Annotated in this window: 51 protein-coding genes, 2 tRNA genes and 1 pseudogene (2 of these 54 only partly in view); 21 read left to right on the top strand and 33 right to left on the bottom strand. The window is 59.7% G+C overall.

The window, feature by feature from the left end; all coding sequences use genetic code 11:
- Together erdR and ACOYXE_RS16475 are read left to right on the top strand one after the other, a co-directional pair.
- Positions 1–568, top strand: the 3' portion of a protein-coding gene (erdR, locus tag ACOYXE_RS16480; RefSeq protein WP_077571373.1) for a response regulator transcription factor ErdR. It extends 83 nt beyond the left edge of the window; 568 of the gene's 651 nt are visible here — the last part of the coding sequence; its start codon lies off the left edge, out of view; the stop codon is at positions 566–568.
- Between the two features lie 74 nt (positions 569–642).
- A complete protein-coding gene (locus tag ACOYXE_RS16475; protein ID WP_042557932.1) occupies positions 643–1,005 on the top strand; it encodes a diacylglycerol kinase in 363 nt (120 codons plus the stop codon).
- Here ACOYXE_RS16475 and ACOYXE_RS16470 read toward each other — a convergent pair.
- Positions 1,002–1,928 (bottom strand): LysR family transcriptional regulator, encoded by a 927-nt coding sequence (locus ACOYXE_RS16470; RefSeq protein WP_064393117.1) that lies wholly within the window; start codon positions 1,926–1,928, stop codon positions 1,002–1,004. The genes ACOYXE_RS16475 and ACOYXE_RS16470 overlap by 4 nt on opposite strands.
- 133 nt (positions 1,929–2,061) lie before the next feature.
- Here ACOYXE_RS16470 and fpr point away from each other — a divergent pair, with 133 nt between their 5' ends.
- Entirely contained in the window at positions 2,062–2,841 is a 780-nt protein-coding gene (gene fpr, locus ACOYXE_RS16465) for a ferredoxin-NADP reductase (protein WP_007908723.1), read from the top strand.
- 158 nt (positions 2,842–2,999) lie between these two features.
- Here fpr and tsaA read toward each other — a convergent pair whose 3' ends face one another.
- The 6 genes from tsaA to rimO all read right to left on the bottom strand — a co-directional run bounded on the left by tsaA (position 3,000) and on the right by rimO (position 8,333).
- Positions 3,000–3,698 carry a tRNA (N6-threonylcarbamoyladenosine(37)-N6)-methyltransferase TrmO gene (gene tsaA, locus ACOYXE_RS16460; RefSeq protein ID WP_460929842.1) on the bottom strand — a complete coding sequence of 233 codons (699 nt, stop codon included), beginning with the start codon at positions 3,696–3,698 and terminating at the stop codon, positions 3,000–3,002.
- A gap of 183 nt (positions 3,699–3,881) precedes the next feature.
- Positions 3,882–4,652 carry an SDR family oxidoreductase gene (locus tag ACOYXE_RS16455; protein ID WP_460926301.1) on the bottom strand — a complete coding sequence of 257 codons (771 nt, stop codon included), beginning with the start codon at positions 4,650–4,652 and terminating at the stop codon, positions 3,882–3,884.
- A 128-nt stretch (positions 4,653–4,780) separates the two neighbouring features.
- Positions 4,781–5,251 carry a YehS family protein gene (locus ACOYXE_RS16450; protein ID WP_007908719.1) on the bottom strand — a complete coding sequence of 157 codons (471 nt, stop codon included), beginning with the start codon at positions 5,249–5,251 and terminating at the stop codon, positions 4,781–4,783.
- A gap of 72 nt (positions 5,252–5,323) precedes the next feature.
- Positions 5,324–6,034, bottom strand: coding sequence for an rRNA pseudouridine synthase (locus ACOYXE_RS16445; protein WP_160056321.1), 711 nt, complete (start codon positions 6,032–6,034; stop codon positions 5,324–5,326).
- A 156-nt stretch (positions 6,035–6,190) separates the two neighbouring features.
- Positions 6,191–6,664, bottom strand: coding sequence for a GNAT family N-acetyltransferase (locus tag ACOYXE_RS16440; protein WP_460926300.1), 474 nt, complete (start codon positions 6,662–6,664; stop codon positions 6,191–6,193).
- A 331-nt stretch (positions 6,665–6,995) separates the two neighbouring features.
- Positions 6,996–8,333, bottom strand: coding sequence for a 30S ribosomal protein S12 methylthiotransferase RimO (rimO, locus tag ACOYXE_RS16435; RefSeq protein WP_008088939.1), 1,338 nt, complete (start codon positions 8,331–8,333; stop codon positions 6,996–6,998).
- 350 nt (positions 8,334–8,683) lie between these two features.
- On the opposite strand from rimO, the gene ACOYXE_RS16430 reads away from it, so the two are divergent.
- Positions 8,684–10,525, top strand: a complete 1,842-nt coding sequence (locus ACOYXE_RS16430; protein ID WP_460929840.1) for a potassium transporter Kup — start codon at positions 8,684–8,686, stop codon at positions 10,523–10,525.
- Between the two features lie 162 nt (positions 10,526–10,687).
- Here ACOYXE_RS16430 and ACOYXE_RS16425 read toward each other — a convergent pair whose 3' ends face one another.
- Positions 10,688–11,014, bottom strand: a complete 327-nt coding sequence (locus ACOYXE_RS16425; RefSeq protein ID WP_405122215.1) for a DUF3077 domain-containing protein — start codon at positions 11,012–11,014, stop codon at positions 10,688–10,690.
- A 638-nt stretch (positions 11,015–11,652) separates the two neighbouring features.
- Here ACOYXE_RS16425 and ACOYXE_RS16420 point away from each other — a divergent pair.
- The 3 genes from ACOYXE_RS16420 to ACOYXE_RS16410 all read left to right on the top strand — a co-directional run bounded on the left by ACOYXE_RS16420 (position 11,653) and on the right by ACOYXE_RS16410 (position 13,800).
- Positions 11,653–12,420, top strand: coding sequence for a MarR family transcriptional regulator (locus ACOYXE_RS16420; protein WP_160056329.1), 768 nt, complete (start codon positions 11,653–11,655; stop codon positions 12,418–12,420).
- A gap of 1 nt (position 12,421) precedes the next feature.
- Positions 12,422–13,120, top strand: coding sequence for a hypothetical protein (locus ACOYXE_RS16415; RefSeq protein WP_160056331.1), 699 nt, complete (start codon positions 12,422–12,424; stop codon positions 13,118–13,120).
- Positions 13,121–13,248: 128 nt separating this feature from the next.
- Positions 13,249–13,800, top strand: a complete 552-nt coding sequence (locus ACOYXE_RS16410) for a serine/threonine protein phosphatase (RefSeq protein ID WP_460926299.1) — start codon at positions 13,249–13,251, stop codon at positions 13,798–13,800.
- Positions 13,801–13,995: 195 nt separating this feature from the next.
- On the opposite strand, the gene ACOYXE_RS16405 is transcribed toward ACOYXE_RS16410, so the two are convergent.
- The 4 genes from ACOYXE_RS16405 to ACOYXE_RS16390 all read right to left on the bottom strand — a co-directional run bounded on the left by ACOYXE_RS16405 (position 13,996) and on the right by ACOYXE_RS16390 (position 18,584).
- The gene (locus tag ACOYXE_RS16405; protein ID WP_405122214.1) at positions 13,996–15,291 is read right to left on the bottom strand and encodes a virulence factor family protein; all 1,296 of its coding nucleotides are present in this window, start codon (positions 15,289–15,291) and stop codon (positions 13,996–13,998) included.
- Positions 15,291–17,930 carry a bifunctional lysylphosphatidylglycerol flippase/synthetase MprF gene (gene mprF / locus ACOYXE_RS16400; protein WP_405122213.1) on the bottom strand — a complete coding sequence of 880 codons (2,640 nt, stop codon included), beginning with the start codon at positions 17,928–17,930 and terminating at the stop codon, positions 15,291–15,293. The genes ACOYXE_RS16405 and mprF overlap by 1 nt, the downstream gene beginning before the upstream one ends.
- 278 nt (positions 17,931–18,208) lie before the next feature.
- Positions 18,209–18,285, bottom strand: a tRNA-Met gene (locus tag ACOYXE_RS16395).
- Between the two features lie 222 nt (positions 18,286–18,507).
- A tRNA-Met gene (locus ACOYXE_RS16390) sits at positions 18,508–18,584 on the bottom strand.
- A 280-nt stretch (positions 18,585–18,864) separates the two neighbouring features.
- Here ACOYXE_RS16390 and dinB point away from each other — a divergent pair.
- The gene (dinB, locus tag ACOYXE_RS16385) at positions 18,865–19,926 is read left to right on the top strand and encodes a DNA polymerase IV (protein ID WP_160056337.1); all 1,062 of its coding nucleotides are present in this window, start codon (positions 18,865–18,867) and stop codon (positions 19,924–19,926) included.
- 102 nt (positions 19,927–20,028) lie between these two features.
- Here the strand turns inward: dinB and ACOYXE_RS16380 are convergent, their stop codons facing one another.
- The 4 genes from ACOYXE_RS16380 to ACOYXE_RS16365 form a co-directional block, all read right to left on the bottom strand.
- Positions 20,029–20,982, bottom strand: coding sequence for a hypothetical protein (locus tag ACOYXE_RS16380; protein WP_137217559.1), 954 nt, complete (start codon positions 20,980–20,982; stop codon positions 20,029–20,031).
- 17 nt (positions 20,983–20,999) lie between these two features.
- The gene (locus ACOYXE_RS16375) at positions 21,000–22,715 is read right to left on the bottom strand and encodes a proline--tRNA ligase (RefSeq protein WP_160056339.1); all 1,716 of its coding nucleotides are present in this window, start codon (positions 22,713–22,715) and stop codon (positions 21,000–21,002) included.
- 129 nt (positions 22,716–22,844) lie between these two features.
- The gene (locus tag ACOYXE_RS16370) at positions 22,845–24,404 is read right to left on the bottom strand and encodes an AmpG family muropeptide MFS transporter (protein WP_160056341.1); all 1,560 of its coding nucleotides are present in this window, start codon (positions 24,402–24,404) and stop codon (positions 22,845–22,847) included.
- A gap of 43 nt (positions 24,405–24,447) precedes the next feature.
- Positions 24,448–24,801: an MGMT family protein gene (locus ACOYXE_RS16365; protein ID WP_160056343.1), complete on the bottom strand. Its 354-nt coding sequence runs from the start codon at positions 24,799–24,801 to the stop codon at positions 24,448–24,450.
- 164 nt (positions 24,802–24,965) lie between these two features.
- On the opposite strand from ACOYXE_RS16365, the gene ACOYXE_RS16360 reads away from it, so the two are divergent.
- Positions 24,966–25,973 carry a DUF481 domain-containing protein gene (locus tag ACOYXE_RS16360; protein WP_460926297.1) on the top strand — a complete coding sequence of 336 codons (1,008 nt, stop codon included), beginning with the start codon at positions 24,966–24,968 and terminating at the stop codon, positions 25,971–25,973.
- Positions 25,974–26,135: 162 nt separating this feature from the next.
- Here the strand turns inward: ACOYXE_RS16360 and ACOYXE_RS16355 are convergent, their stop codons facing one another.
- Positions 26,136–26,345 carry a cold-shock protein gene (locus ACOYXE_RS16355; RefSeq protein WP_002554837.1) on the bottom strand — a complete coding sequence of 70 codons (210 nt, stop codon included), beginning with the start codon at positions 26,343–26,345 and terminating at the stop codon, positions 26,136–26,138.
- Between the two features lie 354 nt (positions 26,346–26,699).
- On the opposite strand from ACOYXE_RS16355, the gene dcd reads away from it, so the two are divergent.
- Together dcd and ACOYXE_RS16345 are read left to right on the top strand one after the other, a co-directional pair.
- Entirely contained in the window at positions 26,700–27,266 is a 567-nt protein-coding gene (dcd, locus tag ACOYXE_RS16350; protein WP_007918616.1) for a dCTP deaminase, read from the top strand.
- Positions 27,267–27,373: 107 nt separating this feature from the next.
- Complete coding sequence (locus ACOYXE_RS16345) at positions 27,374–27,583, top strand: hypothetical protein (protein WP_016986417.1); 210 nt, start codon at positions 27,374–27,376, stop codon at positions 27,581–27,583.
- Between the two features lie 42 nt (positions 27,584–27,625).
- Here ACOYXE_RS16345 and pdeM read toward each other — a convergent pair whose 3' ends face one another.
- From pdeM to ACOYXE_RS16290, 11 genes are all read right to left on the bottom strand, one after another.
- The gene (gene pdeM, locus ACOYXE_RS16340; RefSeq protein WP_160056347.1) at positions 27,626–28,282 is read right to left on the bottom strand and encodes a ligase-associated DNA damage response endonuclease PdeM; all 657 of its coding nucleotides are present in this window, start codon (positions 28,280–28,282) and stop codon (positions 27,626–27,628) included.
- Positions 28,279–30,768, bottom strand: a complete 2,490-nt coding sequence (locus ACOYXE_RS16335) for a ligase-associated DNA damage response DEXH box helicase (protein WP_405122212.1) — start codon at positions 30,766–30,768, stop codon at positions 28,279–28,281. Before ACOYXE_RS16335 ends, pdeM begins: the two co-directional genes overlap by 4 nt.
- Positions 30,769–30,939: 171 nt before the next feature.
- A complete protein-coding gene (locus ACOYXE_RS16330; protein WP_460926296.1) occupies positions 30,940–31,704 on the bottom strand; it encodes an ABC transporter ATP-binding protein in 765 nt (254 codons plus the stop codon).
- Between the two features lie 13 nt (positions 31,705–31,717).
- On the bottom strand, positions 31,718–32,836 hold the full coding sequence (locus ACOYXE_RS16325; RefSeq protein ID WP_160056351.1) for a succinylglutamate desuccinylase/aspartoacylase family protein: 1,119 nt from the start codon (positions 32,834–32,836) through the stop codon (positions 31,718–31,720).
- A gap of 13 nt (positions 32,837–32,849) precedes the next feature.
- Positions 32,850–33,560: an ABC transporter permease gene (locus ACOYXE_RS16320; RefSeq protein ID WP_034154960.1), complete on the bottom strand. Its 711-nt coding sequence runs from the start codon at positions 33,558–33,560 to the stop codon at positions 32,850–32,852.
- A complete protein-coding gene (locus tag ACOYXE_RS16315) occupies positions 33,557–34,285 on the bottom strand; it encodes an ABC transporter permease (RefSeq protein WP_460926295.1) in 729 nt (242 codons plus the stop codon). Before ACOYXE_RS16315 ends, ACOYXE_RS16320 begins: the two co-directional genes overlap by 4 nt.
- Before the next feature lie 56 nt (positions 34,286–34,341).
- A complete protein-coding gene (locus ACOYXE_RS16310) occupies positions 34,342–35,124 on the bottom strand; it encodes a transporter substrate-binding domain-containing protein (protein WP_159815007.1) in 783 nt (260 codons plus the stop codon).
- Positions 35,125–35,347: 223 nt separating this feature from the next.
- Entirely contained in the window at positions 35,348–37,036 is a 1,689-nt protein-coding gene (locus tag ACOYXE_RS16305; RefSeq protein WP_460926294.1) for an ATP-dependent DNA ligase, read from the bottom strand.
- On the bottom strand, positions 37,033–38,067 hold the full coding sequence (locus ACOYXE_RS16300) for a ligase-associated DNA damage response exonuclease (protein WP_460926293.1): 1,035 nt from the start codon (positions 38,065–38,067) through the stop codon (positions 37,033–37,035). Before ACOYXE_RS16300 ends, ACOYXE_RS16305 begins: the two co-directional genes overlap by 4 nt.
- 297 nt (positions 38,068–38,364) lie before the next feature.
- The gene (locus tag ACOYXE_RS16295) at positions 38,365–40,815 is read right to left on the bottom strand and encodes a penicillin acylase family protein (RefSeq protein ID WP_460926292.1); all 2,451 of its coding nucleotides are present in this window, start codon (positions 40,813–40,815) and stop codon (positions 38,365–38,367) included.
- A gap of 191 nt (positions 40,816–41,006) precedes the next feature.
- On the bottom strand, positions 41,007–41,651 hold the full coding sequence (locus ACOYXE_RS16290) for a glutathione binding-like protein (protein WP_460926291.1): 645 nt from the start codon (positions 41,649–41,651) through the stop codon (positions 41,007–41,009).
- A gap of 145 nt (positions 41,652–41,796) precedes the next feature.
- On the opposite strand from ACOYXE_RS16290, the pseudogene ACOYXE_RS16285 reads away from it, so the two are divergent.
- Positions 41,797–42,355, top strand: a pseudogene (locus ACOYXE_RS16285) (cysteine hydrolase family protein).
- Positions 42,356–42,635: 280 nt separating this feature from the next.
- Here ACOYXE_RS16285 and ACOYXE_RS16280 read toward each other — a convergent pair.
- From ACOYXE_RS16280 to ACOYXE_RS16265, 4 genes are all read right to left on the bottom strand, one after another.
- Positions 42,636–42,839 (bottom strand): SEC-C metal-binding domain-containing protein, encoded by a 204-nt coding sequence (locus ACOYXE_RS16280; protein ID WP_003198420.1) that lies wholly within the window; start codon positions 42,837–42,839, stop codon positions 42,636–42,638.
- The gene (locus ACOYXE_RS16275; protein WP_160056365.1) at positions 42,836–43,330 is read right to left on the bottom strand and encodes an LEA/WHy family protein; all 495 of its coding nucleotides are present in this window, start codon (positions 43,328–43,330) and stop codon (positions 42,836–42,838) included. Before ACOYXE_RS16275 ends, ACOYXE_RS16280 begins: the two co-directional genes overlap by 4 nt.
- 122 nt (positions 43,331–43,452) lie before the next feature.
- Positions 43,453–43,929 (bottom strand): YchJ family protein, encoded by a 477-nt coding sequence (locus tag ACOYXE_RS16270; RefSeq protein WP_160056367.1) that lies wholly within the window; start codon positions 43,927–43,929, stop codon positions 43,453–43,455.
- Between the two features lie 4 nt (positions 43,930–43,933).
- Positions 43,934–44,431 carry a DUF6231 family protein gene (locus tag ACOYXE_RS16265; protein ID WP_460926290.1) on the bottom strand — a complete coding sequence of 166 codons (498 nt, stop codon included), beginning with the start codon at positions 44,429–44,431 and terminating at the stop codon, positions 43,934–43,936.
- A 199-nt stretch (positions 44,432–44,630) separates the two neighbouring features.
- On the opposite strand from ACOYXE_RS16265, the gene ACOYXE_RS16260 reads away from it, so the two are divergent.
- The 4 genes from ACOYXE_RS16260 (at position 44,631) to ACOYXE_RS16245 (ending at position 47,336) form a co-directional block, all read left to right on the top strand.
- Positions 44,631–45,326 carry an OmpA family protein gene (locus ACOYXE_RS16260; protein ID WP_160056371.1) on the top strand — a complete coding sequence of 232 codons (696 nt, stop codon included), beginning with the start codon at positions 44,631–44,633 and terminating at the stop codon, positions 45,324–45,326.
- Positions 45,327–45,417: 91 nt separating this feature from the next.
- On the top strand, positions 45,418–46,140 hold the full coding sequence (locus tag ACOYXE_RS16255; RefSeq protein ID WP_160056373.1) for an OmpA family protein: 723 nt from the start codon (positions 45,418–45,420) through the stop codon (positions 46,138–46,140).
- 163 nt (positions 46,141–46,303) lie between these two features.
- Positions 46,304–46,585, top strand: coding sequence for a DUF1145 domain-containing protein (locus ACOYXE_RS16250; RefSeq protein WP_077571401.1), 282 nt, complete (start codon positions 46,304–46,306; stop codon positions 46,583–46,585).
- A complete protein-coding gene (locus ACOYXE_RS16245) occupies positions 46,578–47,336 on the top strand; it encodes a collagen-like protein (protein WP_160056375.1) in 759 nt (252 codons plus the stop codon). The genes ACOYXE_RS16250 and ACOYXE_RS16245 overlap by 8 nt, the downstream gene beginning before the upstream one ends.
- Before the next feature lie 170 nt (positions 47,337–47,506).
- On the opposite strand, the gene ACOYXE_RS16240 is transcribed toward ACOYXE_RS16245, so the two are convergent.
- Positions 47,507–47,971, bottom strand: a complete 465-nt coding sequence (locus ACOYXE_RS16240; protein ID WP_160056377.1) for a CopD family protein — start codon at positions 47,969–47,971, stop codon at positions 47,507–47,509.
- A 99-nt stretch (positions 47,972–48,070) separates the two neighbouring features.
- Between ACOYXE_RS16240 and dinG the strand changes: the two genes are divergently transcribed.
- From dinG to pdxH, 5 genes are all read left to right on the top strand, one after another.
- A complete protein-coding gene (dinG, locus tag ACOYXE_RS16235; RefSeq protein WP_102902682.1) occupies positions 48,071–50,215 on the top strand; it encodes an ATP-dependent DNA helicase DinG in 2,145 nt (714 codons plus the stop codon).
- A gap of 95 nt (positions 50,216–50,310) precedes the next feature.
- Positions 50,311–52,791 (top strand): beta-agarase, encoded by a 2,481-nt coding sequence (locus ACOYXE_RS16230; RefSeq protein WP_405122202.1) that lies wholly within the window; start codon positions 50,311–50,313, stop codon positions 52,789–52,791.
- 191 nt (positions 52,792–52,982) lie between these two features.
- On the top strand, positions 52,983–54,128 hold the full coding sequence (locus ACOYXE_RS16225) for a serine hydrolase domain-containing protein (RefSeq protein WP_160056381.1): 1,146 nt from the start codon (positions 52,983–52,985) through the stop codon (positions 54,126–54,128).
- 113 nt (positions 54,129–54,241) lie between these two features.
- Complete coding sequence (locus ACOYXE_RS16220; protein ID WP_160056383.1) at positions 54,242–55,348, top strand: OmpA family protein; 1,107 nt, start codon at positions 54,242–54,244, stop codon at positions 55,346–55,348.
- A 23-nt stretch (positions 55,349–55,371) separates the two neighbouring features.
- Positions 55,372–55,579: the 5' end (the start) of a pyridoxamine 5'-phosphate oxidase gene (gene pdxH / locus ACOYXE_RS16215; protein WP_160056385.1), read on the top strand. Its footprint extends 440 nt past the window's final position; only the first 208 of its 648 coding nucleotides appear in the window; it begins with the start codon at positions 55,372–55,374; its stop codon lies off the right edge, out of view.

The raw sequence follows: 55,579 nt of genomic DNA, 5'->3' as shown, positions 1-55,579 counted from the left end.
GCCGGATGTACGCTTGGTCGAAGTCGCAAGCATCGCCGAACTGGAAACCCGCCTGACCGAAAAAGCCGACTGGGATCTGGTCCTGCTGGACCTGAACATGCCCGGCGCTTTCGGGTTTTCCGGGTTGGTCATGCTGCGCGGCCAGTACCCGCAGATTCCGGTGGTGATGGTTTCGGCGCAGGAAGAAGCTTCGGTGATGGTCAAATCCCGCGAGTTCGGCGCCAGTGGCTTTATTCCAAAATCCAGCGACCTCAGCGTGATTCAGCAAGCGGTGCGCAAAGTGCTTGATGGCGACGTGTTCTGGCCGCCACAGGCGTTCGAAGCCGTTGCCGTTTCCGACGAAGCCAAGGCTGCCAGCGATGGCCTCGCCAGCCTGACGCCGCAGCAGTTCCGCGTGTTGACCATGGTCTGCGAAGGCCTGTTGAACAAGCAGATTGCCTATGAACTGAGCGTGTCGGAAGCGACCATCAAGGCCCACGTCACGGCGATCTTTCGCAAGTTGAATGTGCGCACCCGCACGCAAGCGGCTTTACTGCTGCAACAACTTGAGTCAATTCCGAGCCAATAAAGGCTGGCGTCTTCACGCTTTTTTGACTTTTGTTGATCTAGCTTTCCCACTCCTTTTTGGTTGGTTTCTACTTTATGTCACCTTTCAAGGGCCAGACTGGCCTGAAACGTATTCTCAACGCCTCTGGTTATTCGCTGGACGGCCTGCGCGCGGCCTTCACCGGTGAAGCAGCGTTTCGCCAATTGGTACTGCTGAACGTGGTACTGGTTCCGCTGACGTTCTTCCTTAATGTCAGCCGTGTCGAACAGGCCTTGCTGATTGCCGTGTGCCTGTTGGCGCTGATCGTCGAGTTGCTGAACTCGGCCGTGGAAGCGGCCATCGACCGCATCTCGCTGGAACTGCACCCGCTGTCGAAGAACGCCAAGGACATGGGCAGCGCCGCACAATTCGTAGCACTGAGCATGATCGCGTTGGTGTGGGCGGTGATTCTGCTTTAAGCGATCGTCGGCAAAACGATCTCGTCGCTGCGCTGCACCCCGGCGGTGAAAGCGCGGCACAGCTCGAGAAACTCGCGCATCGCCGAAGTCTGGTACTTCTGCTTGTGCCAGATGAAGTAGAACTGCCGGGCCAGATCCAGATCCGGCGTTTCCACCGGCACCAGACTGCCACGGCGGAACGCGTCACGCAGCGCCAGCCGCGAGATACAGCCAATCCCCAGCCCCGACTCCACCGCGCGTTTGATCGCTTCGGTGTGTTCCAGCTCGAGACGGATATTCAGCGAGCTGCGATGGTGGCGCATGGCTTGATCAAAGGTCAGCCGCGTGCCGGAACCCTGTTCACGCAGAATCCACGCTTCGTGAGTCAACTCTTCCATGCTCGCGCTGCCGCGTTGGGCCAATGGATGCTGCGGCGCGCAGAACACCACCAGTTCATCCTCGACCCAGCTCTGCACCTCGATGTCCGGGTGGCTGCAATCGCCTTCGATTAGACCCAGATCAATTTCGTAGTGGGCGACTTGTTGCACGATATTGGCAGTGTTCTGCACGTGCAGCTTTACCTGACTTTCCGGGTGGCGCTGCATGAAACTGCCGATCAGCAGCGTCGCCAGGTAGTTGCCGATGGTCAGCGTGGCGCCGACTGACAGCGAGCCGAAACCGGATTTGCCGTTGAGCAGATCTTCGATTTCCTTGGCCTGATCGAGCAGCGCCACCGCTTGCGGCAACAGCTGTTTGCCGAGGGCGTTGAGGCTCAGCCGTTTGCCGGCGCGGTCGAACAACTGGCAACTGGACTGGCGCTCGAGCTCGGTGATCGAGGTGCTGGCAGCCGACTGCGAGAGGTTGAGCAGACCCGCAGCACGGGATACGCTTTCCTGCTGGGCGACGGCGACGAAGACTTGCAGTTGACGGAGAGTAAATCGCATATCGATATAACCGATAACCCTTATCTTAATAATCCAGTTAACAGATATTGTCGTCGCTATTAGAATGCGATGCAATTGCGCACCGTCGCCTTTCAAAGCCAGCGCAGACCCAATCTCCAGGAGTCAAACGTACATGAGCAACATGAACCACGAGCGTGTCCTCAGTGTTCATCACTGGAACGACACTCTGTTCAGCTTCAAGTGCACCCGCGATCCGGGCCTGCGCTTCGAGAACGGTCAGTTCGTGATGATCGGCCTGCAACAGCCTAACGGCCGCCCGCTTATGCGCGCTTACTCGATCGCCAGCCCGAATTGGGAAGAGCATCTGGAGTTCTTCAGCATCAAGGTGCAGGACGGCCCGCTGACCTCGCAGCTGCAGCATTTGAAGGAAGGCGACGAGATCATCATCTCGAAGAAGCCTACCGGTACCCTGGTTCTGGACGACCTGAACCCGGGCAAGCACTTGTACCTGCTGAGCACTGGCACTGGCCTGGCGCCGTTCATGAGCGTGATTCAGGACCCGGAAACCTACGAGCGCTTTGAAAAAGTGATCCTGGTTCACGGTGTGCGTTACGTCAACGAAGTCGCCTACCGCGAATTCATCACCGAGCACCTGCCGCAAAACGAGTTCTTCGGCGAAGCGCTGCGTGACAAGCTGATCTACTACCCGACCGTGACCCGCGAGCCTTTCGAGAATCAGGGCCGCCTGACCGATCTGATGCGCAGCGGCAAGCTGTTCAGCGACATCGGCCTGCCACCGATCAACCCTCAGGACGATCGCGCGATGATCTGCGGCAGCCCGAGCATGCTCGACGAGACCAGCGAAGTGCTCGACAGCTTTGGCCTGAAGATCTCGGCGCGGATGCGCGAGCCGGGTGATTACCTGATCGAGCGTGCGTTCGTCGAGAAGTAAGCCCCAAAACTGTAGGAGTGAGCCTGCTCGCGATAGCGATGGATCAGTCAAGATGGATGTCGACTGACACAGCCCTATCGCGAGCAGGCTCACTCCTACAGAAAAGCAAAAAGCCCGCGTTGCCTGAGAAGGCAGCGCGGGCTTTTTCGTTTTCGGGGTTACGCCTTGGCAGGAATAACTTCGAGCACGCGGATCTGCTCAGGCGTCGGGTAATGCCAGCGCACATCCAGATCCCAGAACTGCGCACCGTATTCGCGTTCCGGTGCCGGGGTTTGATACGCCGGGCGTGGATCCTGCGCCAGACACTGTTCAATCAGCTCAACCAGCGGCTCGTCGAGGCGCTGGGCGTGTGTGTGCGCTTGTTTCAGGGCTGAGTCCGTCCACTGCACGTCGATCAAATGTGGCGCAGCGCTGGCGATGTTGTTGGCGGCGTCGGGAATGATGTCGGCGTAAGGCACGTAGGGCTTGATGTCGAGAATCGGCGTGCCGTCCAGCAGATCAATGCCGGAAATGAACAGACGTTTGGCCTCGACCTTGTCCAGTTTCACCACCGACTGGCCGATGCCGTTAGGGCGGTGAGTCGCGCGGGTGGCGAACACGCCCATGGATTTGTTGCCGCCCAGGCGTGGTGGGCGGACTTTCAGGCGCGGTTTTTCTTCCAGTGCCTGATGGAACAGAAACAGTAGCCAGACATGACTGACCTGTTCCAGGCCTTGCACCGCGTCACCCTGATCGAACGGCGCCAGCAGTTCCAGCACACCACGGGCGGCGGGAGCCAGTTGTGGCTGGCGGGGGATGGCGAATTTCTCCTTGAAGCAGGAGCGCACGAAGCCGATGGGGGAGACGCTGTAAGTCATGGTTTGCATTCGAAGCAGGGCAGGGGTGGGCATGATAACCCGTCCCGTCTCAAGTCTGGTGGTGGCAGGGCGGACGCCATCGCGAGCAGGCTCACTCCTACAGGGTTGTGGATGTATACAAAATCTCTGTTCGCTGAAAATCCCTGTAGGAGTGAGCCTGCTCGCGATAGCTTCACCGCCGACCTAGAGGCTGAACCCGCCATCCAGCGGAATAATATTCCCGGTCATATAAGCCCCAGCCGTACTCGCCAGACTGATCGCCAACGCCGCCATCTCCTCCTCCCGTCCCCAACGCTTCATCGGAATCAGCGCCGTGTCCTCAGCCAATGCCTGCTGATCATTACCAATATGCTGCGTCATCTTGCTCGGAAACCGCCCCGGCGCGATCACGTTGACGTTGATGTACTGGCTCACCAGCTCCCGCGCCAAAATCCGCGACAACTGATGCAGGGCAGCCTTGCTCGGCCCGTAGGCATACGCCTGCTCGCCGAAGGAAGAAATCCCCGCCACCGAACCGATATTGATAATCCGCGCCGGATTCGCCGCCGAACCACCCTTGCGCAACAGCGGCAGAAACTGCTGGATGCAGGTGAACACCGAGGTCACGTTGAGCTGCATGACCTTTTCCCAGCCCTTGACCGGATAGCTCTCCAGCGGCGCGCCCCACGTGGTGCCGGCGTTATTCACCAGAATATCCAGATGCGTGATCTGCTCGCCCAAGCGCGCGGCCAGTTCCTGCACACCTTCTTCGGTCGCCAGGTTCGCCGCCACGCCATGACACTTGCCCAAGGCGCTGAGTTCTTCAGCCGTTTGATGGCAGGCTTCGGCGTCGCGCGAGCAGACATAGACGCGGGCGCCAGCCTCGACAAAGGCCTTGGCGATCATTTTGCCGATACCACGGGTGCCGCCGGTCACCAGAGCGGTGCGGCCTTGCAGGGAGAAATACGAGTGCATGGCGAGTCCTGAGGATTAGGGATCAGTACACCCTAGTCGTCAGCCGCAAAAAGCGGAGCCACTATTTTCGGAGGGAATGAACGGTCATGCGTTGCGGTGGCGACCATTGATCGCCACCGCAGAGAGGATCAGGCCGGGCGAACGCGCAGGGTCAGACCCTTGAGGAAGTTACGCAGCAACTGGTCGCCGCACGGGCGGTAGTTGGTGTGGCCGACCTTGCGGAACAGCGCGCTCAGCTCAGGCTTGGACACCGGGAACTCGGCAGCCTTGAGGATCGCGTGCATGTCGTCTTCTTTCAGTTCGAAGGCCACACGCAGCTTTTTCAGGATGATGTTGTTGGTCACCGGCACTTCGATCGGCTGCGGCGGACGGCTTTCGTCCTTGCCGCGCTTGAAGATCACCAGACCGTCGAGGAAGTGTGCGATGACTTCGTCCGGGCAGCGCACGAAACCTTCTTCGTCTTCTTCTTTCTTGTCGAGCCAGGTCACTACGTCGGCGAGCGCTACTTCCATGCCGCCGAGTTTGATGATCTCGACAACCTTCTTATCGCTGATGTCGAGCATGTAGCGCACGCTGCGCAATACGTCGTTATGAATCATGTGAGTAATCCTGATAAGCGTTGTGGGCAGCACGCGGGCGCGCTGCCGGAATGTGCGGCGGCAGTGGAAGTCTTAGAACTTCTCTTTGCCGGACAGGTAGCGCCATTGCCCGACCGGGACCTTGCCGATCGAGACGCCGCCGATGCGGATGCGGCGGATGCCGATGACTTTCAGGCCGACGGCTTCGCAGAACTGGGCGATGATGCCGGGCTGCGGGTTCTTCATGGCGAAGCGCAGACGGTTTTCGTTCTGCCAGCTGGCCTTGACCGGCGGCAGTTCCTTGCCCTTGTGCGTCAGGCCGTGCTGCAGGCGATTGAGGCCGTGGGCGACCATGTCACCTTCGACTTCTACGATGTATTCCTGCTCGATCTTCGCGGCGTCGGCAGTGAGCTTGCGCAGGATCTTCCAGTCCTGGGTGAACACCAGCAGACCGCTGGCCTTGGCTTGCAGGTCGGCGCTGGCGGTCAGGCGCAGGAAGTGCCCGCGCAGAGGACGTTTGCTGAAGCGGTGTTCTTCGCTAAGGGTTTCGGCGCTCAGCGATTGCATGGCGGTGTCGACGTCCATGCCGGCTGGAGCGTTGAGCAGGATGGTCACCGGCTCCGGCGCGGTGGCCTTGGCGTCCTTGTCGAGCTCGACCTTCTGGTCGCCGACCTTGAATTGCGGCTCGTCAATCACTTCGCCGTCCACGGTGACCCAGCCGCCCTCAATGAACAGCTCGGCCTCCCGGCGGGAGCAACCGACCAGTTCGATGAGGCGTTTGGAGAGGCGAATCGGGTCAGTCATGACAGGGCCGTAACAAAAAAGGGGTGGGCATTGTACCTGTGTGGCGCCGGTTAAGCCCGGTTCCATTTGTAGGAGCTGCCGAAGGCTGCGATCTTTTGATCTTTAAAAAGCAAAGATCGCAGTCTTCGGCAGCTCCTACAGGGGTACGGTTGTGTGTCAGGCGTGGCTTGAGCGTTGTTGGTTTTGTCGCAGGCGCATGTGCAGCAACGGGTACGGCTGGCCCATGCCATCGACCTCCGAGCGGCCGATCACCTCGAAACCCTGCTTGAAGTAAAACCCCAAGGCCTGCGGGTTCTGTTCGTTGACGTCCAGCTCATCGGCATTCAGATGCTGCATCGCGTAGTTGAGCAGCTTCTTGCCCAAGCCCTGACCGCGATGATCGGGATTGATGAACAGCATTTCGATCTTGCCCGCCGCAACTCCGGCAAACCCGGTGATGCGCTGGTCGGCGTCCTTGGTGCAGATCAGCATCACCGCATCCAGATAGCGCGTGAGCACCAGATTGCGCAGCAGCTCGATATAGCTGTCCGGCAGAAAATCATGGGTGGCGCGGACCGAGGCCTCCCAGACCCGGGTCAGTTCCTGATAATCGCTGAGTTTCGGCGTATGGATAACCGAGTGGTGACGCATGCCCGTCTGCCTCTTGTCCGTTTCAAGGGAGTCCGTCCCCCGCTAAACGATAGCCGTAAAAAAGCCCCGCATCTTGTAAAAAGAGTGGGGCTTTCTGTATTTGTTGCGGTGTCTGGCTGGATACTTCTGTCGCCAGCAAGATCTCTCCCCCTCACCCCAACCCTCTCCCCCAAGGGGGCGAGGGGGAAGGGAGCTGATCTTTGTGCTGTTCAAAACCTGAGCCCGACTCGAACGTTCAGGTCGGTGTAATTCGAAAGAACAACACGGTCAGCTCCCTCTCCCTACGGGCGGTCCGACGTTTCGGGAGGGCTGGGGTGAGGGGCTTTTGACCTTAGATCTGCTCAGCCCACAGATCATATTCGTCAGCGTCAGTCACCTTGCACCAGACCTTGTCGCCCGGCTTCAGATTGCTGCCGTTATCAATAAACACGTTGCCATCGATTTCCGGGGCATCGAAGAAGCAGCGGCCAACAGCGCCTTGCTCATCAACTTCGTCGACCAGCACTTCGATTTCACGGCCGATGCGCATTTGCAGGCGCGCCGAGCTGATCGCTTGCTGGTGCGCCATAAAGCGATCCCAACGATCCTGCTTGACCTCGTCCGGTACGATCTCCAGGTCCAGATCATTGGCCGGAGCGCCTTCAACCGGCGAGTACTGGAAACAGCCGACGCGGTCGAGCTGGGCTTCGGTCAGCCAGTTCAACAGGTACTGGAAGTCTTCTTCGGTTTCGCCCGGGAAGCCGACGATGAAGGTCGAACGGATGATCAGATCCGGGCAGATTTCGCGCCAGTTCTTGATCCGCGCCAAGGTCTTGTCTTCGAACGCCGGGCGTTTCATCGACTTCAACACTTTCGGGCTGGCGTGCTGGAACGGGATGTCCAGGTACGGCAGGATCTTGCCGGCGGCCATCAACGGGATCAGCTCGTCAACGTGCGGATACGGGTAAACGTAGTGCAGACGGACCCAGACGCCGAGGGTGCTCAGCGCTTCACACAGTTCGGTCATGCGGGTTTTCACCGGCGCGCCGTTCCAGAAACCGGTGCGGTATTTCACGTCAACGCCGTAGGCGCTGGTGTCTTGCGAGATCACCAACAGCTCTTTGACGCCGGATTTGACCAGACGCTGAGCTTCGTCGAGCACATCACCGACCGGACGGCTGACCAGTTTGCCGCGCATCGACGGGATGATGCAGAACGAGCAGCTGTGGTTGCAGCCTTCGGAAATCTTCAGGTAGGCGTAGTGGCGCGGGGTCAGCTTGATGCCTTGCGGCGGCACCAGATCGATCAGCGGGTTGTGATCTTTGCGCGGTGGCACCACTTCGTGCACAGCGTTGACCACTTGCTCGTATTGCTGCGGACCGGTCACGGCCAGCACGCTCGGGTGCACGTTGCGGATGTTGCCTTCTTCCACGCCCATGCAACCGGTGACGATCACCTTGCCGTTTTCCTTGATCGCTTCGCCGATCACTTCCAGCGACTCAGCCTTGGCCGAATCGATGAAACCGCAGGTGTTGACGACTACAACGTCGGCGTCCTGATAGGTAGACACCACGTCATAGCCTTCCATGCGCAGCTGGGTCAGGATGCGCTCGGAGTCGACCAGTGCTTTCGGGCAACCCAGAGATACAAAGCCAACCTTTGGATTGGCCGGCGCAGGAGTGGTGGACATGTCTAACCTCGGTATTTTGTGACATCGCTTTCTTGGTGCGAAAGCCGACGGACGGGCGCTTAGGGCGCGCCTCTGATCAAAAAGTGCGCAATTCTAGCGGCGAGCAACGCACTTGACCAGCTTTATGCAGGGAAATACGACGAGTGCTGCGCTATGCTTCGCGCCGTTGAGCTTTACGAATTTTTTACAGTCAACAAAACGTCTGTAACAACAGGTAAAACAGCGCATGCTGCACCACAAAGCATAGTGCTTCATTCAAAGAAGCCGGTTCTGAGAAGTAGGAGTGTTGGATGGGTCAGGCAAGTAGTCATGCGGCAGGCGCCGAGGGTTCGGCCACCAAGCCGCTGAGCATGCTGGTCGCGGCGGTCGGGGTAGTTTACGGCGACATCGGCACGAGCCCGCTGTACACCCTCAAAGAAGTGTTTTCCGGCGCTTACGGCGTATCGGTCAACCATGACGGCGTGCTGGGCATTCTGTCGTTGATCTTCTGGTCGCTGATCTGGGTCGTGTCGATCAAATACATGATGTTCGTGCTGCGCGCCGACAACCAGGGCGAGGGCGGCATCATGGCGCTCACCGCACTGGCTCGTCGCGCGGCGGGGCATCGCAAGAAATTGCGTTCGTTGCTGGTGGTGTGCGGACTGATCGGCGCGGCGCTGTTTTATGGCGACAGCATGATCACCCCGGCGATTTCCGTACTGTCGGCGATTGAAGGTCTGGGACTGGCATTCGATGGCATCGACCATTGGGTGGTGCCGCTGTCGCTGGTGGTGCTGGTGGCGCTGTTTCTGATTCAGAAACACGGTACGGCGCGGATTGGCATTTTGTTCGGGCCGATCATGGTCACCTGGTTCCTCGTCCTCGGCGCCCTCGGTGTGTACGGCATCAGCCACACGCCAGAAGTGCTGCATGCGATGAATCCGATATGGGCGGTGAATTTCTTCGTCGTTCATCCAGGCATGGGCGTGGCGATCCTCGGCGCCGTGGTGCTGGCGCTGACCGGTGCCGAAGCGCTGTACGCCGACATGGGCCACTTTGGCCGCAAGCCGATTGCCCGCGCCTGGTTCATTCTGGTGTTGCCGGCGCTGGTGCTCAACTACTTCGGGCAGGGCGCCTTGCTGCTGGAAAACCCCGAGGCGGCGCGCAACCCGTTCTATCTGCTGGCACCGAGCTGGGCGTTGATTCCGCTGGTCGGTCTGTCGACGCTGGCCACGGTGATCGCTTCACAAGCGGTGATTTCCGGCGCGTTCTCCCTGACCCGTCAGGCGATTCAGCTCGGTTACATCCCGCGCATGTACATCCAGCACACCTCTAGCGACGAGCAGGGCCAGATCTATATTGGCGCGGTGAACTGGGCGCTGATGGTTGGCGTGGTCCTGTTGGTGCTGGGCTTTGAATCCTCCGGCGCACTGGCCTCGGCCTACGGCGTGGCGGTGACCGGCACGATGCTGATGACCACCATTCTGGTGTCAGCGGTTATGTTGCTGCTGTGGAAATGGCCACCGATCCTTGCGGTGCCGGTGCTGCTGGGCTTTCTGCTGGTGGACGGTCTGTACTTCGCTGCCAACGTGCCGAAGATTGTGCAGGGCGGTGCTTTCCCGGTCATTGCCGGTATCGCGCTGTTCGTGCTGATGACCACCTGGAAGCGCGGCAAGCAACTGCTGGTCGAACGCCTCGACGAAGGCGCGCTGCCGCTGCCGATCTTCATCAGCAGCATCCGCGTACAACCGCCGCATCGGGTGCAGGGCACCGCCGTGTTCCTCACCGCGCGCTCCGACGCCGTGCCGCATGCGCTGTTGCACAACCTGCTGCACAACCAGGTGCTGCATGAGCAAGTGGTGTTGCTGACGGTGGTCTACGAAGACATTCCGCGCGTACCGCCATCGCGTCGCTTCGAAGTCGAGGCCCACGGCGAAGGCTTCTTCCGGGTGATCCTGCACTTCGGCTTCACCGACGAGCCCGACGTGCCGCAGGCGCTGAAGCTGTGTCATCTGGATGATCTGGACTTCAGCCCGATGCGCACAACCTACTTCCTCAGCCGCGAAACGGTGATTGCCTCGAAACTTGAGGGGATGGCGCGTTGGCGTGAAGCGCTGTTTGCGTTCATGTTGAAGAATGCCAACGGCAACTTGCGCTTCTTCAATCTGCCGCTGAACCGGGTGATTGAGCTCGGCACGCAGGTAGAAATGTAAGCCAGGCCTCAACTGAAAAGCCCCCGTCAGCCTTGTGGTTGGCGGGGGCTTTTTTGTGGGCGGCAACTTCAGATCAAAAGATCGCAGCCTTCGGCAGCTCCTACAGGTTTCGCATTCCATGTAGGAGCTGCCGAAGGCTGCGATCTTTTGATCTTCAAACCTTTACAAGCCTTCAGGTATCTCTGCTTCAGACTCGGTCTTCGTCCGCGCAGGTCGTGGGATCAGCGCTTGGATCACATCATCAATCAAGGCCTTGCCCATCACCGTCAGATAATGCGCAGCCCAGGCATGGCGGTCGGTGTCTCTGATGAAAGCAGCATCCTCGGCGAAGGATTTGGCGAGGGATAGCAGGTCGGAGGATTGGGACAAGGCATCGATGATCGGGATGCCGGCGCGCACGTTGAAGAACGCTTGATCCGAGTTGTAGAGGAAAGGGGTGAAGCCGATGGTTTTAAGATCTGATGGCGTTGACGGACTTTCTTTGCTCATTGTTTTGCTCCCTAAAACGAGGAGCTGCCGCATTCGTTACCACACGAATGGGTGGCAGCTGTACGCAGGGTGGTAAACCGGGAGAGCAAAGAAACCGGCAGACCCGAAGGTCTCCCACGTACAACTGCCATAACAGTAAATCACAGGGGTAAAAAACACCTGATTCGTGATGGAGGCACTGTTGCACTTTGCCTAGCCGGGTTACCACACCCGATCGCTGAATGGGTCAGCGACGTCCGGAGAGTATCCCGTCGAAAAACAGCGCAATAGAGCGGCAGAGCGTCCAAACACGAGTTTCGGAGTTTGCCTACAAGGTCTGTGGGCGTCATCTGATATTGCGAGACTGGAAGTAAACGATACTAAACGTCACGCACGAACCGACGTGTACAAAGCATTCAGGTACGTATGACAGCATCAGCGCAAAAAGAAGCACAGGATGAACCGAGGTGCCTTCGGATCGAAAAGAAGGCCAGTGAACGATTGCTCATCTTTGATCTGGCCCAAGCAATCAGCCATGACGATATGCGGGCAAGGTATGCCGCAATAAGTGATCCACCCAAGGGCTTGACGACTCTCCCTGGGTAGTGAGACAAGTGTCCACGTTTTATGGAATGTGGACACTTGAGGTTTGGAGCTAGATGAAGAGTCAAGACATTTTGCTTTTGTTCAAGATGGCCAGTCTCCATGCTCAGGAAGAGAATCTCTTGGGGGAGATGGAGGCGGAATCGAATTCGGACAGGGTCGAAGAGCTGCTCAGGCCTTATGTCGTCAGCCGAATGACCGCAGGGGAGAGTGTGGGGAAGCCATTGGTCACCTATTCCACTGATGGGGAAGACACACTCTTCCAGCGCCGCGAATTCGATTCGCCTTTCGCTGATGGGTCAGGCTGGGAGGGATGGGCGGAACCAGCATCTGATCCACCACTGACAAGTTGGAGCGACCGCTACTCTCTGCGTGCGCTGTCTGCCTCTCTCGGGCTGAGCAAAAGCGAAGTCTCAAATGCTCTCGCCCGGTGCCGGGAATCTGGATTGCTCATTCATGATTACGACACCGGGCTTGCCAAAGTGCACCGCCGGGAACTGCTGAAAATTACCGAGCACGCGCTGAAGTACTTCTTCCCGGTCAAGCCTGGCGCGATGGTTCGTGGGATACCCACAGGCTTTGCGGCGCCTGCGCTGTCCAAAAGCATCAAGAGTGCGGGTGGTTTGATTCCGGTCTGGCCGGATGCGCATGGAACCGAGCGAGGCCAAGCGATAGAGCCGCTTTACAAAACAGTGCCGGAAGCGGTGAAAAAAGACCGGATCCTTTACCACTATCTGGCGCTCGCTGATGCAATCCGTCTGGGTGGACCGCGTGAGTGTGGTGTGGCAGTCAGTATTCTGAAGGCAGGGATGGGGCTGAAATAACATGTCGTCAAACGCGGATCACAACTACGAACTCATTGAGTTCGTGGCTGAAGGCTTGGGGGAGGCGTTTCTCGCCGAAGTTGCTTTTGTTGGCGGTTGCACAACCGCCATGCTGGTTACAGATACAGCAGTGCTGGACGACATTCGTTTCACTGATGACGTTGATCTAGTGATCGAGCTGGCCGGTATCAGCGCCTGGAACCATCTCACCGAACGGCTGGCGGCCAAGGGATTCAAGATCACGGGTGAGGACGAGGTCAATTGTCGTTTTCGCTTCAATGACGTTGTCGTGGATGTCATGCCTTCCGACCCTGCAGTGCTCGGCTATGCCAACCGCTGGTTCGTCGAGGGGCTGGCGAGGGCGGATAAATTCACCCTGCCCAGCGGCACTGTCATCCAGATATTCCAGCCCACTTATTTTCTCGCGACGAAACTGGAAGCTTTCGCCGGTCGGGGAAATGGCGATCCTTATCACAAGGATGTCGAGGACATGATCATCTTGATCGATGGTCGGCCTGAGCTGTTGGAGGAGGTGGGCCAAGCTGACAAGGACCTCAAGGCGTTCATCACAGAGGGAGTCCAGAAGCTGATGGCGCTCGATGGGGTTGGCTACGTGATCGAAAGTTCAGGCTCGGTGCAGGCGAATCCAGGCAGAGGGCAGATTATTCACAGGCGTATGAAAGCGCTGGTCAACGCATGAGATACCACTCCCGATCAATCACTGGGCAAGCCAGCAGAGGAAATAATGACTATGCCGGAGCGATCTGTGAGGGTGGCAGTGGGTTTTTTGTTGTCGCGGATGGCACTTCGAGGCGCGGCAGTGGACAGTTGGCTGAAAGCTTCGTAAGCGGCATGTTGGCGGCTCATTCCACACAGATGGAGCAGGGGAGCTATCCTGCAGAACCCGCAGCTGTTGAGCGCCTATTGGTTTCAATACTGTCGGATTTTCATGCGTCGTTGCCTGCTGATCAGACGGGAGCCATCTGTTACCTGATTGGCTTGGTCGCTCATGGCCGACTCACCATTGCATACGAGGGAGACTGTTCATGCGGGATTGTGACGCTGGCGGGTGCCATCGAGTGGATTACGCCACCTCACTGCAAGGCCAATTGGCGGCGCGACCGTTCGCACTGTGAGTTGGCGCAAGATCCAGCTCGACATTCAGTAACGCGATGCTTGAAGATCAATCGGGGCCCGAACCCTGACTTTGTTTTTTGTGCACTGGACGCTGTTGAGCGCTTGGTATTTGTCACGGATGGCTTTTGGGCGGACTTGACCCAAGTGCAGCAAAGCAGTTTGTTGGCGGCGCCGGATAGCGACATTAGCGTTGGCGACGATGATGTCACGTGGATAGATGTTCAGCTTGGCCGGCGAGACTGACGCGTTGTCTGAATCCAGCGCCATCCCTTGTAGGAGTGAGCCTGCTCGCGAAGGCGTAGTGTCAGTCGGCGAATCTGTAAACTGACCCACCGCTTTCGCGAGCAGGCTCGCTCCCACAGGGGATTCTGGTGGCTGCTGAAATGTAAAAAGCCCCCGCAACCGTGAAGTTGCGAGGGCTTTTTGTGGGGGCTCAGATCACTCTTCGGCGACCGAGTCCTTGCTCTGGCGCTTCTCGATCAAGTCCACCAAACGCTTGGCCAGCGCTGGGTAGTTCTCGTCGAAGTGGTGGCCGCCAGGCAGTTTCACTGCTTCGCCGACTGCAGTCTTGTCCGTGCAGCCACTTTCATCGGTCTCTTCTTCACCGTAGATGCACACAACCTTGGCCGCTGGCAGCTTGGCCATCTCCGGGCCGGTGGCGGCTTCTTTGCCGGCGTTACCCAGCCAGCCTTCGACTTCGATTTCGAAGCTGCCGGTGCGGGCGAAGGCCAGCAGGATGATGGCGTCGACGCGTTGCTGCTCGGTTTCTGGCAAGCGGTTGTAGATCGCTGGCAATACGTCAGCACCGAACGAGTAGCCGGTGAGGATGAAGCGTTTGGTGCCCCATTTCTGCCGGTAGTGTTGCATCAGCTCGGTCAGGTCCAGCGCGCTTTGCTCCGGGCTCTTGTGCTGCCAGTAGTAGCGCAGGGTGTCGATGCCGACGACCGGATAACCGATCTTGGCCATTTCACCGGCCACGTCGCGGTCAAGGTCGCGCCAGCCGCCGTCACCGGAGAGGAACAGGGTCACGGTGTCTTTGGCTTGACCGGCCGGCACTTCAACCACCGGGATCGCCAGACCGCCGTTGGCCTTGTCGCCGCCGACGAGGATCTTGCGCAGCTCGTTGTTCAGCACTTGCGGCAGGTTGATGTCGTAGTCGCTGATGCTGGTTTCGGCGTTCGGTTGATCGCGCACGAAACCTGCGCTGGCGTCGTCCGGGTTGTCGTTCCACGCTGCCAGCCAGTGGCCGTGGGCGGCGGATTTCGGCAGCAGGTGCGTGCAGCCACCTTTTTCCAGAGCGAGGTCGACGGAGATGGCTTGGGCCTTGTCGTCTTTCTGTTCCGCCAACCAGCGCCATGCGAGCACAGCACCCGGGCCGATACCGCTGACCAAAGTGGCCGGGCCATTCAGTTCACGCAGGCCCGATTGCAGGGCGCGGCTTTGCAGCAGGCAGTCCTTGGGCAGAATCACTTGAACGATCTGCGCCGAGGCGCTGCGGCTCAGGGTGGTCAGTTGTTTTTCACTGAGTTTCTGGTCGTCGTTGACCGCGACCAGCACCTGCGCCTTGGGCTTGGTGCCCGGGATGACGCGGGTCATGGCGGCGCCATCGGCCGGGGTCAGCTGTTCTACGGTCGGTTCCGGTGCCGGACGTTTGAGGTACCAGAAACCGCCGCCGGCAATCACGGCCAGCACGATCAGTGCGGCCAGGATGTACTTCAGGGAGCGTTGAATCATCAGCGTTTCACCAATCCAGTCAAGCCGCCCGCGATCAGGGCAGCAGTGTCGGCCAGCGCCACCAACGGATCGAGTCCGGCGGGCACGGCCATATAACGGGGTTCCCAGTCAGGCTGGAACTTGTCTTTGAAGCGGCGCAAGCCTTGGAAGTTGTACAACTGCTCACCACGGCGGAAAACCATCGAGCCCAGACGCTGGGTCAGCGGTGCACCACGGCGGGGTTGCAACCCCGACAACGGCACCATGCCCAGGCTGAAACGCGCGTATCCGTGACTCTTATAGTGTTGAATCAGGCCGACCATCATGAATTCCATGGTCAGCTTCGGCGCATCCGGGTGCGCGCGCATCAGGTCGAGACTGGCCAGGTCATGGCTATAAGTTTCGAGCAGGTTGGCGAACGCCACCGGGCGACCTTCGAAGCGAATCACCGCGATGCGGAAATGCTTCAGGTAATCGTCGCTGAAACGGCCGAGGGAGAAACCTTTCTCGCGCACGTTCTTGCCGGTCAGCCACGCATCGGAAATAACTTTCAGCTCATCCATCGGCGCCTGACCGGGCTCGTGGATTTCCAGCGACAAGCCATCGCGGGTGCCACGGTTCCAGGTGTAACGCAGATCCTTCATCTCTTTACCCTTGGCTTCCAGGTCAAAGCGATGCAGATCGACCCGGGCTTCTTCGCCCAATTTGATCGCGGTCAGGCCGATGTCCATGTAGTACGGCAGGTTCTCCGCGCGCACCTGATAGAACACTGGGCGGGCATGGTGAATATCGCAGAGGTCGCGGAACTGCCAGATCATCTCGGCGCGTTGCTGGCCGGGGCCGATCGGGTCATACAGCGCCACGAGGCTGCGGCCACGGCGTGCGTACATCAGGAACGCTTCGTCGTTCTGGTGAAACAGCAACGCCTTGTCACCGGTCAGCGCGAGGCCACCGTCGGGTTGTGACGAGGCCATCAGGATCTTTGCCGCGCGATCGAGTTCGTCGGGCGTCGGCAAATGAATGACCGGGCGTGCGGTGCGCAGCAGCCAGGTCAGGGCGATCACCAGCAACAGCACGGCGGCGCCGAGCAGCGAACGCAGACCGCGCGGTGCATCGGCATCAAGGGTGAACTGCCACCACAGTTGATGGCTGTACGGCACGTCCTGATAGGCGAACAGCAGCAACCACGTCGAGGCACCGAGGACGCACAGGCTGGCCACCAGGTACAACGGCGAGAAGGGCAGTTCGGTCAGGCGACTCGGGCGATAGAACGAGCGACGGAACACACCGAGCAAGGCTGCGGTGAGGGTCATCAGCGTCGCTTCTTCCCAGTCGAAGCCTTTGAGCAGCGAGAGCAGGGCGCCGACCAGCAGCAGAATGGTGGTCAGCATCCACGCAGCCGACAGTCGCCGACGCAGGCCTTGAGCGAGCATCAGGCAGAGCACGCCGATCAGGCTGGCGCCGAAGTGCGAGGCGTCGACCAGACGATGCGGGATCAGAAAACCGATGTGTTCCAGGCGCGTATCGATTTCCGGAGTCGCACCAGAAAACAGCAACACCACGCCGGACAAGAACACCAGCACTGCCAGAATCGGTGCCGCCAGACCGGAGGCTGCACGCATGGTCTGAGTCTGGAACAGACGCTGGCCTTCGTTGATCAGCAAGAATACGCAGGCGACCAACAGCGGCAGTACCACGTAGATCAGGCGATAGAGCAGGAGGGCGGCGGCCAGTGGCGCGGCACCGAGTTTGTCGGCGAAGGCGGCCAGAAGAATCGCTTCGAACACACCGACGCCGCCGGGTACATGGCTGAGCACGCCAGCCGCCAATGCCAACAGGTACACCAGCAGGAACGCACCAAACGGTGGCGCTTCCGGCAGCAATAGATAGAGAACGGTGGCGGCAGCCGCAACGTCGAGGGCGGTAATGATCAGTTGCAGGAACGTCAGGCGTCGCCCAGGCAAACGCAGCGTGCGGCGACCAACCCTGACCAGCAGGTTGTCGCGCAACGGTTGTTCCGGCAGGCGCCGACGGTAGATGCCAATAGCCAGTACTGCGCCCAGCGCCAGCACTACAGCGGCAACTGTGCCGAGCAGACCTTCGGATAATCCCAGCGCCTGCGAGGCAGCAGGCAGGTCGCTCAGCGTTGCCAGTGCCGCCAGCGGCGGCAAGGCGCAGCCCAGCGACAGACTGGCGAACAAGGTCATGTGCGCGACTTCCGACGCCCCCAGACCCAGTCGTGCATATAAGCGGTAGCGAACCGAGCCACCGGACAGCAACGACAGACCGATCGCATTGCCAATCGCAAACGCGGTGAATCCGCCCAGCGCCAATGTGCGCGGTGGCAGGGTCACGCCGGCATAGCGGCTGGCCGACCATTCGTAGCCCAAGAGAATAATGAAGCCGACCACGGTCGCGCCGAACGCACCGAGCAGGGCGGGTTTCGGCACGTCGAGAATCGAGTCGTGCAGTGCATCGAGATCGAGTTCGGCGAGCAGATGACGACAGGCAATCAGCGCAATGGCGAACAACAGCAAAGTCACCGCCAGACCAATCGGTTGTCGGTATTTGCTCAACCGATCCAGCAAGCGCAAACGCTCGGGTTTGATCGGATGTTCCGCTGTGACGGTGTCTTGTGGATCAGACGAGTTGGCGCGCATCAATCACCTCTTGGATTGTGCGCGACAGGATGGAGGTATCCAGCCAAGTTACCAATCCCTGTAGAAAAAAATAATCACAAAATACTACGCCTCTCACCGGGTATCGGCGAGGGCAGTTCCTGGATTGCAGACGTCTTGCCTGCGACTCAAGCATAGTCGCAAGTGAGTACTTCTGAAGATCCCAAGCGTTCACTGCACAGTGACAGATCATTGTTGCGAAAGGACTTTTTCAACAGATACAAAAAAGGCCACTCTTTCGAGTAGCCTTTTTTGATGTTTGGTTGCGGGAGCCGGATTTGAACCGACGACCTTCGGGTTATGAGCCCGACGAGCTACCAGACTGCTCCATCCCGCGTCTGTGTGGCGGCATTCTACAGACGAACGACGGGGTGTCAACCGCTAATCCCGGAAAGGGTCAAATAAGTGTGAAATAGCGTCAAACGGTCGCAGGTAGCGCGTTAAGCTTCGGAAATGCAAAGAATTCCTGTTTGGCGATTGCTTCTCTATAAGAGGAGGAAATCGACAAAACAGACGCGCACAAAAAAGGCCACTCTTTCGAGTAGCCTTTTTTGATGTTTGGTTGCGGGAGCCGGATTTGAACCGACGACCTTCGGGTTATGAGCCCGACGAGCTACCAGACTGCTCCATCCCGCGTCTGTGTGTCGGCATTCTACAGAGGAACGCCGGGGTGTCAACCCGCAATCTGGATAAAATCTGTTGAGGTTCAATCGGTTAGCGCTTTTTCTCGGGTGTTTTTCGCGCTGCAGGGCAGGTGGAGCAAGGCTTTCAGCTCTATTGGAGGCCTCTCGTCGATTGATAAAATAAATTCAACGGACATTTCCTACCGCCTGGAAAGAACATTCATACCACTGGTGCTATATACAGGTGTCAGTGAGATACTGCCGATCCGGTTCGCCACGTTTCCTTTTCTGACATGACTCAGCGAAAAATCATCCACATTGACTGCGATTGCTTTTACGCCGCCATAGAGATGCGCGATGACCCGCGCCTGGCCGGCAAGCCGTTGGCGGTGGGTGGTTCGGCGGACCGACGCGGGGTGATTGCCACCTGCAACTATGAAGCGCGGGCCTATGGCGTGCGTTCGGCGATGGCGTCGGGGCATGCCTTGAAACTGTGCCCGGACCTGACCATCGTCAAGCCGCGTATGGAGGCGTATCGCGAGGCTTCGAGAGAGATTCATACGATTTTTGCCGATTACACCGACCTGATCGAGCCGTTGTCGCTGGATGAGGCTTATCTCGACGTATCCGATAGCGCGCATTTTGGCGGCAGTGCCACGCGCATCGCTCAGGACATCCGTCGGCGCGTCTCCAATCAATTGCACATCACCGTGTCTGCGGGTGTGGCGCCGAACAAGTTTCTGGCGAAAATCGCCAGCGACTGGAAAAAGCCCAACGGGCTGTTCGTTATTACCCCGGATCAGGTGGAGGATTTCGTCAGCGGTTTGCCGGTGAGCAAGTTGCACGGCGTCGGCAAGGTCACGGCCGATAAGCTGGGCAAGCTCGGCATCGTTGACTGCTCGCAGTTGCGCGAGTGGGACAAATTGGCGCTGGTGCGCGAATTTGGCAGTTTTGGCGAGCGACTGTGGAGTCTCGCCCGTGGGATCGATGACCGGTTGGTGCACAACGACAGTCGGCGTCAGTCAATCAGCGTGGAAAACACCTACGACGTTGATCTGCCGGATCTGCGCAGTTGCCTCGACAAACTGCCAGAGCTGCTGGAAACCCTGAAAAACCGTATGGCGCGGATCGACAGCAGTTATCGGCCGGGCAAGCCGTTCGTCAAAGTGAAGTTTCATGACTTTACCCAGACGACGCTCGAGCAGGCCGGGGCAGGGCGGGATCTTGGCAGTTATCAGTTGATGCTGACGCAGGCGTTCAATCGCGGCGGGAAACCGGTGCGGTTGTTGGGGGTTGGGGTGCGGCTGGAGGATTTGCGCGGCGGGTTTGAGCAGATGGAGTTGTTCGAACGTTAAAGTCAAAAGATCGTCCGAACGCGGCCCGAGCCTTCGGCAGCTCCTACAGGAAAACGCGTTCCAATGTAGGAGCTGCCGAAGGCTGCGATCTTTTAATAGGCCTTAATTCGGCCCGGGATCCGCCACCAGACGCCCGGCATCCTTGGTCAGCGACTTGAGAAACTCAGTCTGTAACTCAGGATCGTTGCGCGTCAGTTCGATCAGGCTTTGTTCCAGCTCGCTGGCTTCTTCTTCCAGGCCCAGTTCCGACAGGCGTTTGACCCGGTGCACCCACTGGCTCACTTCGTCGTCTTCCAGGTCGTCGTAAATCAGCCCGTGCGCTTCCAGTAACTTGCCGCGCAGATGACTGCTGATCATCAGCGACGAATCAGAGTGCACGTCATCCTTGGCGTCTTCGACACTGATCTGCAATTTGCCGACATGGTTGAGGTCATTTTCGGCAAACGGGCTGTCGAGCAGGTTCAGACGCAGCACACCATTACGATCGGTGGTCATGTCAAAGGTCTGCTTGCCAGCCTTGACCTGCACTGGCCGCTCGCTCCACGGCAGGCTCGAATACTCCGTACGCTTGTCGCGCTGGACTTCATCGATGCCGGCGAGGTTCTGTTGTGCACGACCGTTGGACTGTACGTTCATGAACGGGTTGAGCCCGGCAAAACCGTAGCTCAGCCAGTCCTTGGTGATGCTGTCCGGCAGGTTGCCGAGGGCGAACACATTGACCACGTTGGCGCCGACGCCACCGACTACGGCCACCGCACCCAGCGGAATCTCGTAGACCTCCCGCCAAGGCTGGTAAGGCGTGTAGCGATCGTAGCGACGTGTCACTTCGAACTCGGTGACTTCAAAAGTCTTCTGTTCGTTGATCTTCACGCGTCGCTGCGGCAGCTCAAGCTCCTTAGGCTCGCCGACATCAATCTGCAAGCTATGGTCGAGCAACTTTCGCTCGACCCGCTCTTCGTGCTCGCTGCGTTGTGACATGTGATTGGCACAGCCGCTGACCAGCAGGGCACCGCACAGGGCGGTGCCACCGAGGCCTAAGGTGTTTCGCTTGAACATGACGTCTCTATCTGGTTTCAGCGGCGGATACGGGCCTGCAGGAAGGACAATACGTCGGCCACCGGCAATGCTTGCGCTTCGCCTTCGGTACGGCTCTTGTATTCCAGGTTGCCTTCGGCGAGGCCTCGGTCGCTGACCACGATCCGGTGAGGAATGCCGATCAGCTCCATGTCCGCGAATTTGATGCCCGGGCTGGTTTTCTTGTCGCGATCATCCAGCAGCACTTCGAAGCCGGCCGCCGTCAGTTCGGCGTACAGCTTGTCGGTGGCTTCGCGCACCTGCTCGGTTTCATAGCGCAGCGGTACCAGAGCAATCTGGAACGGCGCCAGGGTGTCACTCCAGATGATGCCGTTTTCGTCGTTGTTCTGTTCGATGGCAGCTGCCACCACGCGGGAAACGCCGATGCCGTAGCAACCCATTTCCAGGGTCACTGGCTTGCCGTTCTCGCCCAGCACTTCGCACTTCATCGCCTTGCTGTACTTGTTTCCCAGCTGGAAGATGTGGCCGACTTCGATACCGCGTTTGATTTCCAGCGTGCCTTTGCCGTCCGGGCTTGGATCGCCGGCAACCACGTTGCGCAGGTCAGCCACGGTCGGAACTGGCAGATCACGCTCCCAGTTCACGCCGAAGTAGTGCTTGTCGTCGATGTTCGCGCCGATACCGAAGTCGCTCATCAGCTCGACCGAGCGGTCGATGATGATTGGCAGCGGCAGGTTCAGCGGGCCCAGGGAACCGGCGCCGGCGCCGATGGCGTCACGCAGTTCGGCATCGGTGGCCATGACCAGCGGGCTGGCGACGCCAGGTTGCTGGGCAGCCTTGATTTCGTTGAGTTCGTGGTCGCCACGGATGACCAGTGCGATCAGCTTGCCTTCTTCTTCGGCACGCACGATCAGGGTCTTGATGGTCTTCTCAATCGGCAGATTGAATTTCTCCACCAGCGCCGCGATGGTTTTGGTGTCTGGGGTGTCGACCAGACGCAGCTCTTCGGTCGCAGCGGCGCGCGAAGTTTCGCGTGGCACGGCTTCGGCTTTTTCGATATTCGCTGCGTAGTCGGAACCGTTGCTGAAGACGATATCGTCTTCGCCGGACTCGGCCAGCACGTGGAATTCGTGCGAGCCAGCGCCACCGATCGAACCGTTGTCGGCTTCAACCGGACGGAATTTCAGGCCCAGGCGGGTGAACACGTTGCAGTAGGCCTGGTGCATGCGGTCGTAGGTGACCTGCAGCGAGGCTTGATCAGCGTGGAACGAGTACGCGTCCTTCATGATGAATTCGCGGCCGCGCATCAAACCGAAGCGTGGGCGGATTTCGTCACGGAACTTGGTCTGGATCTGATACAGGTTGATCGGCAGCTGTTTGTAGCTGCTCAACTCGTTGCGCATCAGATCGGTGATCACTTCTTCGTGGGTCGGGCCCGCGCAGAAGTCGCGACCGTGGCGGTCTTTGATGCGCAGCAGCTCAGGGCCGTATTCTTCCCAGCGCCCCGATTCCTGCCACAGCTCGGCCGGTTGGGTGCTCGGCATCAACACTTCCAGAGAGCCGGCGGCGTTCATCTCTTCGCGAACGATGGCTTCAACCTTGCGCATAACCCGCAGACCCATGGGCAGCCAGGTGTACAGGCCGGAGGCGAGCTTGCGGATCATGCCGGCGCGCAACATCAGCTGGTGGCTGATCACGACCGCATCGGAAGGTGTTTCTTTCTGTGTGGCGAGCAAAAATTGACTGGTGCGCATGGTTGGCCGTTGTCGGTTGCTATGACTGGAAATGACTCCGCAGTGTACCGGCGAGTTTTGCCGACGTACAGGCGTGAGGTCAGTGGGGAGGCACGACGGCGGGATTCCTCCCGCCGTTGCTGAAACGTCTTACGATTCTTCCGTGACCGGCGTCGGCACAGGCTCGGGCGTTGGCGTCGGGCCTTCGCGGCGGCTTTCCTGAAACCAGTGCAGGGCGATCAGAATCAACGTCGGCACGCCGAGCAGGGCGGTGATCAGGAAGAAGCTGTGGTAACCGAACTTCTCGACCAGGACCCCGGAATAGCCGCCCATCAGGCGCGGCAACAGCAACATGATCGAGCTGAGCAGTGCGTATTGCGTGGCCGAGAATTTCAGATTGGTCAGGCTCGACAGATAGGCTACGAACGCCGACGTCGCCAGGCCCGAGCTGAAGTTGTCGAGGGAAATGGTCACCACCAGCATCTGCAGGTTCGGGCCCATGTCGGCGAGCATGACGAAAAGCAGGTTGGTGGCTGCGGAAGCGATGCCGCCAATAAACAAAATCGGCAGAATGCCAAAACGCACGATCAGCAGGCCGCCCATGCCGGCGCCGACCAGTGTCATGATCAGGCCGAAAATCTTGCTGACGCTGGCAATCTGATCCTTGGTAAAGCCTTGGTCGATGTAGAACACGTTGGCCATGACGCCCATCACCGTGTCCGACATCCGATAGGTGGCGATCAGGCCGAGCAGCAGCAGCGCCTGCCAGCGATAACGCAGAATGAAGTCATTGACCGGTGTCAGCACCGGTGCGAGGCCGCGACGGCCCATGGTCGACAGACACAGGCCGGTGAGCAGCGTATAGAGAATCGCGCGCAGGAAGGCGCGGTCTTCCAGCAGCAGGTCAAGCGGACTCATGTCACCGAACAGCACGCTGGCGAAATCAGTGTTGTAGAGCTGGGTGAACATCGCCGGTACCGAGACCAGCAAGACGATCAGCACAAACACCGACATCAGTTGATGCATGAAGGTGTAGCGCCCGGCCTGCAACTGTGTGCGCAGCGGTACCGGTGGCTCGCGCATGAACAGCGTGGTCAGCAGCGCGGGAATCATCAGCGCGCCGAACAGCGCGTAAGTGCCGGCCCAGGCAGAGTGCTGATAGTTGAAGCCCGTGGAGCCAAAGCCTTCGGCGAAGAACAACGCGCCGGCAGTCGCCAGCAGTGCAGCCACGCGATAACCCGACATGTAACTGGCGGCGAGGGCGGCCTGGCGATTGTCTTCGGCGATTTCCAGGCGATAGGCATCCACCGCGATATCTTGAGTGGCGGAGGCGAAAGCGACGACGACTGCAATGGCGATCAGCCAGGACAGATGCTTCTGCGGATCGCAGAAACCCATGCCGATCAGGCCGAGGATCACCAGCGCCTGCGAAAGCACCAGCCACGAACGGCGACGGCCAAGCTTGCCCAGCAACGGCAGGCGCCATTGGTCGAGCAAAGGTGACCAGACCCATTTGAACGCATAGGCCAGACCGATCAGGCTGGCATAGCCGATGGTTTCACGGGCGACACCGGCTTCACGCAGCCAGACGGAAAGCGTAGAGAACACCAGCATGTACGGCAGGCCGGCGGCGAAACCGAGCAACAACAGCACGAGCGTCGAAGGACTGGCATAAGCGGCTAGCGCGGCGCGCCAGGTTTTACGGGGCATGGGCTGAAGTCTGCCTCAAGATTGCGAAAACAAAGCGCGCACTCTAACCGCTGTGCTCTACCGGACGCCAGCCATGGCGCTGAATATCCACACGATTGTTCTGGACGGTGATGCCTTCCATGCGCAATCGGGCCCGTTGTTCATCGCCCGACGGGCTGCCCACCGGCAAGCTGATCCGACCGCCGGCGCCCAGCACGCGGTGCCAGGGCAGTTTGGTATCGCCTGGCAACTGACTCAGGGTGCGGCCGACCCAGCGCGCGGCGCGCCCCAACCCGGCCAGTTCAGCTAGCTGGCCATAACTGACGACTTTGCCTTCTGGCACTTGGGCGAGCGTCGAGTAGAGCGCCGTGCGTCGGATTTGCGCATCGTTTTCTACGCTGTCGAGCGGGTCTTTCACGTACGCGGTTCCTGAGCATGAACAGTTTGATGGCTTTCAGAGTAATCGGTGATCAGCCAGTTGAGAAATGAACTCATCAGAAATAGTCCGGTCAGTCCTTGTCAGGGTCTTATTCCTACGGATAATGCCGACCTTTTTCGCAAACTTGAGCCTTAGATTCGCTTATGTTGTCCAGATCCTTGTTGTGCCTTGCTGTTTTCAGTGCGTCCACGCCCCTGCTTGCCGACACCGTCTGGTTGAAGAACGGTGACAAGTTGAGCGGCACTATCACCGTGTTCGACGGTGGCAAGCTGTTGATCCAGACCAAGTACGCCGGTACGGTTACGATTGACTGGAAAGAGGTCAAAACCCTGGACAGCGATCAGCACTTGCTGGTCAAGCAGGACGCCTACACCGGTGAAGTGTCCAAGTCGCTGACGGCCGCCGAAGATGGCAAAGTCACCCTGGCCAACGGTGAGGCGCCGAAAACTGTGGAACTGGCGAGCATTCAGCAGATTCTCAGGCCAAAACCGGTGGTCGAGGATCTGGTGTGGAAGGGCAATGTCGACCTGGCGCTGGACTATCAGCGCGCCGAGAAAGACACCGATGACTACGATGTCGGCTTCAAGACCACCGCGCGTCATGGTCGCTGGCGCCATACTGCCGAAGGCGAGTACAACCGCGAAGTGCAGGACGACGAGACCACTACCGACAATTGGCGCGCCGAATATGCACTGGACCGCTTCCTCACCGATCAATGGTTCTGGCAGGGTCGTCTGAACTACAAGCGCGATCACATCGAAGAGCTGGCTCGTCAGCGCGTGGTCGGTACCGGTCCCGGCTATCAGTTCTGGGATGACGAGTTGGGGGCTTTCTCGCTGGGTTCGCTGCTCAACCGTACCGATTACGAGTATCGCGATGGCAGCAAGGACAACTTCTATTCTGTCGCCATGAAGTGGGATTACAACCGCTACCTGATCGGCAAGAAGGTCGAGTTCTTCACCAACGGTGAAGTGGGCAAGCCGCTGTCCGGTGTTGCCGATTACGCGCTGGATGCTGAATTGGGGCTGCGCTACAAGGTCACCGACTGGGCCTCGCTCAACCTCAAGGCCGAGCGCGACATCATCAGCGGCACCAACGATGCAGACTTGAACAAGACCCGCTACACCGCAGGGTTTGGCGTAGCCTGGTAAGGCACAAGCAAAAGATCGCAGCCTTCGGCAGCTCCTACAGAGGATTGATGTACATCCAAGGAGCTGCCGAAGGCTGCGATCTTTTTTTGCGAGCTGAAAAACAGGCGCCCACAAAAAAGCCCCGCTTTTAAGGGCGGGGCTCTTTTCTAAAGAAGCTACAAGTTAGATAACTTGTACTTCTTCAGCTTGCATGCCTTTCTGACCGCGGGTAGCGATGAAAGAAACCTGTTGGCCTTCTTTCAGGCTTTTGAAGCCGTCGGATTGGATAGCTTTGAAGTGAACGAACAGGTCGTCACCGGATTGTGGAGTGATGAAGCCGAAGCCTTTTTCATCGTTGAACCACTTAACGGTACCGGTTTGGCGATTAGACATGGTGTAACTCCTTGAACAAAGATAACTGCGACTCAGGAAGAACCCTGGCCGAGACTGAGTGCAAAGAGCAGGAAAAATTCTTGTAGATGGTTGGATCGAAATTCAACATATCGTGTAGAGATTCTCAGTGACACAAGCAACACAGTGACGCCACCTTAACCCAGTTTCCGAGAAGTGCCAATGCTTCTTGCGAAGGTTTCTCTGTTTTCGGGATCGGCGGTGTGACGGTTCGTCGCCAAAGCCCGTATTTCATGGGTGTTCGGCGAGAATTGCACCGCGCACTTTGAACCCGGCGGCGCGCCCGGTAAGATGCCGGACAGAATTTTTCCACCTCGCTATTCAGGACACCCCGCCATGAGCATCAAATCGGACAAGTGGATTCGCCGCATGGCGCAGGAACACGGCATGATCGAACCGTTCGTCGAGCGCCAGATGCGCGGCAGCGACGACAGCCGTGTGATCTCCTACGGTGTATCGAGCTATGGCTACGATGTACGTTGCACCAACCACTTCAAAGTGTTCACCAACATCAACTCGTCCATCGTCGACCCGAAAAATTTCGACCCGGGCAGCTTCGTCGACGTCCACAGCGACGTCTGCATCATCCCGCCGAACTCTTTCGCCCTGGCCAGCACCGTCGAATACTTCCGCATTCCGCGCAATGTGTTGACCATCTGCCTGGGTAAAAGCACCTACGCGCGTTGCGGCATCATCGTTAACGTCACGCCGCTCGAGCCTGAGTGGGAAGGCCACGTGACGCTGGAGTTCTCCAACACCACCAACCTGCCGGCGAAAATCTACGCCAACGAAGGCGTGGCGCAGATGCTCTTCCTTGAATCCGACGAGGAATGTGAAGTCTCTTACAAGGATCGCGGCGGCAAGTACCAGGGCCAGCGTGGCGTGACCCTGCCGCGCACCTGATCGGTCCATCCGACAGATCGCGGGAATTCTTTGGCGGGCAGACACTCTATGGGGTGTACTGCCCGTTTTTGCTTTCGGCAAAACGGGCCTTCGCCGAGGAGTGCCCTATGAAGATCGATCCGCAAATCACTGCCGAACTGGCAAGGCTCGAGCCCAATCAGATTGGCGTATTGGCCTGGTCCTTGTTGGCGCATCCGCCACTGAACATGGCCGGCGGAATTCCCGGTCAACCCGACCCAGATACCCCTAACGAACAACCGACCGAGCCGGGCGAACCGACCCTTCCGGACGAGCCGCCACCGGCGCCTGTCGCCTGATAAACCGTGAAAATGGCCAGTCAGATGAGGTCTGCAAAGACTTCAACTGACTGGCCATATTTCGTTATCACCGATGACGAAGATTCTGCAGCTTTCATCCTTCTCGACCGGATACCCTCCGGTAAAAGCGCCAAAGGCCGGCAGCAGGCTGACGCGTTCGCTTAGCCTGAAACACGCCAGACGCAAGCTCTGCCGACCCTTGCCGTGCAGCCGGTAGACCGGGTGTACGTGACCGGCCAGCACGTGTCTCTCAGGATGCGGGTCCGGTTCATGTTGCAAGGCGAATGGCCCGAGCAGCAGCGGTTCCGGCACCACCCGGATATTCAACGATTCAGGCGGATCACCGGCGCGTTTGTCGTGATTGCCGCGGATCAGCGTCATCGGTAGATCAACGTGGCGCGCACGCCATTGCGCCAATGCGTCCAGCGTGCCCGGCGCATGTGAACCAGGTCCGTGGAGGAAATCCCCGAGAAAGATCAACAACCGGCAGGGCAGCTTCGCCAACAACCGATCAATCACTTCGATATTGCTCGCCGTGGTGCCATGCGGGACCGGTTGACCAAGACTGCGATACGCCGCCGCTTTGCCGAAATGCACATCGGCAATCAGCAATGCCTGCTGCGCCGGCCAGTACAGGGCTTTTTCCGGCAGGAGCCAAAGTTCTTCGCCGGCCAGACGCACCGGGTAGGGCGCATTCATCGGGATTTATCCTTGTCGGCGCTATTCTCCAGATCACCGACCATTCGCCTGATGCGATCAGCGAGTTTTTCCGAACTCATGCTTTCGCGCATGCGTTCCACCAGCAGCGGAAACCCTAGCGGTGTAGGACGTTTAACCTGATGCACGTCCAGTTTCATCTGGTTGATCCGCTCCAGTGTCTGTTCCAAGCGACGAATATCCAGTTCTTCCCGTAGGACTTCTTCCCCGGCCTGCGCCAGCAACAGATTATCTGCATCGTATTGTTTGAACACTTCGAAGAACAATCCGCTGGATGCCTGCACCTGCCGGGTACTTTTCGGTGCGCCGGGGTAGCCGGCGAAGACCAGTCCGGCAATCCGTGCGATCTCGCGAAAGCGCCGCAGCGCCAGTTCGCCGGCATTCAGGCTGGCCAGAACGTCCGCTAACAAATCATCAGCATTGAAGAGATCGGTATTCAAATACTCGGCCCAGTCGATCGGCGTAGCGCTGAGCAATTCCAGGCCGTAATCGTTCACCGCGATGGAAAACGTCACGGGCTGCCGTTGACTGACGCGCCATGCCAACAGGCTCGCCAGGCCCAGATGCACTTGGCGCCCGGCAAACGGATAAAGGAAAAGGTGCCAGCCTTCACGAGACTTCAATACTTCGGCCAACAGGTTTTCTGTCGTGGGCAAACCCGACCAGCGCATCTGGGTTTCCAGCAACGGTCGTAACGCCCGCATTTCCGGGCCGACAAACTCGCCTTGCGCGGCCTCGCTGAAACGCCTGACCACGGCTTCGGCCAATTCGTTGGAAAGTGGCATCCGCCCACCATTCCAGCGCGGTACGGCGGCTTTTTTCGCGGTGCTGCGTTTGACGTAAGCGGTCATGTTTTCCACTCGCACCAACTCCAGCAAACGCCCGGCGAAGAGAAAACCATCACCGGGTTTGAGCCGCGCGATAAAGCCTTCCTCGACACTGCCCAGCTGCTTGCCACCGCCACCCTTGCTCCAGAATTTCAAATGGATGCTCGCGTCGCTGACGATGGTGCCGATGCTCATGCGATGACGTCGTGCCAATCGTGCATCCGGTACGCGCCAGACGCCGTGCTCGTCGGGCTCGACCCGGCGGTAATCCGGATAGGCTGTCAGAGACATCCCGCCATGGCGTACGAAAGCCAGCGCCCAGGCCCAATCGGCGGGTGACAGGTCACGATAAGCCCAGGCGCCACGGACTTCTTCGTACAACTCATCGGGTAAAAATCCGCCACCGAGGGCCATGCTGACCAAATGCTGCACCAGCACATCCAGCGGTTTGTGCGGTGACAGGCGTGGTTCGATACGCCGTTGTTCGACGGCATCGCGGGCGGCGGCCGCTTCGATCAGTTCAAGGCTGTGCGTCGGCACCAGTGTCACCCGCGACGTGCGTCCTGGTGCGTGGCCAGAGCGACCGGCACGCTGCATCAGGCGGGCAACACCTTTGGCCGAGCCGATTTGCAGCACGCGCTCGACCGGCAGGAAATCCACGCCCAAGTCCAGGCTTGAGGTGCAGACCACGGCTTTCAACAGCCCGTTCTTCAAGGCCTGCTCGACCCAATCGCGAGTGTCGCGAGACAGTGAGCTGTGATGCAGGGCAATCAATCCGGCCCAGTCAGGCCGCGCCTCCAGCAGCGCTTGATACCAGATTTCCGATTGCGCCCGAGTATTGGTGAAGACCAGGGTGCTGGCGCAGGCCTCCAGTTCGGCGACCACTTGCGGCAACATTTTCAGACCGATGTGCCCGGCCCAGGGAAAGCGCTCGATGGCCGGTGGGAGGAGGGTGTCGACCTTCAGCGATTTTTCGCTTTGTCCTTGAATACTGACGCCACCGCCCTGCGGGATCAGCACTTGTTCGGCGTGGGATTGGTTGCCGAGGGTGGCGGACACGCCCCAGACGATCAGCTCAGGTTGCCAATGCCGCAGCCGGGCGAGGGCCAGTTGCAGTTGCACGCCGCGCTTGTTGCCCAGCAGTTCGTGCCATTCATCGACGACGATCATGCGCAGACTCGCCAGCGCCACCTGCGCATCGGCACGAGCGAGCAGCAGGGTCAGGCTTTCCGGGGTGGTGATCAGTGTGGTCGGCAGGCGTCGGCTCTGCCGGGCGCGTTCGCTGCTGCTGGTGTCGCCGGTGCGCAGCCCGATGCTCCACGGGATCTGCAAATCATCGACCGGTACCTGCAAGGCGCGCGCGGTGTCGGCGGCGAGGGCGCGCATGGGGGTGATCCACAGGACTGTCAGTGGTTCGGCGGGGGCTTTGCGTTTGCGCGGTATTTCGACGGCAGGCTGCGAGCGAGCGAAGCGATTGAGCGCGGCAAACCACACTGCGTAGGTTTTACCGGCGCCGGTGCTGGCATGGAGCAGGCCGGACTCGCCATTTTTGATCGCCGCCCACACCTGTTTCTGAAAGGCGAACGGCTTCCAGTCGCGGGCGCTGAACCAGATTTTTGCGTGGTCGGGAGATTTCGCCATGCGGGCTGCGCGCGCTCTGGAGGTGTTCTTCCAGTGACCACATCAGTTGGCGAAAGGTTTAATCAGGGTGACTGTGTAGGAGCTGCCGAAGGCTGCGATCTTTTGATCTTGATCTTTATAAAACAAGATCAAAAGATCGCAGCCTTCGGCAGCTCCTACAGGGGAGGGTGGCTATTTGAGGTTGCCGCTGAGGAATTGCTTCAGGCGTTCGCTTTTAGGGTTGCCCAGCACCTCTTCGGGCGCACCTTCTTCTTCCACCAGACCTTGGTGCAGGAACAACACCTGGCTGGAGACTTTGCGGGCGAAACTCATTTCGTGGGTCACCATGATCATGGTCCGGCCTTCTTCCGCCAGCCCTTGAATCACCTTCAACACTTCCCCCACCAGCTCCGGATCGAGCGCCGAGGTCGGCTCATCGAACAGCATCACCTCCGGCTCCATCGCCAATGCCCGGGCAATCGCCACGCGCTGTTGCTGCCCGCCAGAAAGAAACGCCGGGTATTGATCCGCCACCCGCACCGGCAAACCGACTTTGTCCAGGTAACGCCGGGCGCGATCGTCGGCTTCCTGTTTGCTGCAACCCAGCACCCGGCGCGGAGCCATGGTGATGTTTTCCAGCACGGTCATGTGGCTCCACAGGTTGAAATGCTGAAACACCATCGCCAAACGCGTGCGCAGGCGTTGCAGTTCATCGGCGTCGGCGACGTGCATGCCGTGGCGGTCGGTGACCATGCGGATCGCCTGGCCATCGAGGCTCATGGCGCCATCGTTGGGTTGTTCGAGAAAGTTGATGCAGCGCAAGAAGGTGCTTTTGCCCGAGCCACTGGCGCCGATCAGGCTGATCACGTCGCCGGTTTTGGCCTTGAGCGAAACGCCTTTGAGCACCTGATGGTCGCCATAGCTTTTATGCAGGCCTTCAACGGTCAGTTTGTACATGGGACGAGCATCCTCAAGGCGAAAGTAGGTAGCCGCTGCGGTAGGCTTCAGCGCCCGCAACATGGGCGATGACCATGCCGGCCGTGGCCATGCGGCGCAGCGAGCGGGCGTACATCACGCCGGCGCTGGTGCAATGAATGGGGGTGATCCGGTCGTTGATCGGGTCGATGATTTCAGCGATCTGCTGCCCGGCTTCCAGGACTTGCCCCGCCGTGGCGGTGTACACCAGCAGGCCGCCGACCGGCGTGGTCACCGGCTCGACTCCCGCGAGAGGCGTGGCCGGGAACGGCAATGGCGGCTGCGGTTTGGTCTCGCCGACGATCGCATCGGACTGGATCAGGTAGTCGATCAGCGCCTGGCAGTCGCGGCTGGCCAGCGGATGGGTGACGTCACCCTGACCGCGCAACTCGACGGTCACCGAGAAACTGCCGAGCGGGATCTCGAAATGTTCGCCGAAGCGCTCCTTCAATTGCCACCACAGCAAAGTGAAGCATTCGTCGAACGACTGGCCGCCGGAATCGGTGGCCAGCAGGCTCGCCTGAGCTTCGATGTAGCGCGCCAGCGGTTCGACCTGCGGCCACGCTTCGGGCGTGGTGTAGAGGTGCACCACCGATTCGAAATCGCAGTGCAAATCCAGCACCATATCCGCATCGCAGGCCAGCCGTTGCAGGATCAGGCGCTGGGATTGCAGTTGCGTGCTGGCGGTCTGGCGGGCGAGGGCGTTGCGCAGATGCGTGCGAATCAGTTCGAGGTTGTGCTGCGGATCGTCATTCAGCTTGCCCTCGATGGCATTGCCGATTTCCTCGCTGAGGTCGACGAACCAGCGGTTGAAGTTCTGCCCGCTCTCCAGTTCGTAGCGGCCCAGCGGCACATCCATCAGCACTTGTTCGAGGCCGACCGGGTTGGCCACCGGCACCAGCACGATCTCGCTGCGCAGTCGCCCGGCCGCTTCCAGCTCGGCCAGACGCTGCTTGAGGTGCCAGGCGACGAGCATGCCGGGCAGTTCGTCGGCGTGCAGCGAGGACTGGATGTAGACCTTGCCTTTGGCCTGCTCCGGTCCGAAGTGGAAGCTGTGAATCTGTCGTGCGGTCCCCGGCAGCGGGGCCAGCAAGTCATGGATCAGGTGGCGCATTTGCAGGGTTGTCCTAGTGAGTCGGGCCGAGGAAGGCCAGCCATCGGCGTTCGGCAAGGCGGAACAGGCCGACCAGCGCAAAGGTAATGGTCAGGTAGATCAGCGCGGCGATGCCGAACGACTGAAAGGTCAGGAAGGTTGCCGAGTTGGCATCCCGGGCGACTTTCAGAATATCGGGGATGGTCGCGGTGAAGGCCACCGTGGTCGAGTGCAGCATAAGGATCACTTCGTTGCTGTAGTAAGGCAACGAACGGCGCAGGGCCGAGGGCATGATCACGTAGGCATACAGCTTCCAGCCGGTCAGCCCGTAAGCCTTGGCCGCTTCGACTTCGCCATGGTTCATGCTGCGGATCGCCCCGGCGAAAATCTCCGTGGTGTAGGCACAGGTGTTGAGGGCGAAGGCGAGGATCGTGCAGTTCATCGCATCGCGAAAGAAACTGTCGAGCAACGGCTGCGCGCGCACGGCGGCGAGGCTGTAGATCCCGGTGTAGCAAATCAGCAACTGGATATACAGCGGCGTGCCACGGAACAGATAGGTGTAGAACTGCACCGGCCAGCGAATGTAGAAGTGCGGCGAGACGCGGGCGATCGACAGCGGAATCGACACCAGAAAACCGATGAAGATTGAAGCGCTGAGCAACCACATCGTCATTGCCAGCCCGGTGATGTTCTGGCCGTCGGTATAAAGGAAGGCGCGCCAGTATTCCTGCAGAAGTTCGATCATCTTACGGCCTCCCGGGCACCGGCGGCGTAGCGGCGTTCAAGCCAGCGCAGGATGAAATTAGAGGCACTGGTGATCAGCAGATAGATCAACGCGGCGAGAACCAGGAAGTAAAACAGTTGATAGGTGCTTTTACCGGCGTCCTGCGCGGCTTTGACCAGGTCGGCCAGGCCGATGATCGACACCAGCGCGGTGGCCTTGAGCATCACCAGCCAGTTGTTACCAATGCCCGGCAGGGCAAAACGCATCATTTGCGGAAACACCACGTAGCGAAAGCGCTGGCCGCGTTTGAGGCCGTAAGCGGTGGCAGCTTCAACCTGACCGCGCGGCACCGCGAGGATCGCGCCACGGAAAGTTTCGGTGAAATACGCGCCATAGATGAAGCCCAGCGTCAGCACCCCGGCGCTGAATGGGTTGATCTCGATGTATTCCCATTCCATGTAGTCAGTCAGGGACGTCAGCCAGGTTTGCAGGCTGTAGAAAATCAGCAGCATCAGCACCAGATCCGGCACCCCGCGAATCAGCGTGGTGTAGAGCTGAGCGGGCAGGCGCACCAGTTTGACTTTTGACAGTTTGGCACTGGCGCCGAGCAGGCCGAGCAACACGGCCACCAACAGCGACAACGCCGATAATTTGATGGTCATCCAGGTGCCTTCCAACAGCAAAGGGCCAAAACCCTTGAGGCTGAAGGCAGAGAGCCCCAGATTTTGTAAGAGGTTTTCGAACATAAATCAGCAACCTGAGCGGATGGAAAAGGCGCCCATCGAGGATGGGCGCCGGGGCATTATTTGCCGCTGTACAGATTCAGATCGCCAAAGTGTTTCTTTTGAATCTCGGCGTATTTGCCGTCATCGTGTAACGCTTTGATACCTTTATCTAAAAGCGCTTTCAGCTCAGTGTTACCTTTCTTAATACCGACAGCGGTTTTGGCCGGCAGCAATTCGTTGTCGACTGGCTTGCTGACGTCATAGTCGGCGCCCTGTGGCGACTTCAAAAAGCCCAGTTCGGCTTGCAGCATGTCCTGGATGCCCGCGTCGAGACGGCCGGAAGTCAGGTCGGAGTACACCTGATCCTGGTTCTGATAGGCCTGGGTTTTCACACCGGCCTTGTCCAGCACGGCTTTGGCGTAGGCTTCCTGAATGGTGCCTTGCTCGTAGCCGACGGTTTTGCCCTTGAGGGACGCGACGTCTGCGGTGATGCCGGAACCTTTCTTGAACACATAAGCGGTCGGGCCGGAGAACAGTTCGCTGGAGAAGTCGATGACCTTTTCGCGGGCCGGGGTCACGGTCATCGACGAGATCACACCGTCGAATTTGTTGGCCTTGAGGCCCGGAATCATGCCGTCGAAGTCACTTTCGACCCACTTGCACTTGACCTTCAGTTCGGCGCAGATCGCGTTGCCCAGGTCGATGTCGAAGCCCACCAGGCTGCCGTCGGCCGCTTTCGACTCAAACGGTGCGTACGAAGGGTCAACGCCAAAGCGCAGCTCTTTGTATTCCTTGGCCAGCGCGGAGCCAGCGGCCATGCACAACGCCAGTGCAGAAAGGGTCAGCAATGCTTTTTTCATTATTCAATCCCTAAGAACCAATATGAGCGCTTGTGGCGCAGAATTATTGTTACTGGAACGCGTACGACCTATAGAAAGTAGCAATTTCCGAACCAGAGTCCCGAACAAGTGTTTTAAAAGGTTGGGCGGGGAGGGGCGAGGGGAACTGAGTGTACGGAAATGGGCATTGCACAAAGCGTGCACCGATTTGTGGCCGCGTCATGTGTTGTGCCGGGAAAAGGGGTCAGGCCAGCAGGTCCTGCAAAGTGGCCAAGCTATCCGCTTCATCCACGGTCTTGTCCTGTCGCCAGCGCAGCATTCGCGGAAACCGCACGGCAATCCCGCTCTTGTGTCGGCGTGACAGGGCAATACCTTCGAAGCCCAGTTCAAACACCAGACTCGGCTTCACACTGCTGACCGGGCCAAATTTCTCCACCGTGGTCTTGCGCACAATGCTGTCGACCTGACGCATTTCCTCATCGGTCAGCCCCGAATACGCCTTGGCAAACGGCACCAGCGCGCGCTGACTCGAATCGGGCGGGCCGTCCCACACGGCAAAGGTGTAATCGCTGTACAGACTGGCCCGCCGGCCATGCCCGCGCTGGGCGTAAATCAGCACCGCATCGACGCTGAACGGATCGACTTTCCACTTCCACCAAACGCCCATGTCCTTGGTTCGCCCCACGCCATACAGCGAATCCCGCGCCTTGAGCATCATTCCCTCGACACCCAGTCGCCGCGAAGACTCGCGTTGGCGGGCGAGGTCGAACCAATCAGTGCCGGTCAGCACCGGTGAGGCCAGCAGCACCGGGCTGTTGCAGCGCGCAATGACCGCTTCCAGTTGCGCCCGACGTTTCGCTTGCGGCTGGTTGCGACAGTCTTCGCCCTGCCATTCGAGCAAGTCGTAGGCGAGTACCACCACCGGCACCTCTTCGAGGATTTTCTTGTCGAGAGTCTTGCGGCCAATGCGTTGTTGCAGCAGAGCGAAGGGCTGCACGGCCGGCGGCTCGGTCGATTGCGGATCGAATGCGTCTTCAGTGCGCGGATGCGTGCTTTTCCACACAACGATTTCGCCGTCGATCACCGTACCGTCGGGCAAGCCGTGTACCAGCACATCCAATTCGGGAAAACGCTCGGTCACCAGTTCTTCGCCCCGCGACCAGATCCACAGCCGGCCTTCACGCTTGACCACTTGTGCGCGGATGCCATCCCATTTCCATTCAATCTGCCAGTCGCTGGCCGAACCAATCAGGGCTTCGAATTCTTCCACCGGTTGCGACAAGGCATGGGCGAGGAAGAACGGGTACGGTTGACCGCCGCGCTGGGCATGTTCATCGCTGGATTCCGGGGCGATCAGTTTCAGGTAGCTGGCGGCGCTCGGTCGGTTCGACAGATCGGTGTAACCCACCAAACGCTGCGCCACGCGTTTGCTGTCCAGCCCGGCCATCGACGCCAAGGCACGGGTGACCAGCAGTTTCGAGACGCCAACGCGGAAACTGCCGGTGATCAGTTTGATGCACAGCATCAGGCTTGATCGATCCAGTTGCGCCCACAGGGCCGGCAGTTGTCGGCTTAAGAACTCCGGAGTTTCACCACGCAGCGGCAGCAGTTTTTCTTCGATCCATTCGGCGAGACCGGCGTCAGAGCTGTACCGGTTTTCCGCGAGCACCAGCGAAATGGTTTCCGCGAGGTCGCCGACTGCTTGATAGCTTTCCTCGAACAACCACGGCTCCAGGCCTGAAATCTCGACAGCCAGTTCGCGCAGGATTCTCACCGGCACCAGTTGCCGGGGGCGGCCACCGGAGAGAAAGTACACCGCCCACGCGGCGTCATGCGGTTCAGCCTGGGCGAAGTAAGTCTGCATCGCCGCCAGTTTGGCGTTGCTTGACGTGGTCGCGTCGAGTTCAGCGTACAACTCGGCGAATGCTTTCATGCGGGCATCTCGGCGATGGTCGGTTCGGTGGCGAGGTTTTCTTCTTCGTCATCGCCGTATTCGGTGTTGAAGCCCTGGGCATCCAGACCCTGTTCGCGCAGATGCCGCACCAGCACGCCAATCGAGCCGTGGGTGACCATCACGCGTTCCGCGCCGGTCTGCTCGATGGCCCACAGCAGGCCGGGCCAGTCGGCGTGATCGGAGAGGACGAAACCGCGATCGACACCGCGCCGCCGGCGGGTGCCGCGCAAACGCATCCAGCCGCTGGCAAATGCGTCGCTGTACTCGCCAAATCGGCGCATCCAGGTGCTACCTCCTGCCGAGGGCGGGGCGATGACCAGTGCCTGACGCATGATCGGGTCGCTTTTCTTCACGTCTCCCGCGTAGATCGTCGGCGGCAGATACACGCCAGCGTCGCGATAGACACGGTTCAGCGGCTCGACCGCGCCGTGGCTGAGGATCGGGCCGAGGCTTTCGTCGATGCCATGGAGAATCCGCTGGGCTTTGCCAAACGAGTAGCAGAACAACACGCTGGCCTTGCCGGCGGCGATGTTGGCTGCCCACCACTGATTGATCTCGCCGAACACCTGCGCCTGCGGCTGCCAGCGATAGATCGGCAGGCCGAAGGTCGATTCGGTAATGAACGTGTGGCAGCGCACCGGTTCGAACGGGGCGCAGGTGCCGTCGGGTTCGATCTTGTAATCCCCTGACGCGACCCAGACTTCGCCGCCGTATTCCAAACGCACTTGCGCCGAACCGAGCACGTGACCGGCGGGATGAAAACTCAAGGTGACGCCGTGATGGGTCAGGCGTTGGCCGTAGGCGAGGGTTTGCAGATTGATGTCTTGCCCGAGTCGCGCGCGCAGAATCCCTTCGCTGGCGCTGCTGGACAGGTAATGCTGGTTGCCGGTGCGGGCGTGATCGCCGTGGGCATGGGTGATCACCGAGCGCTCGACGGGGCGCCAGGGGTCAATATAGAAATCCCCGGCGGGGCAATAGAGACCTTCGGGGCGGGCGATAACAAGGTCCATGTCGTTACCAGGAATGGGGGGCTTGTTAGCTATGAGGCTGGCGCGTGTCCGGAAGTTCTATCGACTTTGAAGAGCAACCCTCACCCCAGCCCTCTCCCAGAGGGAGAGGGGGCCGACCGAGGCGTCTGGCGAGTGACATCGACCTGAAAAACCGCGCCGATTATGGATTCGGCAACGCGCGAACCGAGTTAACTCCGGATTCGGTACAACTCCTTCAGGTCGGCGTAGACCTGCAGCAACCCCCAATCAGTCCCCTCTCCCTCAGGGAGAGGGTTAGGGGGGCTTTTGACGTTCAGCTTATTTGCCAGGAGTAAGGGTCAAACGAGTTTTGCCGTAGACCCGGTCAAAATTCTGCGGCTGCATCGGCAAACCGATGTACTGCCCCTTCAACCACGCATCAATGCCATTGAGGTAATGCGGACTCACCGGGTTCCCCGATTGCCCCGTACCGTTCTGCCCCATCAGTGGCTCAGCCTGGCCGAAGTCGACGATAAAGCGCATCGACGGCGCGCGCGAGGTTGTGAAGTCCTGACCCCAAGGGAACGCTGCAGTGTTCAACGTCGTGTGATCGCCACCGGCCGCCAGCGGCCCGCGCACGGTCTGGCCATTGCTGTTTTTCCACGTATAACTGTGCAACTTGCCCCACTGCCAGGCGCGGTGATCGCCGCCCAACTGACTGTCGCCAGCGTTGATCGCTGCGGCAAAGCTGCGGGCAAGAATCACCGCTTTGTCTTCTTTCTGCGGCGTGCGGATGTCGTCCCAGAACGGGCTGTCTTCACGCTCCAACAGATGATCGGCCTGCGCCGCGTAAGACAAATCACCATTGGCGATAAACGCTTTCCACGCCGGGCTCGATTCCGGGCCAAGCTCATCGAGGAAGATATGCTTCATGCTTTCCTGCAGGAACAACTCATAGATCGCCGCATCCGCCGAGGTCGGGCTGAGCTTGCCATCGAATGCCATCAACCGCGTGAACGCTTCGCGCGCCTTGCTGCGATCCGCTTCCGGCAAGGCATCGATCGCCTGTTTCAGCGGCTGCTTCATGCCTGGCGCGTCGAAGACTTTCTTCAACTTGGCGGCGAAGGTGGTGGTCTGGTCGTATTGCATGGCGATCACGCTGCGGCTGTCGTGTTTGCCGCTGCCAGCCAGCTCCGCCAGACGTTCGCCACGCTCCGGTGCGGCCCACGAGTTCGACAACTGCATGCCGTAACCGTGCGGGATCACGCGCTGGTTGGCGGTGCCGAGCCAGCCTTGCGCCGGGTCCTGATCGTACGGGTGCAGCATCGGGTCGGCGTAACCGTCCCAGTCATAACGACCTTCCCAGCCCGGCGACGGCAGCAAACCTTCGCCTTCTCGACGGTTGGGGAAGCGCCCGGTGACTTGCCAGCCAATATTGCTCGCATCAGCGAACACCAGATTCAGGGCGATGGCGCGGATTTCCCGGCTGGCATCCGAGGCACGTTCAACTGTTTGCGCACGGGTCAGGTCAAAAAACGCATCCAGCGACTTGTCGTCGGTGAAGCTCGGCGTTTGCAGGGCCAGACCGAAACCGCTGCCTTGCGCCGCTGCCTGGGCACTGTTGAGCAACGCGCCGTGGCGGGTTTCATAGACCGCTTCGCGTACCGGTCGCTGACCTTTGACGAAGTAGGTTTCGTTGCGCACGCCCAGCGGTTGCCATTTGCCGTTGACCTCATAGGTCAAACTGCTGCCCTGACGGCGGATTTTTTCCAGGAACAGATCCTGGTTGTCGCCGAGCACGCTGGTCATGCTCCACGCCACTTTGCCGTTGAAACCACCGAGGACCATCGGCAAACCGGCCACGGTAACGCCGGCGGCCTGATATTTCGGTGCGCGGATCTGCACAAAACTCCACAGCGACGGCGCGGCGAGCGGGCCATGGGCGTCGCTGGCCAGCAGGCTCTTGCCGCTGCGGCTGCGTTGCGGGGCGATCGCCCAGTTGTTTGAAGACGAGGTGCCGAGCAGGTTCAGCGCCGACAGTTGCTGGCTGGCGCTGCTCAGCTCGGTCAGCCCCGGGATCTGCCCGTTGAGCTTGAGGCCTTGCAGCTTGTCGGCCTCGGCCAGTGGCAGGTTCTCGTCGGGGGCGGACGGCGTCAGCCAGGCGAGTTTGTCGCTGGTGACGGTTTGCGCGAGCACCAGCGAGGAAATCTCTTCCGGCAGGTTGGCCGACTGGCTGAAATTCAGCAGGGCGAAAATCAGCGCCGAGTCTTCCGGTTTCCAGTACTCAGGCTTGTAGCCGCTGGAGGCGAGGTCGCCCGGCAACTTGTCGGCGTAGCGGAACAGGTAGGCGTTGACGCCCCGCGCATAGACTTCGAAGAAGCGCTTGAGGCGTGGCGACGAGGCTTTATACAGCTCGTCGGCGCTTTTCTTCAGATTGACCGCGCGCATGTAGCGGTCGGCATCGAGCATCGACGCGCCGGACATTTCCGCCAGACGGCCCTGAGCGAGCAGGCGCAGGGTGACCATCTGGTTGATGCGGTCGCTGGCGTGCACATAGCCGAGGCTGAACAGCGCGTCGTGGAAAGTATGACTTTCGATCAACGGCATGCCCATGGCATTGCGTCGTACCGACACGTTCTGCGCCAGGCCCTTGAGCGGTTGCACGCCGGAGGTCGGCGGGAGGGTGTCCTGAGCGTTCCAGGTCTGGCAACCGGACAGGCCCAAAACACCGGCCACTGCTGCGGCAACGCCGAACCGGGGAAGAAAATGAGTAAGGGCTGGCGAGGCCATGGCAAAGCTCCTGCGGGGGGTAGCGTCAGTAAAGGCGCTACGTTAGTGAGCAGGAGGTGGCCGCGCAAGCGGGGGCGGGGGTTATTTGCGTATTTCTGTCGAATGGAAAAGATCGCAGCCTGCGGCAGCTCCTGCATAAGCATGCATTCCCCTGTAGGAGCTGCCGAGGGCGGCGATCTTTTGCCGTTCAATCAAGCCTTCGGTGGATTGATTTTCTGCACCAACGCGTAGGCCTTCACTGTCGCCGGGCGATCCTTGATGTGGTTGAACCAGCGCTGCACATGCGGGAAGTCTTCGAGATTCTGGCTCTGCCATTTGTGCGAGACGATCCACGGATAAATCGCCATGTCGGCAATGCTGTACTCGTTGCCCGCAACGAATTCGTTCTCGGCCAACTGCTTGTTCAACACGCCGTACAACCGTGCGGTCTCGTCGATGTAGCGCTTGATCGCGTAGGGGATTTTCTCCGGGGCGAACTGGCTGAAGTGGTGATTCTGCCCGGCCATCGGCCCGAGGCCACCCATTTGCCAGAACAGCCATTGCAACGCCGTTTGCCGACCGCGCAGGTCTTTGGGCAGAAACTTCCCGGTCTTCTCCGCCAGATACAGCAGGATTGCCCCGGATTCGAACAGCGACAACGGCTCACCACCATCGGCAGGCGTGTGGTCGACGATGGCCGGGATACGGTTGTTCGGGGCGATTTTCAGAAAGTGCGGCTGGAACTGCTCACCTTGGCTGATGTTGATCGGGTGCACGTTGTACGGCAGGCCGGCTTCTTCGAGGAGCAGGGAGATCTTGTGGCCGTTGGGGGTGGTCCAGTAATACAGGTCGATCATGGAAAACTCCAAAGCTGAAATGGACTTGCGTGCGGACAGCAAACGCCGGCGTCAGGTCGTCCCGTGTGCGTTCGATAGCTTGCTTAACAGGAAGAGGTGATGCTGAACTGCGCAGAATTCAATGACCCGCGTGAGAAAAATCGCCATGGAGCTGCAGGCCAACGCTGCACTGATCATCATCGACCAGCAAAAAGGCATCCTCGAGCCGCGTTTGGGCCGAAGGAATAATCCGCAGGCGGAGGAGCGAATTCTTGATCTGCTGGGGCTGTGGCGGCGTAGCACAAGGCCGGTGATTCATGTGCAACATCTGTCGCGTGAACCGGATTCGGTGTTTTGGTCCGGAGCAGGAAGGGGTGGAGTTTCAGGAGAGGTTTTTGCCGCAGGACGGCGAATGGCTGATTCAGAAGCAGGTGCCGGATGCATTTTGTGCCACCGGATTAGAGGCGCGGTTGCGTGAGGCGGGCATCGGGCAGTTGGTCATCGTCGGCGTGGCGACCAATAACTCGGTTGAGTCGACAGCGCGCACGGCGGGGAATCTGGAGTTTGCGGCTTGGGTGGCGGAGGATGCGTGCTTCACCTTCGACAAGGCCGACTATTTCGGCACGTTGCGAACGGCTGAAGAGGTGCACGGGATGTCGCTGGGGAATTTACACGGGGAGTATGCGACGGTGGTCAGTGCTGCACAGATTCTGGTGGCCGGCTGAAATAACTTCGCCGTATACACCGGCCCCTTCGCGAGCAGGCTCGCTCCCACAAGGACCGCGGTGGGCACAAAACCTGTGACCGGCGCAGATCAAATGTAGGAGTGAGCCTGCTCGCGATAGCAGTCTGTCAGACGCCAACGATGTTGCATGTGCCGGCTCTTTCGCGAGCAGGCTCACTCCTACAGGGATTGCATTGCAACTGAAGGAACTCGATTGACTGTGGGAGCGAGCCTGCTCGCGAAGGCGGTGGGTCAGGCGAAGAGGGTCTTCGCCCCAGGCATCACGCCCCGTGGCACTTCTTGAATTTCTTGCCGTTGCCGCATGGGCAAGGGTCGTTGCGGCCGACGTCTTTCAGGGCGTTGCGCACCGGTTCCTGGTGGGCGTGGCCGCAGTTCGGGCCGTGAACATGGCCGTGGTCATGGTCGTGATGATGGTCATGATCGTGGTTGCAGTCAGGGCCATGGACATGAGGTTGCTGGGTCATCGGTGTTGCTCCGGAATTAAATCGGCGGGGATTATCACGCCATTGCGCTCAAGGTGCACGTAGTGGGCGATGAATAAACCGGTTTCCATTTCGCCCTGCAAACGATAGGGAATCTGCTGGTTCGGATTTTTCAGCATTTTCACCACGTCTTTTACCTTCGGCCAGAGGTTGGTGCGGATCGGCACTTTGAAATAGGCGCTGCGCTTGGGCCCGACGGTGAACCAGTGTTCATGCTCGCCCTCAGCCAGCAATATGTCCGCCAGATGAATGCGATATTCCAGCCCGCGCACGGTCAGGTCGCTGTCGTTGGGGTTGTCGATGCGAAAGTGCAGGATGAATTTCTGTTCGAGCAGTTTGGCGCGCACCACTTCGACTTTCACCAGATGCACGGCGGGGTCGACGCTGTCATCGCTGAACCACGACGCGCAACCGCCGAGGTTGAGGACCAGCATCAGAATGAAGCATTGGCAGGTGCGCCGACGACTTAGCATGGTTTAACTCCCTTTGCTGCCAGTCTAGACGCTAAAAGATCGCAGCCTTCGGCAGCTCCTACAGGGGAAACGCAAATCCTGTGTAGGAGCTGCCGCAGGCTGCGATCTTTTGATCTTCAACATCAGGCGCCGAAATACCCTGCACAGCACTTCTTGAACTTCTGCCCGCTGGCGCACGGGCAACTGTCATTGCGCCCCAATTTCAATTGCACCGTCGGATCAATGAAGTACCAACGCCCGGCATTCTGCACAAACGATGAGCGTTCGCGATGGCTGTGTTCACCCTGATCGTCGTGCCAGCGCGCAGTAAAGGTGACGAAGGCGTGCTCCGGCTGACCGCCAAAGACTTCCGAACTCTCCACCTCAAGGCCGAGCCAGGTACTCTGCGCGCTCCAGTTGCTGATCGACTGGCGATCCAGCCCCGTTTGCTGAGCGGGCAGGGTGGTCGCCACAAGGTAATCGATCAAACCCAGCACATACGCGCTATAGCGCGAACGCATCAAGGCTTCGGCGCACGGCGCCGGATGGCCGTCGTGATAATGGCCGCAGCAGGCCTCCAGCAGATTGCCGCTGCCGCAAGGACAAATGGCTGTACTCATTGCATTACCACCAGTATTTCCCGAAGTTTTCCGGATTGGCCCAGAACCGTGAATTGAGCCAGTCGGGGACTTGTTTGTAGTCAAGCAGATCGTAGGTGAACAGGGTCAGCACTTGATCGTCGCGTTGAAAACGTTCACTGGCTTGCAACGCCAGTGAATAGAAGTCGGTTTCCTGCCAGCCGCTGGCCGACAGGTCTGCCAGCACAGCGATGCGGTTGGCGTTGAGATTGCGAATCCCGCCCAACAGGTTCAGGCCGTCGCGCTTGGGCAAATGTTCCAGACAATCGACCACCAGCGCCAGATCGAAACGCTGTGCCGCCAGTTCGGCAGGCAGTGCGCCCGGCGCGGCATGGGCCACGACGGTGTCTGGATGTGCCTCTTTAAAGGCGCTCAGGGCTGGAAATTCGCTGGCGCCAATCAGCAGCAGACGCGCCGGGGCGTAGCGATCCAGCAAAGCGGCCAACGCCTGTTGCGGCGTGCGGGAAGAAATGGCGACGTTCATCAAAGCTCCTCAATCAGACCGCCAAGACTAGCCTGCCTGACGATGTCGGCAAAGTGCCCGGTTCCGCCAGTTACCGGCGATTGCGCCAAAGTCCTGTGAACACGGTCGCAAACAGGCATGGCCTATTGCTGGCGGAGATTAAAACTCCGGTCTTTACTCCCTGAATCGGTTTTAAGCCGATCCCTCAGGAGAAAACCAGATGAGCATAGTTCGGACAGCATTACCTTTGATTCTGCTAACCAGTGTGTTGACTGGTTGCGCAGGTTTGCAGAAAACCGACTGGCCGACCTGTGCGGCGGTCGGTGGTGTCGTCGGTGCCGGTCTCGGCGCAACCGAAAGTTCGGCATGGGCCGGCTACGGTGCGTTGCTGATCGGTGGCACGGCAGCGGCCTATTGCTGGGTTCACGGTGATGGCGACGAAGACGGCGATGGTGTGCCGGACAGTCGCGACAAGTGCCCGGGCACGCCTAAAGGCGTACAGGTCGACGCTGACGGTTGCCCTCCACCAACGCCTGCACCCGTGGTCGAAGAAGCTGTAGTGGTCAAGGAAGAAACCATTGTTATCCGTGATGTGCACTTCCAGTTCGACAAAGCCACGCTGACCGGCCCTGACAAGCAAGTGCTCGACAAGGTCGCCACCCGCCTGAAACAGGAATCCTCGACGGCGCAACTGACTGTGACCGGTCATACCGATAGTGTGGGCAGCGATGCCTACAACAAAAAACTGTCGGATCGTCGTGCGCACTCGGTGGTGGACTACCTGATCCAGCAAGGTGTGCCACGCGCCAGCTTCGTTTCGGTGTCCGGTCTGGGTGAAAGCCAGCCAGTGGCCGACAACAAAACAGCGGACGGTCGCGCGCAAAACCGTCGTACCGAAATCAAAATCCAGCGTTAAGCCCCTCTCGCATCCGCGCCTTGTGCAGTCGCGGATGCGGGTCTTTACTCCTGTGTAACCGGTATGGGCCGGTGACACAGGAGCTTTCACAATGACTGTTTTCTCAAGGTCCGTCTTGCCGGTGCTGCTGCTAGGCAGTTTGCTCACCGGTTGCGCCACCCACAGCGATGGCACTGCACCCCTCAATCAACGAACATGGCCGATCTGCAGCGTTATCGGCGGACTGGTCGGTGGCGGCCTCGGCGCTATCGAAAGCGCTGGCTGGGCCGGTGGCGGCGCAGCGCTGGGGATTCTTACCGGCGGACTGATCTGTTATGCCCAGGACGGCGATGAAGACGACGACGGCGTGTTCGACCGCCGCGACCGTTGCCCGGACACCCCGGAAAATACCCCGGTCGATCACCGTGGTTGCCCGCTGCCGCAGTACCCGGTCACAGAAAAAGTGCCGGAGCCCGCACCGCAAACTGAAGTCATCACCCTCAGCGATGCCGGCAACGTGTTGTTCGATTTCGACAAGTCCGATCTGACCCCGGCGGCGAAAGCCCAGCTCGATACGCTGATGGACAAGTTGCGCAATGCCGACGTGGTGAGCATCAAGGTTATCGGTCACACCGACAGCAAAGGATCGGATGCGTATAACCAGGCATTGTCGGAACGGCGTGCGAGCAGTGTCGCCGCTTATCTGCTGAGCCAGGGCCTCGCGCCGAACAAACTCACCAGTGAAGGACGTGGCGAGAGTGAGCCGGTTGCCGATAACGCCACCGATGAAGGCCGCGCGCAGAACCGTCGTGTGGAATTGCATATAAATCGTTAGGACGCGTCTGTAGGGCGCAGGCTAGAGCTGCCGGGCGATAATCATCGTCGTCCCGGCAGCCATTTGGCAGGCGATCGGGTTTTTTTCATTTATCCCTCTGGCTTATCCCCCGCAGAAGCCGTTACTGTGCGCCCAAAGAATAATTCGCAACACGGGGGAGCGTATGAAAGTGTTCTGGGGGCTGGGGCGGTTGTTGACCCTGCTGTTCTGCTGCGTGGTGCTGGCCAACCAACTGGTGCCTTTCGTACATCCGCTGCATCTGCTGGTCAATCTGGCCGGCGGTCTGTTGTTGCTGATCCATGTGTTCGAAGTGCTGCTGTGCAATCGCAGCCTCAAGGGGCGTGAGCACCCTTGGCGTGACCGTGGTCGCATCCTGTTGTTTGGCGTTTTCCACCTGCAAACCATCCCGGCCCCGGCCGCTCCGGAGGCTTCTTCCCATGCGTAAACTCTGCTTGCTCGCTGCATTTATCAGTCCGTTGGCCTGTGCCCAGGTGGTCAGTGTCGAAACCAATTCGCTGATGCGCTTGCCCAATACCACCAGCACCTTGCAGCTCGAACGTCTCGACGTCGCCGATTACGGCACCTTGCTGATTCCGGCCAACGTGACCGAATTGACCGTGGGCGAATTGCGTCTTGGCCATGAAGCTCGCATTGCGATCGTTCCGGCTGAACAGGCGCTGGAATTGAAAGTGGCCCGCGCCGAACTCAGTGAAGGCAGCCAGATCACCGCGCGCGGGGCGCCGGGGACTTATGAAAAAGCCGCCCGTGCGGGGCGCAATCTGAATCTGCAATTCAAGGCGTTGAACGCGCCGCAACTGTTGGTCGATGCCCGTGGCGGCACCGGCGCACCGGGTTTTGTTGGCCTGGATGGCGGCAACGGTGAAGACCCGGGCTGTACTTATGGCTCGGCCGGGCACGGTTTTGATGGCAGTAACGGCAGCGACGGCCAACCGGGCGCACCGGGTGCGCTGGTGCGTCTTGAAGTGCCGCGCGAGTTTCCGGCCGAACTGATCAAGGTCAATGTGGCGGGCGGCAACGGTGGCCCGGCGGGTGTTGGTGGCAAGGCCGGGAAGGGCGGCCAGTCCAAGGGCTGCCTGGTGTATCGCGCCGATGGCGGCAAGAATGGTAAGGCCGGGGCGGATGGCCAGCCCGGGCCGGTGGGGGCGGCGGGTGCTGTGACTGTGCAGCGCCTGTAAAGGCAGACCCCCTACCTAACCCTCTCCCTGAGGGAGAGGGGGCCGACCGTGTCGATTATGGATTCAAAGCTAATCCTTCAGGTCGGCGTAACTCTTCAATATCCCCCATTCAGTCCCCTCTCCCTCCGGGAGAGGGCTAGGGTGAGGGGCTTTTGATCTTTACCCCATCTTCAGATCATCGGCCTCGCCGCCGCAACCGCCACCAGCAGCAACCCGACAATCAGATTAAGCCCCACCACCCGGCGAATCCGCCCCAGCACCGCCGCACCCGCCGGCCAGTCCTTCGCGTCCACCGCTTTACGCAGCTCCGGCAGCATCAGCCCCTGAATCCGGATAAACAACGCCGTCATCACCACATACAAGCCCATCATCACCTGCACATACTTCGGCGCGGTCTCAAAGCCGACCTGCTGCAGATGCAACATGCTCACGCCGCTGATCGGCAACAGGATCACCGCGACCCAGACCCAGCGAAAAAAACCTTGAAACACTTCCACCCACAAAGTCAGTCGGGCAGGGCCGTCGAGGGCCTTCACAGCCGCCGGGCGCAGGACCATCCAGGCGAAAAACATGCCGCCGACCCAGACCAGGGCGGACAGGACATGCAGGGGATAAACGAGGCTAAAAGGTGTCATTGGGGCACTCCGTTCTGCGCGGGATTAATTAGCGGGGTATGATAGCCGCCATCCGAAACCACTGAAAATTTATCCAGCGTTTTTTGCGCCCGACAATCCATGATCAGCACTGAACTCAAAACCACGATCCAGGGCGCCTATTCGCGTTTTCTAGAGGCCAAGAGCCTCAAGCCGCGTTATGGCCAGCGCCTGATGATCGCTGAAATCGCGAAAGTCCTCGGGGATATCGACACCGACGACGAAGGCCGGCGCAGTGGCGACCCCGCGATTGTCGCGGTGGAAGCCGGCACCGGTACCGGCAAGACCGTGGCCTACAGCATGGCGGCGATCCCCACGGCCAAAGCCGCCGGCAAACGTTTGGTCATCGCCACCGCGACCGTCGCCCTGCAAGAGCAGATCGTCTACAAGGATTTGCCCGACCTGATGCGCAACAGTGGGCTGAACTTCAGCTTTGCCCTGGCCAAGGGCCGTGGCCGCTACATGTGCCTGTCCAAGCTCGACATGTTGCTGCAGGAAGGCCACGCGCAGACCGCCACCGCCCAGCTGTTCGAAGAAGAAGGCTTCAAGATCGAGGTCGATGAGGCCAGTCAGAAGCTGTTCACCAGCATGATCGAGAAGCTTGCCGGCAATAAATGGGACGGCGACCGCGACAGCTGGCCGAATGCGCTGGAAGACGCCGACTGGGCGCGCCTGACCACCGATCACAGCCAGTGCACCAATCGTCATTGCCCGAACTTCGGCCAGTGCGCCTTCTACAAGGCCCGCGAAGGCATGGGCAAGGTTGACGTGATCGTCACCAACCACGACATGGTCCTGGCTGACTTGGCCTTGGGCGGCGGCGCTGTGCTGCCGGACCCGCGTGACACTATTTACGTGTTCGACGAAGGTCACCACCTGCCGGACAAGGCGATCGGCCACTTTGCCCACTACACGCGCTTGCGCTCCACCGCCGACTGGCTGGAAACCACGGCGAAAAACCTGACCAAGCTGCTGGCCCAGCATCCGCTGCCGGGCGACCTTGGCAAGTTGATCGAGCAAGTGCCGGAGCTGGCGCGCGAGATCAAGGCACAGCAACAGTTCATGTTCAGCGCCTGCGAGCAGGTCGCCGACTTCAAACCCGGCGAAGACGTCGAGGGCCGTGAACGTCCGCGGCATCGTTTTGTCGCCGGGGTGATTCCCGAGCACATGCGCGAAATGGGCATCGAGCTGAAGAAGGGCTTTTCGCGCCTCAACGATCTGTTCACCCGTCTGACCGACCTGCTCAAGGAAGGTATGGACGGTGAGGTCAACATCGGCATCGCCAGCAATCAGGCCGAAGAGTGGTATCCGCTGTTTGGCAGCCTGTTGTCCCGCGCTTCGGGCAACTGGGAACTGTGGACGGCATTCACCGCCGAAGACCCGGAAGACAGCCCGCCGATGGCGCGCTGGCTGACCCTCGCCGAAAGCGGTTCGCTGTTCGACATTGAGGTCAATGCCAGCCCGATTCTGGCGGCGGAAACCTTGCGTCGTAGTCTGTGGAACGTCGCGTATGGTTGCCTCGTAACGTCGGCGACGCTGACCGCGCTGGGCACCTTTGACCGTTTCCGCATGCGCGCCGGTCTGCCGAAAAAAGCCGTCACCGCTGTGGTGCCGAGCCCGTTCCATCACGCCGATGCCGGCGTGCTGCGCGTGCCGGATCTGAAAGCCGACCCGCGCGATGCCGCCGCACACACGGCGGCGATCATCCGTGAGTTGCCGGACCTGGTCGAAGGCTCGCGCGGTACGCTGGTGCTGTTCTCCTCGCGCAAACAGATGCAGGACGTGTTCGACGGTCTTGACCGCGACTGGCGCAAGCAGGTGTTCATTCAAGGCAACCTGTCGAAACAGGAAACCCTGAACAAGCACAAGGCGCGAGTCGATGGCGGTGATTCCAGTGTGCTGTTCGGTCTCGCCAGTTTCGCCGAAGGCGTCGACTTGCCGGGGGCCTACTGCGAGCACGTGGTGATCGCCAAGATCCCGTTCTCGGTGCCCGACGATCCGGTCGAAGCGGCACTGTCGGAATGGATCGAAGCCCGTGGTGGCAATCCGTTCATGGAAATCTCCGTGCCCGATGCTTCGCTGAAGCTGGTTCAGGCCTGCGGGCGTCTGCTGCGTACCGAAGAAGATCGCGGCACCATCACTTTGCTGGATCGGCGCCTGGTCACCCAGCGCTACGGCAAGGCGATCCTCAATGCGTTGCCTCCTTTCCGTCGTGAAATATCCTGAGACAACGGTGGGCAGTTTTGCCCACCGTGTTGTCTATCTCTCTGCCATCGCTTTTCCATTGGCCATTGTTGGTCGTTAGGGAGAACTCCGTTCTTATGATCCGCCGTTCGTTGCCTGCCGTATTTGCCTTGATCTTCGCCACGCCGCTGTTCGCGGCGCCTGCGGGTCAGCAGACCCTGTTCAACTTTGTCCGTCCTGCCGACGTGGTGAAAATCGCCACCGAAAACGCTGATCTGCCGCAAGCCAACGCGGAGCAAACGGCTGAGGGCGAAGTGCTGCGGCGGGTGACATTCAACCCGGTGGCCCGTCCGACCTTGCGTCTGACGCCGCAGACCGGCGCGTGGGACTGGTCGCAGTCCGGGATGATGACCCTGCGGTTGCAGAGCGCAATGGACTGGGCTGTGACGGTCTACGTGCAAATCCAGAGCAACGACGGTCGCACACTGGTCAGCCGCGTCGATCTGCCGGCAGGTCCTGCGCAAACCCTGTTGGTGCCGCTGGTCGCATCGTCACCGTTGAGTCTTGGCATGAAAGCCGGGCCACCCATGCCAATGACGGTCGATGGTCAGCGGATCCTGCTGGCCAGCAGCAGCGGTGAGATTGATCGCAGCCAAGTGGTTTCGGTTAGCTTGTCTTTGGATCAGCCGAAAGTCGCGCAGAGCTTGCTGCTCGAACGCTTCGGTGTGCAGGATGGCGAGTCGGTCACCCAGGCGGTGTACGGCAATCTGGTCGATGCGTACGGGCAGTCGACCCGCAGCAAGTGGCCGGAAAAGATCAGCAACGACGAGCAACTGAAATCCGCCGCCGCCAAGGAACAGCAACAACTGAAAACCTGGTTGGCCGAGCGTGAAAAGTCCTCGCTGGACAAGTTTGGCGGCTGGAACAAAGGCCCGGTGTTCAAGGCCAGCGGTTTCTTCCGAACTGAAAAGCGTGATGGCCGCTGGTATCTGGTCACACCTGAAGGGCACCCGTTTTACTCGTTGGGTGTGAACACCGTCAGCCCGCAGGTCAACCAGACTTACGTGGCCGGTCGTGAGTACATGTTCGAATCCTTGCCCAAAGCGGATGAGCCCTTGGCCAGTCACTTTGGCGAAGGTGACAACCGTGGCGGAAATGGTGTCGATCAGGGCCGGGGTTATGGCAACGGGCGCTGGTACGACTTCTACGGCGCCAACCTGCAGCGCGTCTACGGTGAACCGTGCAAAGCCGACAGTGATAACAAATCAGGGGTAGCAGAAGCAGCCAAGTCTGCCGCTGCCGAAACGGCAGCCGTGAAAGCGGCAGAGCCTGTGTCTGTACCTGCGGAGCCGAAGTCCGGTGTCGCTGAAGCAGCCAAGACTGAAACCGTACAAGCAACGACAGAAAAGGCTGCCGAGCCGTGCAAGGCCACTGTCGATGAGCAACAGTGGGCCAGCCACACGTTTGATCGTCTGCAAGCCTGGGGCTTCAACACGGTCGGCAACTGGAGTGCCGATTCGCTGACTGAAGCCGAGCGCGTGCCGTACACCTTGCCGCTGTCGATCGTCGGCGACTACACCAGCATCAGCACCGGCAGCGACTGGTGGGGTGGTATGCCGGATCCGTTTGATCCGCGTTTCGCCATGGCCACCGAGCGCGCTGTCGCCATCGCCGCCCGCGATCACCGCGACGATCCGTGGCTGATCGGCTATTACGCCGACAACGAACTGGCATGGGCCGGCCCCGGTGATGATCCGAAATCCCGCTATGCGCTGGCCTATGGCACGTTGAAAATGACCACGGACGTACCGGCCAAGCGTGCGTTCCTCAAGCAGTTGCGCGACAAGTATCGCAATCAGGCGGGGCTGTCGAAGGCCTGGGGCATCGATCTGCCGGCGTGGGAGTTGATGGAGGATCCGGGTTTCGTGCCACCGCTGCCGAATCCCGAGCATCCGGAAATCGAGGCGGACTTCAAATATTTCCAGAAGGTTTTCGCCGACACTTACTTCAAAACCATTTCCGACTCGCTGAAATGGCACGCACCCAACCAGTTGCTGCTTGGCGGCCGTTTTGCCATCAGTACCCCGGAAGCCGTGGCCTCTTGCGCGCAGTATTGCGATGTACTGAGCTTCAACATGTACACGCTGAAACCGCAGGACGGCTATGACTTTACCGCGCTGGGCGCTTTGGACAAACCGGTACTGATCACCGAATTCAACTTCGGCTCAGCGGATCGTGGCCCGTTCTGGGGCGGCGTCACGCCAGTGGCCAGGGAAGAAGATCGCGGCCCGGCGTATGCCAATTTCCTTAAACAGGCCTTGAACGAACCATCGATTGTCGGCGTGCATTGGTTCCAGTATCTGGATCAACCGGTGACCGGGCGTCTGCTTGATGGCGAGAATGGTCACTTTGGCCTGGTGGGCGTGACGGATCTGCCGTATCAGGGCTTTGTCGAAACCGTGCGCAAGAGCAATTTGCAGGCAATTGATCAGCTTGGCAAAGAGGCAGAGAAAGCGGCCGCCGCGGCGGGGCATGAGGCTGAAGGCGGGCGCAAAGGCGAGGCCGGTAAAGGGCCGGGGGCTGGACATGCCGGTGGTCATTCCGGCAATGGTCACTGACCTTTGATGCTCTAAAAAGATCGCAGCCTGCGGCAGCTCCTACATGGGAACGCATTTCTCTGTAGGAGCTGCCGCAGGCTGCGATCTTTTGACTTGGCTTTTAACCGTCCGGCCCGCAGCTGTTCCCAAATCCCTCTAGGGCTGGAACAATGCGGGCCACTTTGTAGAGCGTTTTCGCGGGGGAGTTGCGGGTGCAGATTCAGGGACATTACGAGCTTCAATTCGAAGCGGTGCGCGAAGCCTTTGCCGCACTGTTCGACGATCCCCAGGAACGCGGCGCAGCCCTGTGCATCAAGGTCGGTGGAGAAACCGTCCTTGATCTCTGGTCCGGCACTGCCGACAAGGACGGCGCTGAAGCCTGGCACAGCGACACCATCGCCAACCTGTTCTCTTGCACCAAAACCTTCACCGCCGTCACCGCGCTGCAACTGGTCGGTGAAGGCAAGCTGCAACTGGACGCCCCGGTCGCCCGCTACTGGCCGGAATTCGCCGCCGCCGGCAAAGAATCCATCACCCTGCGCCAATTGCTCTGCCACCAGGCCGGTCTGCCGGCACTGCGTGAATTGCTTGCGCCGGAAGCGTTGTATGACTGGCAAACCATGGTCGATGCCCTCGCCGCCGAAGCTCCGTGGTGGACGCCGGGCACTGGCCACGGTTATGCCGCGATCACTTACGGTTGGCTGATCGGTGAGTTACTGCGCCGCGCTGACGGTCGTGGGCCGGGCGAATCCATCGTCGCTCGGGTGGCCAAGCCTCTAGGGCTGGATTTCCACGTCGGTCTGGCTGACGAAGAATTCCATCGCGTGGCACACATCGCTCGCGGCAAGGGCAATGCCGGTGACGCCGCCGCGCAACGCCTGCTGCAGGTGACCATGCGCGAGCCAACGGCCATGACCACCCGCGCTTTTACCAACCCACCTTCAGTGCTCACCAGCACCAATAAACCGGAATGGCGGCGCATGCAGCAACCGGCGGCCAATGGCCACGGCAATGCACGCAGTCTGGCCGGTTTCTACGCGGGCCTGCTCGACGGCAGTCTGCTTGAAAGCGACATGCTTGAAGAGCTGACCCGCGAACACAGCCTCGGCGAAGACAAGACTTTGCTGACCCGGACTCGTTTTGGCCTCGGCTGCATGCTTGATCAGCCGGACGTGCCTAATGCCACTTATGGCCTCGGCCCCAAGGCGTTTGGCCATCCGGGCGCGGGCGGCTCCATCGGTTTCGCTGATCCTGAGCATGATGTCGCCTTCGGTTTTGTGACAAATACCCTTGGGCCGTACGTCTTGATGGATCCGCGCGCGCAGAAGCTCGCGCGGGTGCTTGCCACTTGTCTGTAAAGTTTCATCCGAGGTCCCAGGGTCGGAACCTCAAGCGGTTTTTCGTTTCAAAACGGCTGTTTATCCGGGCGAAAGTGCTCTGATTTTTCATTACTTCATTTTGTGGATTTTCAATGTCATCTAAAAAGACCCTCGCCCTGGCCCTGTGTGTAGCGATCACCGGTTGTGCACAGACCCCGAAAAATGATGCGGACGGCGGCAGTTGGTGGCCGTTCGGCTCTTCCGACAAAGTGGCGGCCAAGGAGCCAGTACCGGCTCCAGCCCCTCTGAAACCTGCAGCCACCGCACCTGTGGCCAAAACTGAAAGCAGCAGCCCGTGGTACTGGCCGTTCGGTTCCGATGATGAAACGGTCAAAGCGGATATGAAGGCAGAAGTCGCCCCGGAAGCGAAAAAACCGGCGACCGTGGCCAAAGCTGAAGCAGACGCAGGTGGCAAATGGTGGTGGCCGTTTGGCGGCAAGGATCAGCCAACCACGAAGGCTGTGCCGATGCCGGATCCGAAAGTCACCCAGGCCTGGCTTGACGACTACGAGCCGCGCCTGCGTGAAGCGGTCAAGGACAGCAATCTGCAACTCGAACGCCGTGAAAACGTGCTGGTCGTGACGGCACCGGTCGAAGGCTCGTTCAACCCGGATCGTCCTGCCATGCTGCTACCGGTCACCCTCGGCCCGTTCACCCGTGTGGCGAAAATCCTCGAAGCCGACCCGAAAACTGCCGTGCTGGTCCTTGGCCACAGCGATTCCAGTGGTGCGGCGCCTGCCAACATCAAACTGAGCCAGGAACGTGCCCAGTCCATTGCGGCGATCTTCCGTCTCAGCGGCTTGCAGCGTGATCGCCTCATGCTGCGCGGCATGGGTTCCGAAGCACCGCGCGCCGCCAACGACAGCGTTGAAGGTCGTGCCCTGAACCGTCGTGTCGAACTGCTGGTGACCCCGCAGAACACCATGGTTGCGCTGCTGAGCAAGTACAACATGCCCGCGCCGAAGCCGGTGACCATGGTCGCGGCGCAAGACGTCAAGCCTGCCGCCAAGCCGGTCACCCCGGCCCCAGCCGCGAAGAAAGCTGCTGTGCCAGCGACCAAAAAGGCTCCGGTGAAAAAAGCTGCCGCCAAGGCGCCGGCTAAAAAGGCCCCGGCCAAGGCCCCAGCTAAAAAGACTGCTCCAGCCAAAGCCGCCGCGACCGACAAGAAAGTCGCCGCGACCGATGCCACCAAGAAGTGATCCGCTAACGAAAGGAATGCGCCATGACCCAGGCTCTGGCAGATATGCGTCGTGATTACACCCGGGATGGTCTGACCGAGGCGCAAGCCCCGGCCGAGCCGTTTGCGTTGTTCCACCAGTGGTTCGCCGACGCGGTGAAAACCGAACAGGCGCCAGTGGAAGCCAACGCCATGACCCTGGCCACGGTCGACCAGGATGGGCGACCGCACTGCCGCATTCTGCTGCTCAAGG

The organism is Pseudomonas sp. MC6, assembly GCF_054790575.1.
This window is presented reverse-complemented; position numbering and strand designations above follow the sequence as displayed.

Bases quoted from the DNA above. Each gene is read 5' to 3' on its own strand.
- ACOYXE_RS16475 (WP_042557932.1), top strand. From the start codon at position 643: ATGTCACCTTTCAAGGGCCAGACTGGCCTGAAACGTATTCTCAACGCC.
- ACOYXE_RS16470 (WP_064393117.1), bottom strand. From the start codon at position 1,928: ATGCGATTTACTCTCCGTCAACTGCAAGTCTTCGTCGCCGTCGCCCAG.
- fpr (WP_007908723.1), top strand. From the start codon at position 2,062: ATGAGCAACATGAACCACGAGCGTGTCCTCAGTGTTCATCACTGGAAC.
- tsaA (WP_460929842.1), bottom strand. From the start codon at position 3,698: ATGACTTACAGCGTCTCCCCCATCGGCTTCGTGCGCTCCTGCTTCAAG.
- ACOYXE_RS16455 (WP_460926301.1), bottom strand. From the start codon at position 4,652: ATGCACTCGTATTTCTCCCTGCAAGGCCGCACCGCTCTGGTGACCGGC.
- ACOYXE_RS16450 (WP_007908719.1), bottom strand. From the start codon at position 5,251: ATGATTCATAACGACGTATTGCGCAGCGTGCGCTACATGCTCGACATC.
- ACOYXE_RS16445 (WP_160056321.1), bottom strand. From the start codon at position 6,034: ATGACTGACCCGATTCGCCTCTCCAAACGCCTCATCGAACTGGTCGGT.
- ACOYXE_RS16440 (WP_460926300.1), bottom strand. From the start codon at position 6,664: ATGCGTCACCACTCGGTTATCCATACGCCGAAACTCAGCGATTATCAG.
- rimO (WP_008088939.1), bottom strand. From the start codon at position 8,333: ATGTCCACCACTCCTGCGCCGGCCAATCCAAAGGTTGGCTTTGTATCT.
- ACOYXE_RS16430 (WP_460929840.1), top strand. From the start codon at position 8,684: ATGCTGGTCGCGGCGGTCGGGGTAGTTTACGGCGACATCGGCACGAGC.
- ACOYXE_RS16425 (WP_405122215.1), bottom strand. From the start codon at position 11,014: ATGAGCAAAGAAAGTCCGTCAACGCCATCAGATCTTAAAACCATCGGC.
- ACOYXE_RS16420 (WP_160056329.1), top strand. From the start codon at position 11,653: ATGAAGAGTCAAGACATTTTGCTTTTGTTCAAGATGGCCAGTCTCCAT.
- ACOYXE_RS16415 (WP_160056331.1), top strand. From the start codon at position 12,422: ATGTCGTCAAACGCGGATCACAACTACGAACTCATTGAGTTCGTGGCT.
- ACOYXE_RS16405 (WP_405122214.1), bottom strand. From the start codon at position 15,291: ATGATTCAACGCTCCCTGAAGTACATCCTGGCCGCACTGATCGTGCTG.
- mprF (WP_405122213.1), bottom strand. From the start codon at position 17,930: ATGCGCGCCAACTCGTCTGATCCACAAGACACCGTCACAGCGGAACAT.
- dinB (WP_160056337.1), top strand. From the start codon at position 18,865: ATGACTCAGCGAAAAATCATCCACATTGACTGCGATTGCTTTTACGCC.
- ACOYXE_RS16380 (WP_137217559.1), bottom strand. From the start codon at position 20,982: ATGTTCAAGCGAAACACCTTAGGCCTCGGTGGCACCGCCCTGTGCGGT.
- ACOYXE_RS16375 (WP_160056339.1), bottom strand. From the start codon at position 22,715: ATGCGCACCAGTCAATTTTTGCTCGCCACACAGAAAGAAACACCTTCC.
- ACOYXE_RS16370 (WP_160056341.1), bottom strand. From the start codon at position 24,404: ATGCCCCGTAAAACCTGGCGCGCCGCGCTAGCCGCTTATGCCAGTCCT.
- ACOYXE_RS16360 (WP_460926297.1), top strand. From the start codon at position 24,966: ATGTTGTCCAGATCCTTGTTGTGCCTTGCTGTTTTCAGTGCGTCCACG.
- ACOYXE_RS16355 (WP_002554837.1), bottom strand. From the start codon at position 26,345: ATGTCTAATCGCCAAACCGGTACCGTTAAGTGGTTCAACGATGAAAAA.
- dcd (WP_007918616.1), top strand. From the start codon at position 26,700: ATGAGCATCAAATCGGACAAGTGGATTCGCCGCATGGCGCAGGAACAC.
- ACOYXE_RS16345 (WP_016986417.1), top strand. From the start codon at position 27,374: ATGAAGATCGATCCGCAAATCACTGCCGAACTGGCAAGGCTCGAGCCC.
- pdeM (WP_160056347.1), bottom strand. From the start codon at position 28,282: ATGAATGCGCCCTACCCGGTGCGTCTGGCCGGCGAAGAACTTTGGCTC.
- ACOYXE_RS16335 (WP_405122212.1), bottom strand. From the start codon at position 30,768: ATGGCGAAATCTCCCGACCACGCAAAAATCTGGTTCAGCGCCCGCGAC.
- ACOYXE_RS16330 (WP_460926296.1), bottom strand. From the start codon at position 31,704: ATGTACAAACTGACCGTTGAAGGCCTGCATAAAAGCTATGGCGACCAT.
- ACOYXE_RS16325 (WP_160056351.1), bottom strand. From the start codon at position 32,836: ATGCGCCACCTGATCCATGACTTGCTGGCCCCGCTGCCGGGGACCGCA.
- ACOYXE_RS16320 (WP_034154960.1), bottom strand. From the start codon at position 33,560: ATGATCGAACTTCTGCAGGAATACTGGCGCGCCTTCCTTTATACCGAC.
- ACOYXE_RS16315 (WP_460926295.1), bottom strand. From the start codon at position 34,285: ATGTTCGAAAACCTCTTACAAAATCTGGGGCTCTCTGCCTTCAGCCTC.
- ACOYXE_RS16310 (WP_159815007.1), bottom strand. From the start codon at position 35,124: ATGAAAAAAGCATTGCTGACCCTTTCTGCACTGGCGTTGTGCATGGCC.
- ACOYXE_RS16305 (WP_460926294.1), bottom strand. From the start codon at position 37,036: ATGAAAGCATTCGCCGAGTTGTACGCTGAACTCGACGCGACCACGTCA.
- ACOYXE_RS16300 (WP_460926293.1), bottom strand. From the start codon at position 38,067: ATGGACCTTGTTATCGCCCGCCCCGAAGGTCTCTATTGCCCCGCCGGG.
- ACOYXE_RS16295 (WP_460926292.1), bottom strand. From the start codon at position 40,815: ATGGCCTCGCCAGCCCTTACTCATTTTCTTCCCCGGTTCGGCGTTGCC.
- ACOYXE_RS16290 (WP_460926291.1), bottom strand. From the start codon at position 41,651: ATGATCGACCTGTATTACTGGACCACCCCCAACGGCCACAAGATCTCC.
- ACOYXE_RS16280 (WP_003198420.1), bottom strand. From the start codon at position 42,839: ATGACCCAGCAACCTCATGTCCATGGCCCTGACTGCAACCACGATCAT.
- ACOYXE_RS16275 (WP_160056365.1), bottom strand. From the start codon at position 43,330: ATGCTAAGTCGTCGGCGCACCTGCCAATGCTTCATTCTGATGCTGGTC.
- ACOYXE_RS16270 (WP_160056367.1), bottom strand. From the start codon at position 43,929: ATGAGTACAGCCATTTGTCCTTGCGGCAGCGGCAATCTGCTGGAGGCC.
- ACOYXE_RS16265 (WP_460926290.1), bottom strand. From the start codon at position 44,431: ATGAACGTCGCCATTTCTTCCCGCACGCCGCAACAGGCGTTGGCCGCT.
- ACOYXE_RS16260 (WP_160056371.1), top strand. From the start codon at position 44,631: ATGAGCATAGTTCGGACAGCATTACCTTTGATTCTGCTAACCAGTGTG.
- ACOYXE_RS16255 (WP_160056373.1), top strand. From the start codon at position 45,418: ATGACTGTTTTCTCAAGGTCCGTCTTGCCGGTGCTGCTGCTAGGCAGT.
- ACOYXE_RS16250 (WP_077571401.1), top strand. From the start codon at position 46,304: ATGAAAGTGTTCTGGGGGCTGGGGCGGTTGTTGACCCTGCTGTTCTGC.
- ACOYXE_RS16245 (WP_160056375.1), top strand. From the start codon at position 46,578: ATGCGTAAACTCTGCTTGCTCGCTGCATTTATCAGTCCGTTGGCCTGT.
- ACOYXE_RS16240 (WP_160056377.1), bottom strand. From the start codon at position 47,971: ATGACACCTTTTAGCCTCGTTTATCCCCTGCATGTCCTGTCCGCCCTG.
- dinG (WP_102902682.1), top strand. From the start codon at position 48,071: ATGATCAGCACTGAACTCAAAACCACGATCCAGGGCGCCTATTCGCGT.
- ACOYXE_RS16230 (WP_405122202.1), top strand. From the start codon at position 50,311: ATGATCCGCCGTTCGTTGCCTGCCGTATTTGCCTTGATCTTCGCCACG.
- ACOYXE_RS16220 (WP_160056383.1), top strand. From the start codon at position 54,242: ATGTCATCTAAAAAGACCCTCGCCCTGGCCCTGTGTGTAGCGATCACC.